This window comes from Stenotrophomonas sp. 112478_Sma, assembly GCF_056479905.1.
In genome coordinates this window covers 2974372-3032042 of record NZ_CM151072.1, presented here as the reverse complement: position 1 = coordinate 3032042, position 57671 = coordinate 2974372, and the positions used below count along the sequence as shown (strand labels likewise).

Here is a 57671-nt window from a genome sequence, read left to right as displayed (position 1 = left end):
CAAGCGGCACGCCTTCGACAACATGGTCGAGTACAACCCGGCCGTCCAGGCCGGCATCCGCCGCTGGCTGACCGACATGCGTCCGGCGCTGCTGACCAGCTACGAGAACTACCAGAACCTGCGTGCCGTGATGTGGCCGGAGTGGGAGAAGCGCGGCCTGCCCGAAGCGCTCCTGTTCGGCATCATGGCCAAGGAATCCAATGGGCGCGTGCATGCGTCCTCGCGCGCTGGCGCCGCCGGCCTGATGCAGTTCATGCCGGCCACCGGGCGGCGTTTCGGCCTCGGTCCGGACGGCACCGGGTTCGATACCCGCTTTGATGCCCACAGCGCTGCTGAAGCCAGTGCGACCTATCTCAACGAGCGCATGCGCGAGCTCAACAACAACATCGAGTTGTCGCTGGCCGGGTACAACGGGGGTGAAGGGCGCGCCCTGCGTGTGGCGCGCGAGAATCCGGGGCAGAGCTTCTGGGTCGACCGTGTCTACAACCAGTTCCCCGGTGAAACCAAGGATTACGTGCCGATGGTGATCGCTGCGGCGTGGATCTTCCTGCACCCCCAGCAGTACGGCGTGGAGTTCCCGAAGATCAGCGCGCAGCCGGCCACCCTGCGCCTGGCGCGCTCGACCACCATCTACGAGCTGACCATCTGCCTGGGCAGCCACGGCACCCGTGATGGCTACATGCGTGCGCTGCGCAACCTCAATCCGCGTTATGAGGCCGATGGCTGGATTCCGGCCGGCACCCTGATCAACGCAACCACCCGCATCGCGAGCCTGTATCAGCGCAACTGCGTGAGCGGACCGCGTGCCGACCTGGCGCGCACCCTGATTACGGCCGACCTCAACGCCGCCATCGTGCGGCCAAGCGCTGCCAGCTACACCGGCAGCGTGGCGGTGGGCGGCGTGGTGCCGGTGGCCGATGCAGCCAGTTCGACCAGCGTACCGACGGCACCGGTGGCGGCAGTGGCCGCGCCTCGGCCGGCACCGGCCGCGCGACCGAAGCCGGCACGCAGCTACAAGGTCGGCCGCGGCGAGACGCTGGGCCGCATCGCGGCCAAGTTCCAGTGCGACGTGCCGACGCTGGCACGCGCCAACGGTCTGAAGGCACCGGCCTACAGCCTGCGCCACGGCCAGGTGCTGAAGCTGCAGGGCTGCGAAAAGTAATCTCCACGACCTCTGGAACTGCCATGGACCTTGAAGCAACCCGCAACCTGTTCGCCAATCTGCGCGAAAACACCGACTGGGACATCAGCGGCCCGCTGCTGTGGGGCTATTTCTTCGTGCATTCCACTGCCGAGCCGCTGCAGGCACTGGCCGCGCATCTGCAGGCGCAGGGCTACACCCTGGTGGAGGTGTTCGAGCAGGAGCCGGACGAGGGGGACGCGCCGTTCCACGTGCTGCATGTGGAGCGCGTGGAGGTCCACGACGAAGCGTCGCTGGATCGCCGCAACCAGGAGCTGGCAGCGCTGGCAGCGCAGATGGGTGTGGAAGACTACGACGGCATGGACGTCGGCCCGGCCCCCACCCTGCAGTAGGGGCCTGTGCGTAGTGCCGGGCGCGTGCCCGGCGCTGCGCAGCAACCCGGTGGCGGGATTGTCAGCGCAGCGTGGCCAGGGCCTGGCCCAGCTGCACCGGTGACTCCGCAGCCAGGTGTGGAGCGAACTCCGCCACGCCCGGCGGCAGCAGCACGACCACGGTCGAGCCATAGTTGAAGCGTGCCATCTCCGCGAAGCGCTCCAGGCGGATGCCCTGGCCGCGATAGTCCTTGCGGGTGATGCGGTCACCGTACTGAGGGATCTCCTCGCCGCTCCACACTGTCTCCACGCCGGAGACCAGCAGCGCGCCGACCATCACGCTCACCATCGGGCCGAAGCTGGTATCGAAATGGCAGACCAGGCGCTCGTTGCGTGCGAACAGGCGTGGCACGCCTGCCACGGCGGCCGGACCCACGCTGAAAAGGCGGCCTGGCACATGCACGGTCTCGCGCAGGGTGCCGGTCCAGGGCATGTGCACACGGTGGTAGTCGCGCGGGGACAGGTAGACGGTCGCGTACAGGCCGTCGTTGAACGGCTTGGCGTCCTCGGCGCTGCCCAGCAGCTCGGCGGCGGTGAACGACTGGCCCTTGGCCTGGAAGATGCGGCCGGCCTCGATGTTGCCGAGCTGGCTGACACGGCCGTCGGCCGGCATCACCAGGGTGCGCGGATCGGCATCGGCCACGCGTGCACCCGGTTTCAGCGCACGGGTGAAGAACTGGTTGAAGGTGGCGTAACTGCGCGGGTCGGGGTTGGCGGCTTCGTCCAGATTGACGTTGAACCTGCGGCTGACGGTGTCGATCAGCCAGCGCGACACGCGCGGGTTGTCCGAGTACGCCAGCGAGCGCGCCATCGAGGACAACAGGCGATGGGGCAGGGCGTATGTCAGGGCGGTGGTGAGGCTCATGGGGCGGTTTTCTCGGTCAGCTTCTGCAGGTCGCGGGCGATCGCCGGCGCGTTGAACGGGGGGCGCACCAGGCCGGCGAGCCGGCCCTGCGGATCGAGCACGGCCAGGCTGGCCGAGTGCTCGACGGTGTAATCCTCGGGATTCTCATCGAAATGCTTGCCCGGCACCTTCTGGAACACGAAGCCCAGTGCGGTGGCGAAGCGTTCCAGCGAAGGGACGTCGGCGGTGGCCGCCAGGGTGTCCCTGTGGAAGCCGTGCGCGTACTCGCCAAGGCGGGTGGCGCTGTCGCGCTCGGGATCGACGGAGACGAACAGCACCCGCGGACGCAGCCCGTCGGGCAGTGCTTCCCACTGCTGCTGCGCACCGGCCAGTTCGGCCAGGGTGGTCGGGCACACGTCGGGGCAGAAGGTGAACCCCAGGAACACCAGGGTCCAATGGCCCTTCAGCTCGCCCGGAATGAGCCGCGTGCCATCGGACTGGGCCAGGTTGAAGTCGGGCAGCTCGCGCGGCTGCGGGTACAGGGTGATCGCTTCGGTGGCCGGCTGGCCGGCCGGGGGCTTCGGAGCAAAGACCTGCTGCGCGGCGAGCAGGCCCAGGCCCGCCGCCAGGGCGATCAGCAGGATGATGCCGACGTTGCGATTGAACATGGGAGCCCCCGCGCGAAGTGGTCCCCATCATACCGGCTGCGGCCTGATCGTTTCCGTCGCAACGGATGCCGGCGCAGGCGCCAGCCCCTATAATCGGGGGCCACTTTGCCCGCAGTACCGCCATGACCGCTGAAACGGCCGCCGAACTCCACACGATCATCGACCTGATCCGCTACGGCACCAGCCGTTTCAACGCCGCCGGGCTGACCTTCGGGCACAGCTACGACAACGCCCTGGACGAGGCGACCCAACTGGTGCTGCACAGCCTGCACCTGCCGCATGACCTGGGCCCGGCGTATGGCCAGGCGCGGTTGCTGCAGGAGGAGAAGGTGCGGGTGCTGGAGCTGTTCCAGCGCCGCATCGACGAACGTATCCCGGCCGCCTACCTGACCGGCGAGGCGTGGTTCGCCGGCCTGAGCTTCAAGAGCGACGCGCGCGCCCTGGTGCCGCGTTCGCCGATCGCCGAGCTGATCGAGTGTGGTTTCGAACCATGGCTGGCCGGCCGCGACGTCAGCCGCGCGCTGGATCTGTGCACGGGTTCGGGCTGCATCGCCATCGCAATGGGCCACTATTACCCGAACTGGGAGGTGGACGGCGTGGACCTGAGCGACGACGCACTGTCGCTGGCCGAAGAGAACAAGGAGCGCCTGCAGGCGCACAACGTCACGCTGATCAAGTCCGACCTGTTCAGTGGCCTGACCGGCCGCCATTACGACCTGATCGTCACCAACCCGCCGTACGTCACCAACGACGAGACCGATGCCCTGCCGCAGGAATATTCCTACGAGCCGGAAATGGGCCTGCGTGCCGGCGATGACGGCCTGGATCTGGTGCTGAAGATCCTGCGCGATGCGCCGCTGCACCTGAGCGAGGACGGCCTGCTGATCTGCGAAGTGGGCGAGTCCGAGCAGCACCTGGTCAAGCTGCTGCCGGAAGTGGACTTCGCCTGGATCGAGTTCAAGGTCGGGCAGATGGGCATTTTCGCGGTCGAATGCCGCGAGCTGATCGCCCACAGCGCCCGCATCACCGAACTGGCGGCGCAACGACCGTGAGCTCCAATTCGTTCGGCAAGCTGTTCACCGTCACCACGTTCGGCGAGTCGCACGGGCCGGCCATCGGCTGCGTGATCGATGGCTGTCCGCCCGGGCTGGCGCTGGATGCGGCCGAATTTGCCCACGATCTGCAGCGCCGTGCCACCGGCAAGAGCCGGCACACGTCGGCGCGGCGCGAGGCCGATGAGGTCGAGATCCTGTCCGGCGTGTACGAGGGCCTGACCACCGGAACGCCGATCGCGCTGCTGATCCGCAACACCGATCAGCGCAGCAAGGACTACGCGAACATCGGCCAGCAGTTCCGGCCGGGCCATGCCGACTACAGCTACTGGCACAAGTACGGCATCCGCGATCCGCGGGGCGGTGGCCGTTCCTCGGCGCGCGAGACCACCATGCGCGTGGCCGCGGGCGTGGTCGCCAAGAAGTGGCTGGCCGAGCGCTTCGGCGTCACCGTGCGCGGGTATCTGTCGCAGCTGGGCGGTATCACTCCTGCAGGTTTCGACTGGTCGGCGGTGGAAGACAATCCGTTCTTCTGGCCGCACGCCGCGCAGGTGCCGGAGCTGGAGGCGTACATGGATGCGCTGCGCAAGTCCGGCGATTCGGTCGGCGCGCGCGTGGACGTGGTTGCCGACAACGTGCCCCCGGGCTGGGGCGAGCCGATCTACGGCAAGCTCGATGGCGAGCTTGCGGCGGCGCTGATGAGCATCAACGCGGTCAAGGGCGTGGAGATCGGCGACGGGTTCGCCAGCGCGGCCCAGAAGGGCACCGAACACCGTGACCTGCTGACCCCGCAGGGTTTCGCCAGCAATCACGCGGGCGGCATCCTGGGCGGCATTTCCACCGGCCAGCCGGTGGTTGCGTCGATGGTGTTGAAGCCGACCTCCAGCCTGCGCCTGCCGGGCCCATCGCTGGACACCGCCGGCAACGTGGTCGAAGTGGTCACCACTGGCCGCCATGATCCCTGCGTCGGCATCCGCGCCACGCCGATCGCCGAAGCGATGGTGGCGCTGGTGCTGATGGACCAGGCATTGCGTCACCGCGCGCAATGCGGCGATGTCGGCACCATCACGCCCCGCATTCCCGGGCAGGTCGATGGCTGAAACGCGGCCGACGGTGTGGGTGAGCCAGCCGCTGATCGAGGCGGCCATCGCGCCGCTGCGTGATCGCGTGCAGCTGCGCACCACCGACGCCGTCACCGTGTGGTCGCCTGAGCAGATCGCCGCACAATTGGCCAGCGCCGATGGCGCGATCATCACCCTCAACGAGCGTATCGGCGCGGCCGAGCTGGCCAATGCCTCGCGGCTGCAGGTCGTTGCCAACGTCGGCGTGGGCTACAACAACCTGGATGTGACCGCGCTCAGCGCGGCGGGCATCCTGGCCAGCAATACCCCCGACGTGCTTACCGAGACCACCGCCGATCTGGGCTTCGCACTGCTGATGGCCGCCGCGCGCCGGATCACCGAATCCGAGCGCTGGCTGCGTGAAGGGCACTGGCAGCAATGGTCGTTCCAGACCATGCTCGGTGCCGACATCCACGGCAGCACCCTGGGCATTCTCGGCATGGGGCGGATCGGCCAGGGCATCGCCCGTCGTGGCGCGCATGGTTTCGGCATGAAGGTGCTGTACCACAACCGCTCGCGACTGCCAGCAGATGCCGAAGCAGCAGTCGGTGCCGCTTATGTCGATCTGGATACGCTGCTGGCGCAGTCCGACCATCTGGTGCTCGTGCTGCCTTACACCCCGGCCTCGCACCACCTGATCGACGCCGCTGCGCTGGCGAAGATGAAACCGACGGCCACGCTGGTGAACATCGCGCGCGGAGGCCTGGTCGACGAAACAGCGCTGGCCGATGCACTGGCCCATGGGCGCCTGGCCGCTGCCGGGCTGGACGTCTACGAAGGCGAGCCGGCCGTACGCCCGGAACTGCTGGCGCTGCGCAACGTCGTGCTGACCCCGCACATCGGCAGCGCTTCGCTGGCCACGCGTACGGCGATGGTGCAGCGGGCCGTGGACAACCTGCTGGCCGCGCTCGGCCTGGGCGGCGGGCCGGCGCACATGCCGAGCGCGATCAATGCCGACGCGGCGCTGGCCGCACGTGCCGCCCTGGGCAAAAAAAACGGGAAACGATAGGGAGCCTCCGCGCGTTCCGTCCGAGGAGGTTCCCCGAACCCAGCTGTCGTGCGTGAATTTTTCCCATCCGTTTTCTTGAGAGTTCCCCCATGAGCAATGCACAACGCCGCTTCCATGTCGCCATCGTCGGTGCCACCGGCGCCGTCGGCGAGACCATGCTGGCCATCCTGGCCGAGCGCGGTTTCCCGGTCGGAACCCTGAGCCTGCTTGCCTCCGAGCGTTCGGCCGGTGGTGAGGTCGAGTTCAACGGCGAGAAGGTCAGGATCCAGGACCTGGCGAGCTTCGATCCGAAGGGTGTGGAGATCGCCCTGTTCTCCGCAGGTGGCAGCGTCTCCAAGGAGTACGCACCGAAGTTCGCCGCCGCCGGTGCGGTGGTGATCGACAACTCCTCGGCCTTCCGTTACGACGATGACGTGCCGCTGGTGGTATCGGAGGTCAATCCGGACCAGATCGGCAATCGTCCGCGCGGCATCATCGCCAACCCCAACTGCTCGACCATGCAGATGCTGGTCGCGCTGGCGCCGCTGCATCGTCGCTATGGCATCGAGCGCATCAACGTCTCCACCTATCAGTCGGTGTCCGGCGGTGGACGCTCCGCACTGGAGGAGCTGGGCAAGCAGACCGGCCAGCTGCTGAGTTTCCAGGAGATCGATCCGCAGCGTTTCCCGGTGCAGATCGCCTTCAACCTGATCCCGCACATCGACGACTTCCAGGACAACGGCTTCACCAAGGAAGAAATGAAGCTGGTGTGGGAAACCCGCAAGATCCTGGGCGACGACAGCATCCTGGTGAACCCGACCGCGGTGCGCGTGCCGGTGTTCTACGGCCATTCCGAGTCGGTGGCGATCGAGACCCGCGACAAGGTCACCGTGGCCGAGGCCCGTACGCTGCTTGAACAGTCGCCCGGCATCGAGGTGGTCGACCGCCATGAAGCCGGCGGCTATCCGACGCCGGTCACCCACGCATCGGGCACCGATGCGGTGTACGTCGGCCGCATCCGCGAGGATCTGTCGCATCCGCGTGGCCTCAATCTGTGGATCGTGTCGGACAACGTGCGCAAGGGCGCAGCCCTGAACGCGGTGCAGCTGGCAGAGCTGGTCGCTGCCGAGCAGCGTTGATCGACAGCCCGGGCTCCCTGGGCTGCTCTGTGCGTGCGGACCCCGGTCCGCACGCTTTATAGTGTCGCCCATGAATAAACGGGCCAAGGGCGCATCGCGCCCGCTCACCTATCTGTCTGCCGCACTGCTGGCTCTGGCCAGCAGTCCGGTGTTCGCGCTGGGGCTGGGCGACATCCGCGTCCTGTCCAGACCCGGTCAGCCGCTGCTGGCGGAGATTCCGGTGGTGTCCGCCGATCCTTCGGAGCTGGAGAATCTGCGCGTGGCGCTGGCATCGCCAGCCACGTTCGAACGTGTCGGCCTGCAACAGCCGACCGGCCTGGTGGGCGAGCTCCAGTTCGAGCTGACCCGCAATGCGCAGGGGCGGGCCGTGGTGCGGGTCACCTCGCAGATGCCGGTGGAGACGCCGTCGCTGAGCTTCCTGGTCGAGGCCGACTGGGGGCAGGGACGGTTGGTGCGCGAGTATTCGGCCCTGATCGATGCGCCCTCCAGCGCGCTGGCCGTGGCGGAACCGGAAATCGTCGCACCGGCGGGCACGCTCTCCAATACCATCGCCCGCGATCCGCCCGCTGAGGCGGCGGTACCGGCGCCTGCACAGGGCGGGACGCCGGCCAGTGCGACCACGGCGGCTGCACCGGTGCGTCCGCGCGCTGCCGCTGCACCGTCGTTGCCGCCGGCTGCCGATGGCAGCATTACCGTGCAGCGCGGGCAGACCTTGTCGCAGATCGCCAGCGCGGTCGCCCGCGGCAACCAGGTCAGCCGCGACCGGGCGATGATTGCGCTGCTGCGTGCCAATCCCGAGGCCTTCATCCGGGGCAACATCAACCTGCTCAAACAGGGTGCGGTACTGCGCATGCCCGGCAGTGACGCGCTGGCGGCGGTGGATGCGGCCGAAGCCGGTGCCCTGGTCCGCGAACACGCCGCGCAGTGGCGGCAGGCGCGTACCGTGCCGCAGCCGGCAGGCGTTCCTGCACCTGCGGTCGCTGCGCGGGCCACTTCTCCGGCCGCCGCGGCCGGGGCACGACTCGAGATCGCCCCGGCGCTGGCGTCCGACGCCGCGCACGCGGGCACAACCACCGGCACCGGAGCCGGCAGCGAGGGTGACATGCTGGGCAACGAACAACTTCGCCAGGCGCGCGAGGACATCGCCACCCGCGATGCCGAGATCGGCGAGCTGAAACAGCGTGTGGCCGAACTGGAAACGCTGAAGGCACAGCAGCAGTCGCTGATCGCGATGAAGGACAACGACCTGGCGGCGGCCCAGCAACGGCTGGCACAGGCGCCGGGCGCGCGTGACGCCGGAACGCCGTGGTACTGGCTGGGACTGCCGGTGCTGCTGGTGCTGGCAGGCGCCGCATGGTTGCTGCGCCGTCGCAAGCCATCGCCGCTGCCGCCGCTGCGCGAGGAGGACGATGCTGCAGCTCTGGCGGCGGCCGTGCCGGCCGGTGCCGCGCTCGATACGCTGGCCGAGCAGTCTGCGTGGTCTACCGCCGATGCCGACAGCGGGCGCCAGGAGCCGGCGATGCCGGCCTGGGCGACGATCGCCGACGCCCGATCCGAAGACGGATCGGGCGGCACGGACAAGCAGCCGTCGGGCGATGGCAAGGACGAGGCACCGTTGCCGGAACCCGTGACCGACCTGCCGCGCTGGGACGAACCGGTGGACGAGAGGGGTGTTGGCCGGCCGACGGCCCAGGAAGCCGATTCCGGGGTTTCGGTCCCGGACTACGCGCTGCATGCCGAGCAGCAGCCGCAGTTCCGCGGCGTGTTCGACCTGCCCGCCGATCTGCAGGACAACGACGCCCCGTCGGTGGAGGATGCCGGCGACACTTGGTCGCCCCGCGCCGGGCAGGAACGCCTGGAGCTGGCGATCGCCTACCTGGATCTGGGCGACGCACAGACCGCGCGTACCCTGCTGCTGGAGGTTGCCGAAGGGGGCGACCCGGACTGCCAGGCGCAGGCGCGCGAGCTGCTGGCCCGGCTGCCGTGACCGATACCTTCGACAAGGACCCTGCCATGACCCGCGAGCGTCGCATCGACTATGTTGAGTTCGCGTCCCGCGACCCGGCCGCCAGCCGTGCCTTCTTCGAGAAGGTGTTCGGCTGGTCGTTCGTCGATTACGGCAGCGACTACACCGCCTTCGACGATGGTCGCCTGCAGGGGGGCTTCTTCCGCGGCCAGCCGCAACGCGCCACCGAAGGCGCCCCGCTGCTGGTGCTGTACGCCGATCAGCTGGCCCCGGTCGAAATGGCCGTGCGCCAGGCGGGTGGTGAGGTGGTGCGGCCGGTGTTCTCCTTCCCGGGCGGCAGCCGCTTCCAGTTCGTCGAACCCGGTGGCAATGAACTGGCGGTCTGGTCGGAACGCGATCCGGCCTGAGCGTCGTCCACTCCGCAACATCGAGGTAGCACATGCGTTATGCGCTTGGCGTCGAGTACGACGGCAGCGATTTCAGAGGCTGGCAGAACCTGGGAGAGGGCGGTCCCAGCGTCCAGGCCAGTCTTGAGCAGGCCCTGTCTTCGGTGGCCGACGCGCCGCTGCAGGTGGTCTGCGCTGGCCGAACCGACGCCGGCGTGCATGGCCAGTGCCAGGTCGTGCATTTCGATACCGACGTAGTGCGCGACCCGCGCGCCTGGATGCTGGGTACCACCACCCGCCTGCCGCGCTCGATCGCGGTGCGCTGGTGCGTACCGGTGGCGGAGGATTTCCATGCGCGGTTCTCAGCGCGGGCGCGCCGCTACCGTTACCGGCTGCTCAATCGCGAAGTACGGCCGGCGCTGGACCGGCAGACGCTGAGCTGGGAGCGTCGCGCACTGGACGCAACGCTGATGCACACGGCCGGGCAGGCGCTGCTGGGTGAGAACGACTTCAGCGCGTTCCGCTCGGTCCAGTGCCAGGCCCTGCATGCGCGGCGCGAGCTGCAGTCACTGCAGGTCAGCCGCCACGGCGAGGTGATCGAGGTGGCGGTACAGGGCAATGCATTCCTTCATCACATGGTTCGCAATATCGTCGGTTCGCTGATCCTGGTCGGCAGCGGCGAGAAACCGGTGGAGTGGATCGCCGAGCTGCTGGCCGGAAGGGATCGCACCGTAGCCGGTCCCACTGCACCGCCGCAGGGCCTGGTGTTTCTTGGACCGCTGTACCCCGACAACTGGCATCTGCCCGCCGAGGTCACGCTATGAGCCGCTCCTACTACCGTACACGCATCAAGTTCTGTGGAATGACCCGTGCCGGCGACGTGCGCCTGGCCGGCGAGCTCGGCGTGGATGCGGTGGGTTTCATCTTCGCCCGCGAGAGCAGCCGCCGGGTTGCGCCCGCCGAAGCGCGCGCGATGCGCCAGGCGATCGCGCCGATGGTCGACGTGGTGGCGCTGTTCCGCAACAACAGCAAGGAAGAGGTGCGCGAAGTGCTGCGCACCGTGCGGCCCACCCTGCTGCAGTTCCATGGCGAGGAGGACGAGAGCTTCTGCCGCAGCTTCAACATGCCTTACCTGAAGGCGGTCGCGATGGGGGGACGTGAGGAAGTCAACGCGCGTACCCTGCAACTGCGCTATCCGAGCGCGGCCGGCTTCCTGTTCGACAGCCATGCACCGGGGGGCGGTGGCGGTACCGGTGTTGCATTCGACTGGACCCGCATTCCGACCGGGTTGCATCGGCCATTCCTGCTGGCCGGCGGTCTGACCCCGGACAATGTGTACGACGCGGTGCTGGCGACCCTTCCGTGGGGCGTCGACGTCTCCAGCGGCATTGAACTGGAGCCGGGCATCAAGGACGGCTACAGGATGCGCACCTTCGTCGAGGAAGTGCGCCGCGCCGACTGCACCGTGCTGGAGTAGGACCGGGAGGCTGCGGCGTCACGTTACCTCAGCTGGGCCGCGACCCAGTCCGCCAGGGCGTCGACGCGTGCGTCGGCCTGGCCCTCCGGCCGCGCCAGGACCCAGAAGCCGCCCGTGGCGGCGAAACCCCATGGGGCCAGCAGCCGGCCTGCCGCGAGATCCTCAGCGACCAGCGGCTCCGGCGCGATCGCTGGACCCAGCCCGGCCACCGCCGCTTCCAGCAGGTAGTAAAGGTGTTCGAAACCCGTGCCCAGCCGCAGCCGGGCGGGGTCGAGATCGTGCGCCTGCGCCCACGTCGGCCACGCCTGTGGCCGTGAGCTGGTGTGCAGCAGCGTCTCCTGCAGCAGTGCCGAGGGCGGCACATGGCGCAGGCGCTGCGCCGCCGGATGTGACGGTGCCACCACCACGCCAACCCGCTCGGGCGCCAGCTCGCGCACCTGCCAGCCCCGTGGCCACGGCCCCTGCGCCAGCAGCAGGACCGCATCCAGTGCCGCCTGCGCCTCGGTGAAGCTGCCGTCCAGTGCCGACCACTGCAGGCGCACACCGGGCAGTGCGGCCTGCAGGGCGGGGAGGCGCGGAATCATCCAGCGCGCCAGCACGCTGCCGCTGCAGCCCAGTACCAGCGCTGGCGACGCCGCGGGCCGCCGCAGCTCGCGCACGCAGTCTTCGATGCCGGCGAAGGCTTCGCTGCAGGCCGCCTGCAACAGTGTTCCCGATGCGGTCAGGCGCAGGCCACGCCCGGCGCGCTGGAACAGGGCCAGGCCCAGATGATCCTCCAGCAGCTTCAGCTGCCGGCTGACTGCACCGTGGGTGACATGCAGGTCCTGCGCGGCACGGCCCACACCGCCGAGACGGGCGGTGGCCTCGAACGCGCGCAGCGCATTGAGTGGCGGCAGCAGGGATCGGCTCATGTGAGATTTCCTGACGATAGGTGCCAGATAATATCCATTTTCCGGTCATGACCCGTGCGCTAGAGTATCCACCTGTCTGAATCACCGGTCCCTGCCATGTCTGCCTCCCCCATTGCCGACTACCACGCCTTCCCGGATGCCCAAGGCCACTTCGGCCGCTATGGCGGCAGCTTTGTCGCCGAAACCCTGGTCGGTCCGTTGCAGGAGCTGGCCCTGGCCTATGACCAGGCCCGCCAGGACCCCGCGTTCCAGGCGGCCTACGACCGCGATCTGGCTCATTACGTGGGCCGGCCGAGCCCGATCTATCACGCCCAGCGCCTGAGCGACCACGTCGGCGGCGCACAGATCCTGCTCAAGCGCGAGGACCTGAACCACACCGGTGCGCACAAGATCAACAACACCATCGGCCAGGCGCTGCTGGCGGCGCGGATGGGCAAGACGCGCATCATCGCCGAGACCGGCGCCGGCCAGCATGGCGTCGCCAGCGCCACCGTTGCCGCACGCCTGGGCCTGGAGTGCGTGGTGTACATGGGCGCCACCGACATCGAGCGGCAGAAGATCAATGTCTACCGGATGAAGCTGCTCGGCGCGACGGTGGTGCCGGTCACCTCCGGTTCGGCGACCCTGAAGGATGCGCTCAATGAAGCGATGCGCGACTGGGTGACCAACGTGCAGGACACCTTCTACATCATCGGTACCGTGGCCGGCCCGGACCCGTATCCGCGCATGGTGCGCGATTTCAATGCCATCGTCGGCCGCGAAGCACGCGAACAGATGCTGGCCGAGTATGGCCGGCTGCCGGATGCGATCACGGCATGCGTGGGGGGCGGCAGCAACGCGATCGGCCTGTTCCATGCCTTCCTCAACGACCGCCAGGTCGAGATCGTCGGCGCCGAAGCGGCCGGTGACGGTATCAACACAGGCCGCCATGCCGCCTCGATCGCAGCAGGGCGTCCCGGCGTGCTGCATGGCAACCGCACCTACGTGCTGTGCGACGACGACGGCCAGATCATCGAGACCCACTCGGTGTCGGCCGGCCTGGACTATCCGGGGGTCGGCCCGGAGCACGCGTTCCTGGCCGACAGCGGGCGCGCGCGCTATCTCGGCATCACCGACGAAGAAGCGCTGCAGGCTTTCCATCTGCTGGCACACACCGAGGGCATCCTGCCGGCGCTGGAGTCCAGCCACGCGCTGGCGCAGGCGATCAAGCTGGCGCGCGAGCGTCCGCGCGACCAGATCGTGCTGTGCAATCTGTCCGGGCGTGGCGACAAGGACGTGCATACCATCGCCGCACGCGAAGGGCTGGTGCTGTGAGTCCCATGCTGCGCCATGGTGGCGCGCTGGTACTGGCAGTGGGGCTGGGCGGCTGCACGCCGCCCGATCCGCCGGTGCTGGCGCCCGCGGCGACGTCTCCGGCGGCCATCGCCCCGGCCCGCCAGGTGGCCAGCAACGACGACGATGCCGCCCATCACCCGATCGAGGATGCACCGTTGCCTGCAGCAGGGGAGGTCACGGATGACGGGCCCGCGCCGACGGTGGCTTCGGTCGCGCTGGACCATGCCGGCGAGGTGCTGATCGGCCAGCCTTTCAGCGAACTGCAGGCCGAGGCGCAGTGGCACTCGGCTGGCCTCGCCGAGGCGACGGCCGGGCGCTGCGACTATTACGAGCGCGGCACGCTGCCCGAGGGCGTGGCGATGCTGGTGCAGGACGGCAACGTGGTGCGTTTCGACCTGGCTCCGATCGACGATTCGGGCCTGGTGGTGACCCAGCCCGGGCCGTTCGGACTGCGCCTGGACATGCCGCGTGCGCAGGTGCTGCAGCAGATGCCGCGGGGCGTCATCGCAGCTGCGCTGGGCGTTGATGCCGACGCCGGCGAATCCCTGCTCTGGCAGGACCCCGGTTCCGATCTGGCGATCCGCGTGGAGATCGTGGATGGCACCGTATCCAGAATGCATTGGGGCGCCAGCGGCGCCGTTGACCTGATCGAAGGATGTATCTGACATGCCCGTATCCCGACTCGACGCCTGTTTCCAGCGCCTGCGCGAACAGCAGCGCAAGGCACTGATTCCCTTCGTCACCGCTGGCGATCCTCTGCTGGAAGCAACCGTGCCGGTCATGCATGCACTGGTTGAGGCGGGCGCCGATGTGATCGAACTGGGGGTGCCGTTCTCCGATCCGATGGCCGACGGCCCGACCATCCAGCGCAGTTCCGAACGTGCGCTGGCGCGCGGTGCAGGCAGCCGTTACGTCCTGCAGGCGGTAGCGCAGTTCCGCCAGCGCGATGCGCAGACGCCGGTGGTGCTGATGGGCTATCTCAATCCTGTGGAGATCCATGGCTACGCGGCATTCGCCAAGGCCGCGGTGAGCGCCGGCGTGGATGGCGTGCTGCTGGTCGACCTGCCGCCGGAGGAAGCCGGCGAAGCCCAGCAGGCCTTTGATGCGGAAGGCCTGGCCCTGGTCCTGCTTGCCTCCCCGACCACCAGCCCGGCACGCGCGGACAAGCTGCTCGCGCTGGCGCGGGGCTACCTGTACTACGTCAGTTTTGCCGGTGTCACCGGTGCGTCCGACCGCCTCGACAGCGAGGCCGCCAGCGTACGCCTGCAGGCGCTGCGTGAACGGGCCACGGTCCCGGTGGTGGCCGGCTTCGGCATCCGCGATGCCGCCAGTGCGGCGGCCATGGCGCGCGAGGCAGACGGTGTGGTGGTGGGCAGCGCCCTGGTCGCGGCACTGGCCGAAGCGACCTCGGCCGAAGAGGCGGCCCAGCGGGCGCACGCATTCCTGGCGCCCCTGCGCCAGGCCCTGGACGCCTGACGGCAGCGCCCGGCCATGCCCGACGGTGCGCTACGGCGTATCCGCCGGGCGTGGCCCGGCGCTGCCTGCGCTAAACGTACGTCCCAGCATGGTTTTTCCGCCGCCGCCCACAGGCCGGCAAGGGGTGCACGGGCGGGGAAAGCGGAGCTAGACTGTCCGCCTTTGCGGCCCCCGGGCCGCCCTGAACGGAAGTGTCCTCCCGCATGAGTTGGCTCAGCAAGTTGATGCCGTCCGGCATCCGCACCGACAACACCCCCAGCAAGAAGCGCAGCGTCCCCGAGGGCCTGTGGGAAAAGTGCAGCAACTGCGGCAGCGCGCTGTACCGGCCGGAACTGGAAGAGAACCTGGAGGTCTGCCCGAAGTGCGGTCACCACATGGCGATCCGCGCGCGCGCGCGCCTGGCCGCGCTGTTCGATGCGGACAGCACCACCGAGATCGGCGCGCGCCTGGGGCCGACCGACCTGCTGAAGTTCAAGGACCAGAAGAAGTACAGCGAGCGCATCAAGATCGCGCAGAAGAACACCGGCGAGTACGACGCGCTGATCGCCATGCGCGGCCTGCTCAAGGGCCGTCCGCTGGTCGCATCCTCGTTCGATTTCGCCTTCATGGGCGGTTCGATGGGTTCGGTGGTCGGCGAGCGCTTCTCGCTGGCGGCCGAGGCTGCCGTGGAGATCGGCGCGCCTTACGTCTGCTTCTCCGCCAGTGGCGGCGCGCGCATGCAGGAAGGCCTGTTCTCGCTGATGCAGATGGCCAAGACCTCGGCTGCGCTGGGCAAGCTGCGTGAAGCCGGCCTGCCGTACATCTCGGTGCTGACCCATCCCACCACCGGTGGCGTGTCGGCCTCGTTCGCGATGCTGGGTGACATCAACATCGCCGAGCCGCAGGCGCTGATCGGATTCGCCGGGCCGCGCGTGATCGAACAGACCGTGCGCGAGAAACTGCCGGAAGGTTTCCAGCGTTCGGAATTCCTGCTGGAGCATGGTGCCATCGACCAGATCTGCGACCGCCGCGAAATGCGTGACCGCCTGTCCGACCTGCTGGCGATGCTGGGCCGCCAGCCGGCGCCGGAGGTGGCTTGATGGGAGGCCGCAAGTACTTCGGTACTGATGGCATCCGCGGACGTGTCGGTGAGGGAGCGATCTCGGCCGACTTCGTGCTGCGCCTGGGCAATGCGCTGGGCCGCGTGCTGGTGGCCCGGCACGGCCAGGACGGGCGCCGCCCGATCGTGGTGATCGGCAAGGACACCCGCATTTCCGGCTACATGTTCGAGGCGGCGCTGGAGGCGGGCCTGGTCGCCGCCGGCACAGATGTGCAGCTGCTGGGCCCGATGCCCACCCCGGCGGTGGCGTTCCTGACCCGCACCTTGGGCGTTGATGCAGGCATCGTCATCAGTGCTTCGCACAATCCGCATTACGACAACGGCATCAAGTTCTTCTCCGCACAGGGCGAGAAACTGGACGACGCCACCGAACTGGCGCTGGAAGCCGCACTGGACGTGCCGTTCACCACGGCCGAATCGGAGCGGCTGGGCAAGGCGTCGCGCGCGCGCGAGGCGGTAGGCCGCTACATCGAGTTCTGCAAGGCCAGCGTGCCGCGTGCGTTCGATCTGCGTGGCGTACGTCTGGTGCTGGACTGCGCGCATGGTGCCACCTACCAGATCGCCCCGCTGCTGTTCCGCGAGCTGGGTGCCGAGGTCATCGGCATCGGTGCCGAGCCGAACGGGGTGAACATCAATGCCGGCGTCGGTTCGACCCATATCGACAACCTCGCCGCCAAGGTCCGCGAGACCCGTGCCGATCTCGGCATCGCCTTCGACGGTGACGGCGATCGCGTGCTGATGGCTGACGACCAGGGCAATCCTGTCGACGGCGATGACCTGCTGTACATCCTGGCACGCACCTGGCAGGCGGAAGGTCGCCTGCGTGGGCCGGTGGTCGGCACGCTGATGAGCAACTATGGACTGGAGAAGGCGCTGGCCGACCTGCAGATTCCGTTCCAGCGCAGCAACGTGGGCGACCGCTACGTGCACCAGGCACTGATCGAAGGTGACGGCGTGCTCGGTGGCGAAGCGTCGGGCCATCTGCTGTGCCTGGACCGGGCCACGACCGGTGACGGCATCGTCAGTGCGCTGCAGGTGCTGCTTGCGCTGCGCAGCAGCGGACAGACGCTGCGGCAGGCGTTGCAGCCGCTGGTGAAGGTCCCGCAGAAGACGGTGAACGTGCGCTTGGGCAATGTCTCGGCCAAGACCACCGTGCAGGCCGAAAGCGTGCAGTCGGCACTGCTGGAGGCGCAGCAGGCCGTGGCCGGCCGTGGGCGCGCATTCCTGCGCCCGTCCGGCACCGAGCCGGTGGTGCGGGTGACGGTCGAGGCCGATGACGCAACACTGATGCAGGACACGCTGGATCGCCTGTCGGCCGCAGTGAAGGCCGCCGCCGCGGCCTGAGCCCGCAGGTGGTTCCGCAACGGACAACGCCCCGGACGACCGGGGCGTTTTCTGTTCAGAGGGCCGCTGCTGGGCCGAGGCGGACTCAGGGGCCCGGCACCATCTTCTTCTGGCGGGCCTTGAAGCCGTTGAACAGCGGCGCGATCAACGGGTTGTAGCTCTGCGCGATGCGCTTGCGCAACCAGCTGGCCGGCCGGTTGCGGATCGCGAAGCGGTAGATGCGTTCGGGATCGCCGCCGATCACGTTGCGGCCGAACGGGTGGGTGGTATGCAGGTAACGGAACCCCTGCTCGCGCGCGACTTCGACATGGTCATCGTCGAAGTCACCGTACGGCCAGCACAATGTGTCCGAAACTTCGCCCAGCTTGTCCTGCAGGACCTGGCGCGAGAGTGCCAGGTCGTTGCTGATGCCGGCCCGGCGCTGCGCGCGGTCCAGGTCTTCGCGGCGCAACCAGCGTGTATGGGTGTGGGTATGGCAATGCACCTCGAAGGTGCCCGCGTCGATCGCCGCGCGCGCTTCGCTCCAGCGCATCATCACATCGTCGCTGCGCCCCTGCTCGTAGATGGCGGCCTCGCAGCCGCGATGGTCCGGCGTTGCCGGCAGTACCGCGCCGGGCAGGCCTGCATGCGGCCGCACCGGGCCTTCGCCCATCCATCCGGTGACCACGAACACCACCGCGTGCATGCCGTACTTCTGCAGGATCGGATGCGCGTAGACCCAGTTGTCCAGGTAGCCATCGTCGAAGGTGATGACGATCGACCGGCGCGGCACCGGCCTGCCGGCCAGGAACCCGGCGTACTGCTCCAGTGTCAGTGAGGTCCAGCCACTGTTGGCCAGCCAGGCAATCTGGCTTTCGAAATTCTCCGGCGACACCGTGATCATGCCGGGCGACGGACTGACGTGATGGTGCATCAGCACCGGTACGGTTCGGGCATCAGCCATGTCCCAGCTCCTTCAGCCACTGGCGGTAGTAGTGTTCGGTGGTCTCGCCGTGGCCGGTGGGTGTGAAGCGGTGCGCAGCGCGCATCCATTCCCAGCCGGCACGGCCCATCTGCCGGCGCCGTTCCGGATCGTCCACCAGCAGGCGCAGAGCGCCCGTCAGGGCAGCATTGTCGCCCAGCCGGGTGAGGATCGCATTGCTGCCGTCCACGACCATCTCCGGCACGCCACCAACCCGCGTCGCCACGATCGGCACGCCGACGTACGCCGCTTCCAGAAACACGGTGCCGGCGGCTTCCTTGTGCGAGGCGAGGGCGAAGATATCGAAGCCGGCCATCAGCCGGCAGGCGCCGTCGCGGTAGCCGAGCAGGTGGACCTGCGACTGCAGGCCGTGCTCGGCGCACATCGCCTGCAGGCGCTCCATCACCGGCTGCCCGTCGCCGATCACCACCAGGTGCAGGTTCGGATTGGCCTTGCACAGCGGCACCATTGCCTGCAGCAGATCGGCATGGCCCTTGGGCTCGCGCAGCACCGCCACGCAGCCGACCACGATGTCCTGTTCGCCGAAGCCGAGCTCGGCACGGACTTCGGCACGCACGTCCTGCAGGCACTGCCACGGATCTTCCTTGCGGATATCGGTCCAGCGCGGTGGAACCGCGATCGGCGGCACGATGCCGATGCGCTCAGCGGGAATGCCACGGTCGGCCAGCAGCTGCTTGACGAAGCTGCTGACGGTCAGCACCCGGTGCGGCAGGCCGGTATAGGTCAGCAGCGAGTTGACCGGACTCATCAGGTGGCGCGAGCGCACCACCAGCGGCGCACCGCCGAGGCGGGCGCCGGCGGCGGCAATCAAGGCGTCGCGACGGCTGGTGGTGTTCACCACGTCATAGCGTTCGCGGCGCACCAGGCGCGAAACCGACCAGATGCCGCGCAGCAGGCGCGCCAGCCCTCCCATGCGCAGCGTATGCACGGTGAAGCCGTCATCGCGCGCCAGCTGCGCCAGCCGTGCCTCGGGCTGGCACAGCAGCGAGACGTCGTGGCCGCGCGCGCGCATGGCCTGCATGTGGCGGAAGATGTAGATCTCCTGCCCGCCCATTCCCTTGGCGGCTTCGGTGTGCAGGATGCGCAGCGAACGTTTCATGCGGACTCGATCCTTGATATCAACGATTGCGGAAGCGCGTCAGCGCTTCCCAGGCGGAACGGATCGCGGCTGCGTCCGGCGCCTGTTGTGGCAGTGGGCGATAGTGCCGATCCAGCGCGGTGGCATTGCCGAACTTGTCGAACACGTAGAGGGCATCGCCGTGGCGGACGGCGCGCTGCGACCAGCTCTCCACCACCAGGGCACGGAGCCCTTCCGGGGCCGCCAGCAGATCCTGGCCGGTGCTGTAGTCGGCCAGCGGGTTCTCGCAGCCCAGGGCGTGCCGCATCAGCGTGGGCACCCAGTCCTCATGCGAGCTGGTGCGCGCATCACGGCCGCTTGCCTCGCCCGGCCAGTGCAGCACGAACGGCACCTGCAACTGGTAGTCGGAGAAGTTGCCGTTGTGGCCCCAGTAGTTCAGCGCGAGGTCGTTGAACTCCTCTGCGTGATCGCCAGTGACCAGCACGATGGTGTCCTGCTCCAGGCCCTGCGCACGCAGGGTATCGAGCAGCGATCCGACCAGGCTGTCGGCGTAGTGGACGGAGGTGTGATAGCGGTTCAGTTCCGGCGTCGGATCGTGGTCCGGCCCGAACTTGAGGAAGTCGATGTCCGCGGCCATCGGCGTGGCCAGGGGCGGATAGTCGGCCGGCAGGTGGTAGGGCGCGTGGGTGGAGTCGAGGAACACGAAACCGAACCACGGGCGCTGCGCGGCCTGGCTGTTACGGATGTCCTGCTGCAGCGACGCGACGATGGCACGGTCGCGGCCATCGGGCTTCAGTGCCGACGGCCCCTGGTGCAGCTGGTCACGGACATCGGCGAACACGGTGCGGTCGAATTCCGGGCTATACATCGGCGCGCTGCCGTACAGGTGCAGGTCATAGCCCTGCTGTCCCAGGACCTGGAACAGCTGCGAGCCACGCTGCTCGTCAAGCATGCTTGCCCAGTAGCCACCGGGAAGGCCGTAGAGCAGGCCGAACAGGCCGTAGCGGGTGGCGTTGCCGGTGCTGAAGTGATGCTCGTAAACGCGGGAGGACTGCGCCAATGCCGTGGTGTTCGGCATGATCTGTGGCGTCAGCACATCGTGGCGGAGTGATTCGAGTACCACCATCAGCACGTTCGGCCGCTGGTGGCTCTGGCAGCGCAGCGGATGCAGCGGGTAGTGCAGCTGGGCATGGCGGGGGTCGGGCAGGCCCGCCTGCTGCTGGCTGACCACGCCCAGGCGACGCATGAAGCTCTTGGCGGTGATCGGCTGCGCCCAGGGCAGGTAGTTCCACTGGCTGATCACGTCACGCTCGCCGCGTGCATCGTAATAGGCGGTCGCCACCTGGCCACCTGCCATCAGCAGGATGACCAGTGTCCATCCCTGCAGGACGTGGCGCCGTCGGGGCAGGGCGGGCAGCAGCTTCCAGCAGGCCCACGCCAGCAGGGCTTCGGCGGCGAAGATGGCCGATACCAGGGCGATCGCCTGCAGCCAGGTCTTCCACGACAGTGCGACCTGATCGTGCAGCGCGCCGCCGAACACCATGTTCGCCACCATGGCATTGAGGTGGAAGCGGTACAGCGCGAACACCTTGGCATCGACCAGCAGCAGGCACAGCCACAGGCCCTGCAGCACCACCGCGCCGATGCTCAGAGGACGCGCGCTGCGGGCCCACAGTCCGAGCAGCAGCGGCAGCAGGCCGGCCAGCGCGCCGAACGCCAGCAGGTGGCCGGGCAGGGCAACGGCCAGATACGCCAGGCCGACGGGGCCGCCGGGGTTGTCCCGCAGCGGCACGTTGCCCAGGGTGATGACGGCTGCCAGTACGGCGTTCGCCGCCACGAACAAGGACCACCAGGCCAGCCGGCGCCAGTGCTGGGTACAACCGGGTCGGGAAGCTGGATCGGCGGCGGGTGGAGCGGAGGGCATCGTCGGTACGTGTTCAGCAGGAGCGGGACAAGGGGGCGGCGCCGCCGCGGCCGGCGGATCCGCGCGCGGGTCGCGCATTGTATCGGTTTGTTTCAACGTATCGGTGTCGACCTGCGGGCGATCTGTCACAATGTTCAGGTGGGCCCTGAATGCGGCGGCCCTCCAGACCCAATGACAAGCCAGGAACCGCTGTGAGCCAGATCCCGACCCTCGACATCACCCGTTTTGACAGCGACCGCGAGGCCTTCGTGGCCGAGCTGGGGGCGGCCTATCGCCAATGGGGATTCGCGGGCATCCGCAACCACGGCATTCCGCAGGCCGACATCGACGCGGCCTACGATGTCTTCAAGGCCTTCTTCGCCCTGCCGGAGGAGATCAAGCGGAAGTACCACGTGGCCGGCGGGGGCGGTGCACGTGGCTATACCCCGTTCGGCGTGGAAACCGCGAAGGGGTCCAAGCACTTCGATCTGAAGGAGTTCTGGCACATCGGCCGGGAGATCGGCGACGACTCCAGGTACCGCGACGTGATGCCGCCGAACCTGTGGCCGACCGAGGTCGAGGGCTTCCGTGAGCGGGGCTACGGCCTGTACCAGGCGCTGGACAACCTCGGGTCGCGCGTGCTGTCGGCGCTGGCGCTGCACATCGGCCTGCCGGAGGATTTCTTCGCCGACAAGACCAATTTCGGCAACTCGATCCTGCGCCCGATCCATTACCCGCCGATCACCACCGACGACATTCCCAACGTGCGTGCCGGTGCGCATGGCGACATCAACTTCATCACCCTGCTGGTCGGTGCCAGTGCGGCGGGCCTGGAGGTGCAGTCGCACGATGGCAAGTGGGTGCCTTTCACCTCGGATGCGGACACCATCGTGGTCAACATCGGCGACATGCTGCAGCGCCTGACCAATCACGTGTATCCCTCCACCATCCATCGCGTGGTCAATCCCCCGGGCGAGCTGGCCCGCCAGCCGCGCTACTCGGTGCCGTTCTTCCTGCACCCGAACCCGGACTTCCTGATCGACGTGCTGCCGTCCTGCATCACCCCGGAGAACCCGAGCCGGTATCCGGAGCCGATCACCGCCCACGGCTTCCTCGAGGAACGCCTGCGCGAGATCAAGCTGAAGTAATGAAAAGGCCGCCGCGAGGCGGCCTTTCCATTACGGGTAGCGCCGGGCCGTGCCCGGCGAGCCAAAGCCAAAGCGGCTCTGGGATGTTCCTTGGGGAGGCGGGGAGGCGTCGGATGGCGGGGACGCCGTAAACCCATCCCTGGGGGCTTGGCCGCGGCATCCATGCCGCGGACACCCCGCCATCCGACACCTCCCCGCCTTCGACAGTTTCCCGGTGACGGATGGATGAGATCTGTCGCACCGGGGTGGGGCAGGGGTCAGATCCGGATCTGACCCCGGTAGTCACCTGCAACGCCGCTTTTGCCTTTGATCTTCTTTTCTCTTTCCGTGGCGGGCGGAACCGCCGGAATGTGTCAGAAGCCGGGCGGGTGGGGCTGCGCAGGGGCGTGAGCCGCATGGATGCGGCGATCGAGCTTACAGGGACGTACTTGCAGCGTCCCCTGCGCAGTCCCGCCCGCCCGGCCAGGCCGATCAACTACCCGGGGCTCCCCGCGACCAACCCCACCCCGCCACGAGGGGCCGCGCCGTTGGCTGGAAATCCATGTAACCGCTTACACGGAAACGGATTTTTGCCGTAACGGGTATCATGACCGGCTGACTTCACACAGGAGCCACCCGCTCATGCGCCGCAAGATCGTCGCCGGAAACTGGAAGCTGCATGGCAGCCGTCAATTCGCCAATGAACTGCTGGGGCAGGTGGCTGCGGGGCTGCCGCTGGACGGGGTCGATGTCGTCATCCTGCCGCCGCTGCCGTACCTGGGCGAGCTGGTCGAGGAGTTCGGCGCGACCGGCATGACCTTCGGTGCCCAGGACGTGAGCAGCAACGAGAAGGGGGCCTATACCGGCGAAGTGTGCGCGGCCATGCTGCACGAGGTCGGTGCCCGTTACGGCCTGGTTGGACATTCCGAGCGTCGCCAGTACCACCACGAGAGCAGCGAACTGGTTGCCCGCAAGTTCGCCGCTGCCCTGCATGCCGGCCTGGTGCCGGTACTGTGCGTGGGTGAGACCCTGGAGCAGCGCGAGGCCGGACAGACCGAATCGGTCATCGCCAGCCAGCTGGCGCCGGTGCTGGATCTCGTCGGTGCCGACGGCTTCGCCAGCGCCGTGGTCGCCTACGAGCCGGTCTGGGCGATCGGCACCGGCCGCACCGCGAGCAAGGAGCAGGCGCAGCAGGTGCACGCGTTCATCCGTGGCGAAGTCGCGCGCATCGATGCTAGAATTGCTGATTCACTGCCCATTCTTTACGGCGGCAGCGTGAAGCCCGACAATGCCGGGGAACTGTTCGCGCAGCCGGATGTCGATGGTGGGCTGGTCGGTGGCGCCTCCCTGGTGGCCGCGGACTTCCTGGCCATCGCGAAGGCGGCGGCCGCGAACTAAATCCTAGAAGTATTGTCCGAGGGCGGATTTCCAATGCTGATGTTGATCCTCAATGTCGTCTACGTGCTGGTTGCCGTAGCCATGATCGCGCTGATCCTGATGCAGCGTGGCTCGGGCGCAGCGGCTGGTTCGGGCTTTGGTGCCGGTGCCTCGGGAACGGTGTTCGGTGCGCGTGGCGCCTCGAACTTCCTGTCCAAGTCGACCAAGTGGCTGGCCGTGGTGTTCTTCGGCATCAGTCTCTTCATGGCCTGGTATGCCGGCCACGGCAGCCGTCCTGCCGCCGAGCAGGACCTGGGTCTGATGTCCGCCCCGGCGGCCAGCGCTCCGGCCGCCCCTGCAGGCGAACTGCCGGCCGTTCCGAAGGCCGATGAGGTCCCGGCAGCCCCGGTTCCGGCGGCGACTGTGCCGGCTCAGGCGGAATCTTCGGTTTCTGGTGAAGAAAAGCCGTCGGAAGGCTCCCAGAAAGACTGAAGCCGGTTACAATACGCGGCGCATCGGGAAGATAGTCTGATGTGATCGTTTGCCCAGGTGGCGGAATTGGTAGACGCACTACCTTGAGGTGGTAGCGACGCAAGTCGTAGGGGTTCGAGTCCCCTCTTGGGCACCATTTGTAAGTAAAGCGGGTTCACCTGGCGCGCAATGCGCCAGGGCGATTCCCGTCCACTCCCCCATGCCAAAGCGCCTGCAGGCGCAGCGGCAGAGGCAAGAGAGAATCGCTGTGCTGGCCGAATATTTGCCGTCTCTGCTGTTTCTGATCGTTGCCACCGGTATCGGCGTCGTGCTGATGCTGGTCGGCCGACTCCTCGGTCCCCGCCGCCCTGATCTGGAAAAGCTCTCGCCGTACGAGTGCGGCTTCGAGGCGTTCGAAGACGCGCGCATGAAGTTCGATGTGCGCTATTACCTGATCGCGATCCAGTTCATCGTCTTCGACCTGGAAATCATCTTCATCGTGCCGTGGACCCAGGTCTTCATGGAGCTGGGTGCCCGTTCGCTGGTCACCATGGGCCTGTTCGTCGGCATGCTGTTCCTCGGTTTCATTTACGTCTGGAAGAAGGGAGCGCTGGAATGGGAGTGATTCAGACGCTCGATGGCCTGATGAACAATCCGACCCCGGAAGGGCGGGTTGATGACATCCTGCGGCCGGAAGGCGACAATCCCCTGCTGGAAAAAGGCTTCGTCACCACCAGCGTCGACGCCCTGCTGAACTGGGCGCGTACCGGCTCGATGTGGCCGATGACCTTCGGCCTGGCCTGCTGTGCCGTGGAGATGATGCACGCCGGCGCCGCGCGCCTGGACCTGGACCGTTACGGCGTGGTGTTCCGCCCGTCGCCGCGCCAGTCCGACGTGATGATCGTCGCCGGTACGCTGGTCAACAAGATGGCCCCGGCACTGCGCAAGGTCTACGACCAGATGCCCGACCCCAAGTGGGTGATCTCCATGGGCAGCTGTGCCAATGGCGGTGGTTATTACCACTATTCCTATTCTGTCGTGCGCGGCTGTGATCGCGTGGTGCCGGTGGACGTCTACGTCCCGGGCTGCCCGCCGACCGCCGAGGCGCTGGTGTACGGGATCCTGCAGCTGCAGAAGAAGATCTGGCGTACACAGACCATCGCCCGCTGACCCCTTCACCTGACAAGAGCGCGCCAAGCCCCCATGGCAGAGCAAGCATCCTTCATCGACCGACTCTCCGCACGTTTCGCTGGTGCGAAGGTCATCGTGGTCGAACCCCGCGGCGAAGTGACGCTGGAAGTGCCTGCCGCCGAGTGGCACGCCACCGCCCTGGCGCTGCGTGACGAGTTTGGTTTCGAGCAGGCCGTGGACCTCTGCGGCGTGGACTACCTGGGCTATGGCTCCGACGAATGGGACACCGCCGACGTGTCCTCGCACGGCTTCAGCCGCGGCGTCGAGGGCAAGGCGCAGGGCCGCTTCGCGTGGGGCGAGTTCCCCAGCGAAGAGAGTGCCGAAGGCGCTCGCCCGCAGCACATGCCGACCCAGCGCTTTGCCGTGGTGGCGCAGCTGCGCTCGTACCAGCACAACCTGATGATGCACCTGCGCTGCTTCGCACCTGACGAAGCACTGCCGGTGGTGTCCTCGCTGACCGGCATCTGGCCGGGCCTGAACTGGTTCGAGCGTGAAGCGTTCGATCTGTATGGCGTGATCTTCGAAGGCCACCCGGACCTGCGCCGGATCCTGACCGACTACGGTTTCGTCGGCCATCCGTTCCGCAAGGACTTCCCGCTGATCGGCAATGTCGAAGTGCGCTACGACGAAGAAAAGAAGCGCGTGATCTACGAACCGGTCACCTCGGTTGAGCCGCGTGTCGGCGTGCCGCGCGTGATCCGCGACGACGCCCGTCTGCAGACCGCAGCCGGCGAGCGCGCGCAGGAGGCAGTGAAGTGAGCCACGTACACCAGGCCGGCGAAGCGTTCGCCAGCAATGCCGCCGAAAGCCGGCAGGAAATCCGCAACTACACCATGAACTTCGGCCCGCAGCATCCGGCCGCGCATGGCGTGCTGCGCCTGATTCTGGAGATGGACGGCGAGACCATCATGCGCGCCGACCCGCACGTCGGCCTGCTGCATCGTGGTACCGAGAAGCTGGCCGAGTCCAAGCCGTTCAACCAGTCGATCGGCTACATGGATCGCCTGGATTACGTGTCGATGATGTGCAACGAGCACGCCTACGTGCGCGCGATCGAGACCCTGATGGGGATCGAGGCGCCGGAGCGTGCGCAGTACATCCGTACCATGTACGACGAGATCACCCGCATCCTCAACCACCTGATGTGGCTGGGTTCCAACGCGCTCGACCTGGGCGCGATGGCGGTGATGCTGTATGCCTTCCGCGAGCGCGAAGAGCTGATGGACTGCTACGAAGCGGTTTCCGGCGCGCGCATGCACGCGGCGTACTACCGTCCGGGCGGTGTCTACCGCGACCTGCCGGACCACATGCCGAAGTACAAGGAATCCCGTTGGCACAAGGGCAAGGCGCTGAAGCAGCTCAATGCTTCGCGCGAGGGCTCGCTGCTGGATTTCCTGGAGAACTTCACCAATGAGTTCCCGGGTCGCGTCGACGAGTACGAAACCCTGCTGACCGACAACCGCATCTGGAAGCAGCGCACCGTCGGCATCGGCGTGGTCACCCCGGAACTGGCGCACCAGTGGGGCATGACCGGCGTCATGCTGCGCGGCTCGGGCATCGCCTGGGATCTGCGCAAGAAGCGTCCGTATGCCAAGTACGATGCCGTTGATTTCGACATTCCGCTGGGCAAGGAAGGCGACTGCTACGACCGTTATCTGGTCCGCGTCGCCGAGATGCGTGAGTCCAACCGCATCATCAAGCAGTGCGTGGCATGGCTGAAGGCCAACCCCGGCCCGGTCATGGTCAAGAACTTCAAGGTCGCTCCGCCCAGCCGCGAGGACATGAAGGACGACATGGAAGCGCTGATCCACCACTTCAAGCTGTTCAGCGAAGGCTACTGCGTGCCGGCCGGCGAGACCTACTCGGCGGTGGAGGCCCCGAAGGGCGAGTTCGGCTGCTACCTGGTTTCCGACGGCGCCAACAAGCCCTTCCGCGTGCACCTGCGTGCGCCGGGCTTCGCCCACCTGTCCTCGATCGACTCGATCGTGCGCGGCCACATGCTGGCCGACGTGGTGGCGATGATCGGTACCTACGATCTGGTGTTCGGCGAGGTTGACCGGTAATGCCGTCTGCCACGCCAACGCCTGCTGCAGGCAGCCGGCGCAAGCCGGCGCCGCAGTTCCTGGAATTTCACGTTATGCATTTCGCTGAGGTCGGCCGATGAAGGCGACAGGTAATTTCGAGGCGGCGCGCGACGTCGACCCGATGGTGGTGCTGAGCGACAAGACCCGCGCTCACATCGATCACTGGCTGTCCAAGTTCCCGCCGGACCGCAAGCGCTCTGCCGTGCTGCAGGGCCTGCATGCGGCCCAGGAGCAGAATGAGGGCTGGCTGACCGACGAGCTGATCGCCGGCGTGGCCAAGTACCTGGACCTGCCGCCGGTGTGGGCCTACGAGGTCGCCAGCTTCTACTCGATGTTCGAGACCGAGAAGGTGGGCCGCAACAACGTGGCCATCTGCACCAACATCAGCTGCTGGCTCAATGGCGCCGAGGACATCGTGCGCCACTGCGAGAAGAAGCTGGGCATCAAGCACGGCGAATCGACCCCGGACGGCCGCGTCTACCTCAAGCGCGAGGAAGAGTGCCTGGCCGGCTGCGGCGGTGCGCCGATGATGGTCATCAACGGTCACTACCATGAGCGTCTGACCCTGGAAAAGGTCGACGAGCTGCTGGACGGGCTGGAGTAAGGGCATGGCACATCACCACGAATCCAAGGGCCCGGTCGGTCCCGCGCCGCTGCCGCACCAGGTGGTCTACACCACCCTGCATTACGACACTCCGTGGTCGTACGAAAGCTACCTCAAGACCGGTGGCTACGCTGCCCTGCGCAAGATCCTCGAAGAGAAGATCCCGCCGGAGCAGGTCATCGAGATGGTCAAGGCCTCTGGCCTGCGCGGCCGCGGTGGCGCAGGCTTCCCGACCGGCCTGAAGTGGTCCTTCATGCCCAAGGGCAACATGCAGAAGTACATCCTCTGCAATTCGGATGAATCCGAGCCGGGCACCTGCAAGGATCGCGACATCCTGCGTTACAACCCGCATTCGGTGGTGGAAGGCATGGCGATCGCCTGCTACGCCACCGGTTCGACCGTGGGCTACAACTACCTGCGCGGCGAGTTCCACCACGAGCCCTTCGAGCACTTCGAGCAGGCCCTGGCCGACGCCTACGCGAACGGCTGGCTGGGCAAGAACGTGCTGGGCTCAGGCGTGGACATCGACATCTACGGTGCTCTCGGTGCCGGTGCCTACATCTGCGGCGAAGAAACCGCGCTGATGGAATCGCTGGAAGGCAAGAAGGGACAGCCGCGCTACAAGCCGCCGTTCCCGGCCAACTTCGGCCTGTACGGCAAGCCGTCGACGATCAACAACACCGAGACCTACGGCTCGGTGCCGGCGATCATCCGCAACGGTCCGGAGTGGTTCAAGGGCCTGAGCCGGACCGCCAATGGCGGCCCGAAGTGCTTCTCGGTCTCCGGCTGCGTGCAGAACGGCGGCAACTTTGAAGTGCCGCTCGGCACCACCTTCGACGAGCTGCTGGAAATGGCCGGTGGCCTGCGCCCGGGCCGTACCCTGAAGGGTGCGATTCCGGGCGGCGTCTCCATGCCGGTGCTCACCGCGGCGGAGCTGAAGGGCCTGCCGATGGACTACGACACCATCCGTGCGCTGGGCTCCGGCCTGGGTTCCGGGGCGGTCGTGGTGCTGGATGACAGCGTGTGCTGCGTCAAGTTCGCCTGCCGCATCAGCCAGTTCTTCCACAAGGAATCCTGCGGCCAGTGCACGCCGTGCCGTGAAGGCACCGGCTGGATGCACCGCGTGCTCGAGCGCATCGTCGCCGGCAAGGCCACGATGGAAGACCTGCACCAGCTGAAGGCGGTGGCCGGCCAGATCGAAGGCCACACCATCTGTGCGTTCGGCGAAGCGGCGGCATGGCCCATCCAGGGCTTCCTGCGCCAGTTCTGGGACGAATTCGAGTACTACATCGTCAACGGTCATTCGATGGTTGACGGCAAGAAGGTGGAGGCAGCCGCCGCATGAGCGCGCAACCCGTAAACCCGAACGTGCCACCGGATCATGTGACCATCGAGATCGATGGCAAGTCCCTGGTCGTGCCCAAGGGTTCGATGATCATCCAGGCCGCCGACAAGGCCGGCATTCCGATTCCGCGCTTCTGCTACCACGAGAAGCTGCCGATCGCCGCCAACTGCCGCATGTGCCTGGTGGACGTGGAGAAGTCGCCGAAGCCGGCGCCCGCCTGCGCCACGCCGGTGATGGACGGCATGAAGGTCGCCACCCGCAGCGAGAAGGCGCTGAAGTTCCAGCGCTCGGTGATGGAGTTCCTGCTCATCAACCATCCGCTGGACTGCCCGATCTGCGATCAGGGCGGCGAGTGCGAGCTGCAGGACGTGTCGCTGGGCTATGGCCGTTCGGTCAGCCGCTTCAACGAGCGCAAGCGCGTGGTCCCGGACGAGGACATGGGTCCGCTGGTCGCCACCGAGATGACCCGCTGCATCCAGTGCACCCGCTGCGTCCGTTTCACCGCCGAAGTGGCGGGCACCTATGAACTGGGTGGCATGTACCGCGGCGAGAACCTGCAGATCGGTACCTACGACGGCAAGCCCCTGACCACCGAACTGTCCGGCAACGTCGTCGACGTCTGCCCGGTCGGCGCGCTGACCAACAAGGTGTTCCAGTTCCGTGCCCGTCCGTGGGAGCTGACCGCGCGCGAGTCGCTGGGTTACCACGACGCGATGGGTTCGAACCTGTTCCTGCATGTGCGCCGCGGTGAAGTGCTGCGTTCGGTGCCGCGCGACAACGAAGCGGTCAACGAATGCTGGCTGTCCGACCGCGACCGCTACTCGCACCAGGGCCTGTACAGCGAAGACCGTGCGGTCAAGCCGCTGCGCAAGGTCAACGGCGAGTGGAAGGAAGTGAGCTGGGCCGAAGGCCTGGCCGCTGCCGCCGACATCCTCAAGGCGAACCAGGGCGACACCCTGGGCGTGCTGGTGCACCCGTCGACCTCCAACGAGGAGGGCGCTCTGCTGGCGCGCCTGGCCAAGGGTCTGGGTTCGGGCAACATCGATCACCGCATCAACAACCGCGATTTCTCCGACGCCGCCACCGCCGAAGTGTTCGGCCTGCCGCTGGCGGAGATCGAAGGCGCTGACCGCATCGTGGTTCTGGGCAGCAACATCCGCCATGAACTGCCGCTGCTGCATGCCCGCCTGCGCAAGGCGCAGACCCAGAACGGCGCGAAGATCCACGTCGTCAACCCGGTCGACTTCGACTTCGCCTTCAGCATCGCCGGCAAGCAGATCGTCGCGCCTTCGCAGTTCGTCGATGCCCTGGCCAATGCCGAGCTGCGTTCGGCGGTGCAGGGTGGCAACAACACCGTGCTGATCGTCGGCGCCATCGCCGAGAACCACCCGCAGGCTGCCGCGATCCGCGCCGCCGCGCGTGATTTCGCCACCGCCACCGGTGCCCGCCTGTGCCGCATTCCGCAGGGCGCCAACGCCGTCGGCCTGACCCGTGCGGGCGTGCTGCCGGCCGGCAGGGACGTCGCCGCGATGCTGGCGCAGCCGCGCCAGGCCTACGTGGTGTACGGCCTGGAGCCGGGCCTGGACTTTGCCGATGCGCCCGCCGCGCGCAAGGCACTGGCCGGTGCCCAAGTCGTGGCGTTCAGCCACTTCGCCTGCGCCTCGACCCGCGACGTCGCCGATGTGATCCTGCCGATCGGTGCGCTGCCGGAAATCGACGCCACCCTGACCAACCTCGATGGCCGCGAACAGTCGGCCCGTGCCGGTGGCAAGCTGCCGGGCGAGGCCCGTGAAGGCTGGCGCGTCCTGCGTGCGCTGGGCGGTGAGCTGGCGGTGGCCGGTTTCGACTTCATCGATCTGGCGGGCCTGCGTGCCAGCCTGGCACCGGTATCGGTCACCGTGGCTGCGTCGGCCCAGCCGGCCGTTGCAGGCGAAGGCCTGGAAGTGGCCTCGACGGCGGCGATCTACCGCACCGATGCCGTGGTCCGCCGCGCTCCGGCGCTGCAGTCGCATCCGCTGAACAACGCCCCGCGCATCGTCCTCAACACGGAAGATGCCGCACGCCTGCAGCTGCAGGAAGGGCAGATGGCCAAGGTCGGCACCGATGCCGGTCGCGCCACCCTGCCGGTGGTGGTCGACGCCCGCGTCGCTGCGGGTTCGGTCTGGATTGAATCGGGCCACGGCGCGACCGCGCCGCTGGGTGCCGCTCGCGTAACGGTGGTGGCTGCATGAACGAATTGCTGTTGAACGCGGTCGATCCGCTGCACCAGTGGCTGCTCGGCCTCGGTGACATCGGCGCGCTGCTCTGGATCATCCTGAAGATCCTGGTGATCACCGTACCGGTGATCGTCTCGGTGGCCTTCTACGTGGTCTGGGAACGCAAGCTGATCGGCTGGATGCACGTCCGCCATGGCCCGATGTACGTGGGCATGGGCATCTTCCAAGCCTTCGCCGACGTCTTCAAGCTGCTGTTCAAGGAAGTGGTCCAGCCGAGCAACGCCAACAAGGCGATCTACCTGCTGGCACCGCTGATCACCCTGGCCCCGGCGTTCGCGGCCTGGGCGGTGATTCCGTTCGATTCGCAGATCGTGCTGTCCAACGCCAATGCCGGCCTGCTGTACCTGCTGGCGATGACCTCGCTGGGCATCTACGGCATCATCCTGGCCGGCTGGGCGTCCAACTCGAAGTATGCGTTCCTGGGTGCGATGCGTGCCTCGGCGCAGATGATCAGCTACGAAATCGCGATGGGCTTCGCCCTGGTCGGCGTCATGATCGCTTCGGGCAGCCTGAACCTGAGCAACATCGTGATGGCCCAGGCCGGCAGTTCCGGCTTCTTCGACTGGTTCCTGATTCCGCTGTTCCCGCTGTTCGTCGTGTACTGGGTGTCCGGCGTGGCCGAGACCAACCGTGCGCCGTTCGACGTGGTGGAAGGCGAGTCGGAAATCGTCGCTGGCCACATGGTCGAGTACTCGGGCGGCGCGTTCGCGCTGTTCTTCCTGGCCGAGTACGCGAACATGATCCTGATCAGTTTCCTGATCTCGATCTTCTTCCTCGGTGGCTGGCTGAGCCCGATCCAGGGCTGGGTCGATCCGGGCACTGTGTCGCCGCTGGTCGACTGGATCTGGAAGGGTGGCGCGCCGTGGCTGTTCGTCAAGGTGTTCTTCTTCGCCAGTGCCTACATCTGGTTCCGTGCCAGCTTCCCGCGCTTCCGCTACGACCAGATCATGCGCCTGGGCTGGAAGGTCTTCATTCCGCTGACCATTTTCTGGATCGCGGTCACCGCCGTCATGGTGTTCTTCGGCGTGATTCAAAAGGGCGTCTAAAGTGATGAACAGGATTACCCATTACTTCAAGAGCCTGCTGCTGCTCGAACTGCTGGCCGGCCTTTGGCTGACGCTGAAGTACAGCGTCAGGCCGAAGTACACGATGATGTACCCGATGGAGAAGTTCCCGCAGTCGCCGCGCTTCCGTGGCCTGCATGCGCTGCGCCGCTATCCCAACGGTGAAGAGCGCTGCATCGCCTGCAAGCTGTGCGAGGCGGTCTGCCCGGCGCTGGCCATCACCATCGATTCGGCCAAGCGCGAGGACGGCACCCGCCGCACCACCCGCTACGACATCGACCTGTTCAAGTGCATCTTCTGCGGCTTCTGTGAGGAAAGCTGCCCGGTGGACTCGATCGTCGAAACCCACATCCTCGAGTACCACTTCGAGAATCGTGGCGAAAACATCGTTACCAAGCCGCAGCTGCTGGCCCTGGGCGACCGTCTCGAGTCCGAGATCGCCGAGCGTCGCGCCGCCGATGCCGCTTACCGCTGAGGTCGAGAGATGGATTGGGTAAATATCGCTTTCTGGGTCTTCGCCATCGTGGCCGGCATCTCCGCCGCGGCGGTGATCAGCGTGCGCAACCCCGTGCACGCCGTTCTGTGCCTGGTGCTGACCTTCTTCTCCGTTGCCTGCGTGTGGCTGCTGGTGGGCGCCGAGTTCCTCGGTGTGGCGCTGGTGCTGGTCTACGTCGGCGCGGTGATGGTGCTGTTCCTGTTCGTGGTGATGATGCTTGACATCGATCCGTCGAACCTGCGTGAGGGCTGGGTGCGTTACCTGCCGGTGGGCCTGGTCGTGGCCGTGGCGATGCTGGTGCAGATGCTGATGCTGATCGGCGTCAAGGGCAGGGCGGTCAACCCGTTCCCGGCCGACAATGCCGCCGCTCTGGCCGCTGACACGTCCAACGTCACCTGGCTGGCCCGCAGCCTGTTCACCGAGTACCTGCTGCCGTTCGAGTTTGCCGCCGTCATCCTGACCGTGGCCGTGGTGGCCGCGGTGATGCTGACCCTGCGTCGCCGCGAAGGCCTGAAGACCCAGAACCCGACGCAGCAGACCATGGTCAAGGCGCACGATCGCCTGCGCGTGGTCAAGATGAGTGCCGAGCAGCCGGTGGTGCACAGCAACAGCACGCCTGCGGCGGGCGAAGAGGAGACCAAGGCATGATCACTCTGGGCCATATCCTGGCGCTGGGCGCGGTGCTGTTCTGCATCAGCCTTGCCGGCATCTTCCTCAACCGCAAGAACATCATCGTGCTGCTGATGTCCATCGAGTTGATGCTGCTGTCGGTGAACATCAACTTCGTCGGATTCTCGCGCCAGCTGGGCGATCCATCCGGCCAGCTGTTCGTGTTCTTCATCCTGACCGTCGCCGCTGCCGAGGCCGCCATCGGCCTGGCGATCCTGGTGACCCTGTTCCGTACCCGCCGCACGATCAATGTCGGCGAAGTCGATTCGCTGAAGGGCTGATCCACAGATGGAAATCACTCTCTCCAAGAGTCTGTTGATCGCAGTGGTGCTTGCACCGCTGTTCGGCAGCATCATCGCCGGCCTGTTCGGTCGCCAGGTCAAGCGCTTCGGCGCGCAGACCATCACCATCCTCGGCGTTGCGGTTGCGTGCGGCCTGTCGATGTACACGCTCTACCAGCTGCTGTGGGGCGGGGCGCAGCCGTTCAACCAGAACGTCTACACCTTCTTCGAAGTCGGCCAGTACTCGGCCCACGTCGGTTTCATGGTCGACAAGCTGACCGCGATGATGATGGTGGTGGTGACCTTCGTGTCGCTGCTGGTCCACATCTACACGATCGGCTACATGCAGGACGATCCGGGCTACCAGCGCTTCTTCAGCTACATCTCGCTGTTCACCTTCTCGATGCTCACCCTGGTGATGAGCAACAACTTCCTGCAGCTGTTCTTCGGCTGGGAAGCGGTGGGCCTGGTGTCGTACCTGCTGATCGGCTTCTGGTTCAAGCGCCCGACCGCGATCTTCGCCAACATGAAGGCGTTCCTGGTCAACCGCGTCGGTGACTTCGGCTTCCTGCTGGGTATCGCCGGCGTGCTGTGGGTGTTCGGCACCCTGGACTACTCCGAGGTGTTCTCGCAGGCCAGCATGCTGGCCGACCCGCGCGCCCAGCTGCAGATCTGGGACGGCACCCTGTTCGGGATGCAGCTGCTGAACGAGCCGGTGATCTGGTCGATCGCCACCCTGATCTGCATCTGCCTGTTCATCGGCGCCATGGGCAAGTCGGCCCAGGTCCCGCTGCACGTGTGGCTGCCGGATTCGATGGAAGGCCCGACGCCGATCTCGGCGCTGATCCACGCCGCGACCATGGTGACCGCCGGTATCTTCATGGTCACCCGCATGTCGCCGCTGTTCGAGCTGTCGCAGACCGCGCTGGACTTCATCCTGTTCATCGGTGCCACCACGGCCTTCTTCACCGGCCTGATCGGTATCGTGCAGAACGACATCAAGCGCGTGGTCGCGTACTCGACGCTGTCGCAGCTGGGCTACATGACCGTGGCGCTGGGTGTTTCGGCCTATTCGGCTGCCGTGTTCCACCTGATGACCCACGCCTTCTTCAAGGCGCTGCTGTTCCTCGGCGCCGGTTCGGTCATCATCGCCATGCACCACGAGCAGGACATGCGCAAGATGGGCGGCCTGCGCAGGTACATGCCGATCACCTTCATCACCATGTGGATCGGTACCCTGGCCCTGGTCGGTACGCCGTTCTTCTCCGGTTTCTACTCGAAGGACACCATCATCGAGGCCGCCGAGATCCATGCCCATATCCAGGGCAGCTGGGTGGCCACCTATGGCTACTGGGCGGTGCTGGGCGGCGTCCTGGTGACCAGCTTCTACAGCTTCCGCCTGCTGTTCATGACCTTCCATGGCAAGGAGCGCTTCCGCGACGCGCATGACGATCATGGCCACGGCCATGACGATCACCATGCCGCTGATGCGCACCATGCCGACGCCCACCATGACGACCACGGTCATGGGCACGGCGCGCACGAGCCGCACGAGACCCCGTGGGTGGTGACCCTGCCGCTGATCCTGCTGGCCATCCCGTCGATCGCCATCGGCTTCTTCAGCATCGGTCCGATGCTGCACGGCACCGACTGGGCCGGCCACCACGCCCATGAGGCGATCAAGGGCCAGGCGACCACGTTCTTCACCGGCATCGTCGACTTCTACGATCCGGCCAAGAACACCGTGGCGTTCCTCGGCGAGGAGTTCCATGGCCCGGTGGCGTTCGCGCTGCACGGCATGATGCTGCCGCCGTTCTGGCTGACCCTGGCGGGCTTCCTGCTGGCCGCGTTGTTCTACCTGTGGAAGCCGGACCTGTCGGGCAAGGCACGCAAGGCCTTCGCCCCGCTGGTGTCGGTGCTGGAAAACAAGTACGGCTTCGACAAGCTGTGGATCGATGGCTTTGCCGGTGGCAGCGTCAAGCTCGGCAGGGTCTCGCGCTGGATCGACAGCAACATCGTCGACGGCGTGGTCAATCTCTCGGCACGTGTTGTGGACGTCGCAGCCGGCGTGCTGCGTCGTACCCAATCCGGTTTCCTCTATCACTACGCCTTCGCGATGATCATCGGCCTGATTGCCCTGCTGGGCGTGCTGATGCATTACCTGCGTTGATGACCTGTACGGAATAAGAAGACGTGTCGAACTGGCCTCTACTCAGTGTCCTCATCTGGCTGCCGATCATCGGTGGTGCCCTGATCCTTGCGATCCGTGATGCGCAGACCGCCCGCTGGGCGTCGCTGGGCGTGGCGGTGCTGACCTTCGTGGCGAGCCTCTCGCTGCTGGGCGGCTACAACCCGGGCATCGATGGCCTGCAGTTCGTCGAGACCCATGCGTGGATCCCGGCGTACAAGATCGGCTACAACCTGGGCGTGGACGGCATCGCCGTGGCGCTGATCCTGCTGACCACCCTGGTCAGCGTGCTTGCCCTGATCGGTGCCTGGAGCGCGATCGACAAGCGCGTCAACCAGTACGTGGCGGCCTTCCTGATCCTGGAAGGCGTCACCGTCGGCATCTTCGCCGCGACGGACGCGATGCTGTTCTACGTGTTCTTCGAAGCGATGCTGATCCCGATGTTCCTCATCATCGGTGTCTGGGGTGGCCCGCGTCGCATCTACGCCGCACTGAAGTTCTTCCTCTACACCTTCCTCGGCTCCGTGTTGATGCTGGTGGCGCTGATCTACCTGTACATGAAGGGCGGCAGCTTCCAGCTGGCCGATCTGTACGCGCTGCCGCTGACGGCCAAGGAGCAGACCTGGATCTTCTTCGCCTTCCTGATCGCCTTCGCGGTCAAGGTGCCGATGTTCCCGGTGCACACCTGGCTGCCGGATGCGCACGTGGAAGCGCCGACCGCCGGTTCGGTGATCCTGGCCGCCATCGCGCTGAAGATCGGTGGTTACGGCTTCCTGCGCTTCAACCTGCCGATCGTGCCGGATGCTTCGCTGGAGTGGGCCTGGCTGGTGATCGCGCTGTCGCTGATCGCGGTGATCTACGTTGGCCTGGTCGCCCTGGTCCAGGACGACATGAAGAAGCTGATCGCGTACTCGTCGATCGCGCACATGGGTTTCGTCACCCTGGGTACCTTCATTGCCCTGTGGCTGGTGCGTGAAGCCGGCAACGTCGATGCGGCCCGCCTGGGCCTGCAGGGCGCGATGGTGCAGATGATCTCGCACGGCTTCGTGTCGGGTGCGATGTTCTCCTGCGTCGGCGTGCTGTACGACCGCATGCACAGCCGCCGCATCGCCGATTACGGCGGCGTGGTCAATGTGATGCCCTGGTTCGCCACCTTCGCCATGCTGTTCTTCATGGCCAATGCGGGCCTGCCGGGCACCAGCGGTTTCGTCGGCGAGTTCATGGTCATCCTGTCCGCCTTCCAGCGTAACCCGTGGATCGCCCTGGGCGCGGCCACCACCCTGATCATCGGTGCGGCCTATACCCTGTGGCTGTACAAGCGCATCTTCTTCGGCGAAGTGGCCAACAGCCATGTCGCCGAACTGAAGGACATCAACGGCCGCGAATGGCTGGTGCTGGGCGTGTTCGCCATCGGCGTGCTTGCCCTGGGCATCTACCCCAAGCCGCTGACCGACCTGATGGAGCCCTCGATCGCGAAGCTGGCGATGCAGATCGCATCCAGCAAGCTGCTGTAATTCCAGGATTTGATGATGACCACCTCGCCGCTGCTGCCATTGACCGCTGCTGACCTGCCTCCGCTCGCCCCCGAGCTGGTGCTGATCGGCAGCGCCTTCGCCCTGATGATCCTCGACCTGTTCGTCAGCGAGCGGAACAAGATCGTCACCCACCTGTTCTCGGTTGCTGCACTGGCCGTCGTGCTGTTCATGCTGGCGACCGGCGTGGGCGGGCAGGGAGAGGTCTTCCATGGCATGTTCGTGCGCGATACCGCCGCGGACGTGATGAAGACCGGGATCGTGCTGCTCAGCGGCCTGACCCTTGTGTACGGCTGGCGCTACCTGCGCGACCGCAACCTGTTCCAGGGCGAGATCCCGGTGCTGATCCTGTTCGGCACGGCCGGCATGATGATCCTGGTCTCGGCCGGCAGCCTGCTGATGGTCTACCTGGGCCTGGAACTGCTGGCGCTGTGCTCGTATGCGCTGGTGGCCAGCAACCGCGACAGCGGCCTGGCCTCGGAAGCGGCGATGAAGTACATCGTGCTCGGTTCGCTTGCCTCCGGCCTGCTGCTGTATGGCATGTCGCTGATCTACGGCGCCACCGGCAGCCTGCACCTGGACGTGATCCGCGATGCCATCCCGCATTCCGAAGAGCGCGTGCTGCTGATCACCGGCGCGGTGTTCATGATCGCGGGCGTGGCCTTCAAGCTGGGCGCGGCACCGTTCCACATGTGGCTGCCGGACGTCTACCAGGGTGCGCCGGCGCCGATCGCGCTGTTCATCAGCTCGGCACCGAAGCTGGCTGCGTTCGGCATGGCCTATCGCCTGCTGGAAATGGGCGTGGGTCCGCTGTCGACCGAGCTGCAGCTGCTGATCGCCGGCCTGGCCGCCGTATCGCTGGTGATCGGCAACCTGATGGCGATTGCGCAGAGCAATCTCAAGCGCATGCTGGCGTTCTCCACCGTCTCGCACATCGGCTTCCTGCTGATGGGCATCGCCGGTGGTGGCTCGCAGGGCTACGCTGCCGCGCTGTTCTATGCGCTGGCCTACGCCATCATGTCCACCGCTGCCTTCGGCGCGATCATCGCGCTGTCGCGTGCCGGCTTCGAGGCCGAGAACATCGAGGACTTCAAGGGCCTGAACGCCCGCAACCCGTGGATGGCCGGCCTGGTGCTGTGCATCATGGCGTCGCTGGCGGGCATTCCGCCGTTCCTCGGCTTCTGGACCAAGCTGGCGGTGCTGGGTGCGGCCGTCAACGGCGGCCTGCTGTGGCTGGCGATCCTCGGCGTGCTGTGCGCAGTGGTCGGCTGCTTCTACTACCTGCGGGTCATCAAGGTCATGTACTTCGATGAGCCGGTGGGCGAGGCCATTCCGCGCGGCAACGATCGCGTGCTGGGCCTGGTGCTGGGCGTGAACGCGCTGGCGCTGCTGGCCCTGGGCCTGGCCTGGAACCCGATCATGGTCTGGTGCCAGCAGGCTTTTGCGCATCTTGCATAAAAGTTGACACAAAGCTGCGCGATTCGTGTAATATGCGCAGCCTGAGTTGTCACTGCAGCGGTTCAGCCAGAACATCGTTGCGACATCCCCCTCGTCAGGGTGGGGCAGCAGCTCAAACACTTCCGGTGCGGGGTGGAGCAGTCTGGCAGCTCGTCGGGCTCATAACCCGAAGGTCGCAGGTTCAAATCCTGCCCCCGCTACCAACATCAGGCCGGCGCCATCCGGCTTGATGAATGAGGGAAAGCTTGCATTTATTGCAGCTATGCCTCATGATTCCGCTTCTGATGCGGGGTGGAGCAGTCTGGCAGCTCGTCGGGCTCATAACCCGAAGGTCGCAGGTTCAAATCCTGCCCCCGCTACCAAGTAAAGAGATCGCCTTCGAAGTCCTGCTTCGAAGGCGTTTTTCTTTGAGGTCTGTGTGCTTTCCATGTGTTCGGGGTCAGATCCCTTTTTCCGTGGAAGAGGGATCTGACCCGGGTCCCTGCCTTGCACCAGCGCGGTGCAGCCGCTATCATCATCGGCCTAAGCAGTACCCCTGAAGGCGGCGCTCCCCTGGGGAGACCTCACCCGGAAGGAGGGCTCGCAACATGCCTTCGCGGCGTGCTGCAACCGGAATCCAGTCACCGGAGTCTTTCCGGAAAAAGGGGCCCTGCGGGCCCTTTGTCGTTTCCGGGGCGTCATGTTCATGCCGGCCATGGCCGGCACCCAACCAAGAGATCAAGGCAGGCTGTGAGCGACAAGGCAACCGACATCGCGAATCTGCTCGCCCCGACCGTTGTGTCGCTGGGCCTGGAGCTGCTGGGCGTTGAGTATCTGCCGGCCCCCGGCGGTGCGACCCTGCGCCTTTACATCGACGTGCCGCTGGCTGAACAGCCCGAGCGCATCATCAATGTCGACGACTGCGAGCGGGTCAGCCGCGAAGTGTCGGCGCAGCTGGACGTCGAAGACCCGATCAGCGGCAACTACACGCTGGAAGTGTCCTCGCCGGGCGTCGATCGTCCGCTGTTCAACCTGGAGCAGTTCACTCGCCACCTGGGGGAGTCGGCCAAGGTCACCCTGAAGCTGCCGCAGGACAACCGACGTCGCCTGCAGGGCCGTATCGAAGCGACCGACGAGGCTGCGGGCACCATCACCTTGATCGTCGATAAGGCCGAAGTGGTCGTGTCGGCGGACAACATCGACAAGGCAAGGATCCTGCCCGACTGGGTGGCGCTGGGGCTGGCCCCGAGCAAGCCGACCGGTCCGGCACCGAAGCGTCCGAAGCCGAACAAGAATTCTTCTTCCAACGAGCCGGCGGCAAAGAAGCCGCGCGCGGAGTGAGCCAATGAGCAAGGAACTGTTGCTGGTAGTCGACGCGGTCGCCAACGAGAAGGGCGTGCCGCGTGAAGTGATCTTCGATGCCATCGAGGCCGCCCTGGCCTCGGCAGCGAAGAAGCGCTATCCCGACGAGGAAGTGCTGACCCGCGTGGTCATCGACCACAAGGATGGCAGCTACGAAACCTTCCGTCGCTGGGAAGTGGTGGCTGATGACGTGGTCATGGAGTCGCCCGACCGCCAGATCCGCCTGATGGACGCCATCGATGAAGCCGAGGGCGTGGACGTCGGCGATTACATCGAAGAGCAGATCGAGAACCCGGACTTCGGCCGCATCGCCGCCCAGGCCGCCAAGCAGGTGATCGTGCAGCGCGTTCGCGAAGCCGAGCGCCAGCAGGTCGTGGACGCATGGAAGGACCGCGTCGGCGAGCTGATCACCGGTGTGGTCAAGCGTGCCGAGCGTGGCAACATCTACGTCGACCTCGGCGGCAACGCCGAAGGCTTCATCCCGAAGGACAAGGGCATTCCGCGCGACGTGCTGCGCGCCGGTGACCGCGTCCGCGGCTACCTGGCCGAAGTGCGCTCGGAGCCGCGTGGCCCGCAGCTGTTCATCAGCCGCGCCGCGCCGGAGTTCATGATCGAGCTGTTCAAGCTGGAAGTGCCGGAAGTCGGTCAGGGCCTGGTGGAAATCAAGGCCTGTGCCCGCGATCCGGGCGACCGCGCCAAGATCGCCGTGCTGGCCCACGACCAGCGCACCGATCCGATCGGTGCCTGCATCGGCATGCGCGGTTCGCGCGTGCAGGCGGTGTCCAACGAGCTCAATGGCGAGCGCGTGGATATCGTGCTGTGGAACGACAACCCGGCCAACTTCGTCATCAATGCGATGGCGCCGGCCGAGGTGCAGTCGATCATCGTCGATGAGGACAAGCACTCGATGGATCTGGCCGTTGCCGAGGACCGCCTGGCCCAGGCGATCGGCAAGGGTGGCCAGAACGTGCGCCTGGCCAGCCGCCTGACCGGCTGGCAGCTCAACGTGATGACCCAGGACCAGGTCACCGCCAAGTCGGAGGCCGAGCAGGCTTCGGCCCGCCAGCTGTTCATGGACAAGCTGGAAGTGGACGAGGAGATCGCCGGCATCCTGGTCAGCGAAGGCTTCGGCACCGTCGAGGAAATCGCTTATGTCCCGGTCGGCGAACTGCTGGCCGTGGAAGGTTTCGACGAGGATATCGTCGAAGAGCTGCGCGCTCGTGCCCGCGATGCGCTGCTCAATGAGGCCCTGGCAGTCGAGGAAGGCCTTGAAGACGGCCAGCCGGCGCAGGACCTGCTGTCCCTGAAGGGCATGGACGAAGCCACCGCGTATGCGCTGGCCGGCCACGGCGTGCGCACCAGCGAGGATCTCTCCGACCTGGCCGCCGACGAGGTCGTGGACTTCGGCATCGAAGGGCTGGACCAGGAGCGCGCCGCCGCGCTGATCCTGGCCGCGCGTGCCGAGGAGATCGCCCGACTGGAACGCGGCGAATGAGCCGGCAATGAACAGGGCCCTGAGCCGCTCAGGGCGTAGAATCCGCGCCACCTCCAGATGCGGGGGGGCGCCCACAAGATCATAGGATCCGAATGTCGCAGCAAACCACCATCCGCAAGCTTGCCGAACTGGTCAACACACCGGTCGAAAAACTGCTTGAACAGCTGGCCGGTGCCGGCATGAAGTTCAGCGGTCCCGACCAGGTGGTGACCAGCACCGAGAAGGTGAAGCTCCTGGGCTTCCTTCGTCGTTCGCACGGCAAGCCCGAGCAGGCGCCGGAAGAGACCGATCAGTCTGCAAAGAAGATCACCCTCAACCGCCGTAAACAGCAGGAAGTGACGGTCAATTCCGGTCGCAGCAAGACGACCGTGAATGTCGAGGTGCGCCAGAAGCGTACCTACGTCAAGTCCGATGGTGGTCGTGCGATGACTCCGGACGAAGAGCGCGCCGACATCCTGCGCAAGCTGGAAGAGTCGCGCGCCCGCAACCTCGCCGAACAGCAGGCATTGGCCGAGAAGGACCGTCTGCGCGACGAGGCCATCGTCCGTGCACGCGAGGAAGAGATTGCCGCCAAGGAGCGTGCCGAAGCCGAGAAGAAGGCTGCAGAGGAAGCAGCGGTTGCCGCCAAGGCCGCCGAGGCGCTGGCCGCCAGCCAGCCGAAGACGCGCGCTCCGATCGACGAAACCGCACCGCGTCCGCCGCGTACCCCGGCCGCAGCCCCGGCTGCCCCGCGTGGCGCTCCGCCACGCAGCGAGGACCGCAACAACCGCAGCGCGCCGCGCAACGAGCGTGGCCCGGGCGATCGTTTCTCCGGCCAGATGCACCTGTCGGCCGCCGACCGTGCACGTCGTGGCAACAGCAACAGCACGACCCGTGGTCGTCCGGGCGGCCGGAACCAGGCCGGCGGCCGTCGCGACATGTCGCGCGGTGGCAGCAACGCCGGTCCGCATGCCTTCGAACGTCCGACCGCACCGGTCGTGCGTGAAGTGGCGATCGGCGACACGATCACCGTGGCCGACCTGGCGCAGAAGCTCGCGCTGAAGGGCGGCGAGGTGGTCAAGGCGCTGTTCAAGATGGGCGTGATGGCCACCATCACCCAGTCCATCGACCACGACACGGCGGCGCTGGTGACCGAGGAACTCGGCCACAAGGCGATCCGTGCCAACGACAACGACGCCGAAGACGCACTGCTGGCATCGACCGGTGAAAACCAGGGCGAAGCCGTGCAGCGCCCGCCGGTGGTCACCATCATGGGCCACGTCGACCACGGCAAGACCTCGCTGCTGGATTACATCCGCCGCACCAAGGTCGCCACCGGCGAAGCCGGCGGCATCACCCAGCACATCGGTGCGTACCACGTGGATACGCCGAAGGGCGTGATCAGCTTCCTGGATACCCCGGGCCACGCAGCCTTCACTTCGATGCGTGCCCGCGGTGCCAAGCTGACCGATATCGTGGTGCTGGTGGTCGCTGCCGATGACGGCGTGATGCCGCAGACCAAGGAAGCGATCCAGCATGCCCGTTCCGCCGGCGTGCCGCTGATCGTGGCAATCAACAAGATCGACAAGTCCGACGCCGATCCGATGCGGGTCAAGAACGAACTGCTGACCGAGCAGGTCGTGGCCGAAGACTTCGGTGGCGACACCCAGATGGTGGAGATCTCGGCCAAGACCGGCCTGGGCATCGACGACCTGCTGGACGCCATCTCGATCCAGGCCGAACTGCTGGAGCTGAAGGCTGTCGATGAAGGCCGCGCGTCCGGCGTGGTGATTGAATCGTCGCTGGACAAGGGCCGCGGCCCGGTCGCCACCGTGCTCGTGCAGCAGGGCCGCCTGAAGAAGGGCGATTACCTGGTGTGCGGCATCCAGTACGGCCGCGTGCGAGCGCTGTTCGACGAAACCGGCAAGCAGCCGGAGTTCGCCGGCCCGTCCATCCCGGTGCAGGTCCTGGGCCTGTCCGGCGTGCCGGAAGCCGGTGACGACTTCGTGGTGGTCGAGGACGAGCGTCTGGCCAAGGACGTTGCCCAGCAGCGTGAGACCAAGCGCCGCGAGTCGCGCCTGGTCGCCACGGCGGGCAGCCGGATGGAAGACATCATGGCAACCCTGGGCAAGGGTGAGGGCCAGCAGGTCCTCAACCTGGTCATCAAGGCCGACGTGCAGGGTTCGGTGCAGGCGCTGAGCCAGGCCCTGGTCGCGCTGTCCAACGACGACATCCGCATCAACGTGATCCACTCCGGCGTGGGCGGCATCACCGAGTCGGACGCCAATTCGGCTGCCGCCTCCAAGGCGACCGTCATCGGCTTCAACGTGCGTGCGGATGCTTCGGCCCGTCGCATCATCGAATCCAACGGCGTGGACCTGCGTTACTTCTCGATCATCTATGACGTGATCGATCAGGTGAAGCAGGTGGCCTCCGGTCTGCTGGGCGTGGAGATCCGCGAAGAGATCATCGGTATCGCCGAGGTCCGCGATGTCTTCCGCAGCTCCAAGCTGGGCGCCGTCGCCGGCTGCATGGTCATCGAAGGCGTGGTCAAGCGCAGCAAGCCGATCCGCGTCCTGCGCGACAGCGTGGTGGTGTTCGAAGGCGAGCTGGAATCGCTGCGTCGCTTCAAGGAAAACGTCGAGGAAGTCCGCAACGGTACCGAATGCGGTATCGGCGTGAAGGCTTACAACGACGTCAAGCCGGGCGACCAGATCGAGTGCTTCGAGCGCATCGAAGTACCGCGTACCCTGTAATGCTGCAACGGACCGGCCCTCGCGGGCGGGTCCACCCCTGGTGGCGCCCGACCCCGGTCGGGCCGTCTCTCCCGGTAGGGCCCGACCTTGGTCGGGTCACATTCAATTCAAGAGCCCGACCGCGTGCCCAAGACTTTCCATCGAACCGACCGTGTCTCCGCCCAGCTGCGCCGTGAACTCGGCACCCTGGTGCACAACGCCGTGCGCGAGCACGGGTTGCCCTCGGTGAGCGTGTCCGACGTGGAAATCACCCGCGACATGGCCCATGCCAAGGTCTTCGTCACCGCGCTGATGCCGGAACGTTCGGCCGAAGCGGTGGCCGGCCTGAAGGAACTGGGCTATCGCCTGCGCATGGACCTGGCCCGGGCGATGAAGCTGCGTCACGTGCCGGAGCTGCATTTCCATTACGACGACTCGGTTGATCGGGGCGAGCACATCGACAACATCCTGCGCGATCTGCCCGACACCGTGGCTGCCGAGAAGCGCCGCGAGAGCGACGAAGAATAACCGCGCGACGCCGGGCATGCCCGGCGTTGCTGCATTCCGGCTGCGCGATGTCTGATGCAGGCCGCGCCGCGCGCTTGCCGGGCATGGTCCGGCGCTACACCCGTATCTGTCATGACCCGAATTCAGTTCCGCCGCCTGGACGGCATCCTGCTGCTCGACAAGTCGACCGGCATGAGCTCCAACGCTGCCCTGCAGGTGGCGCGCCGCCTGTTCCGTGCCGAGAAGGGCGGGCATACCGGCAGTCTCGACCCGCTGGCCACCGGCCTGCTGCCGTTGTGCTTCGGCGAGGCGACCAAGATCGCCGGCCTGCTGCTGGGCTCGGCCAAGGCCTATGACGCCGAGATCGTGCTCGGCCAGACCACCGACACCGATGACGCCGAAGGCGAGGTGCTGCTGCAGCGCCCGGTGCCGCAGATCACTGCTGACGTCCTGCAGGCCGCGCTGGCACCGCTGACCGGCAGCATCCGCCAGCGGGCCCCGATCTATTCAGCGCTGAAGCAGGGAGGCGAGCCGCTGTACGTGAAGGCCCGCCGCGGCGACGCCATCGAGGCGCCGGAGCGGCAGGTCCAGGTGCATGCCATCGAGGTCCTGGAACAGCAGCCCGAGCGGCTGCGCCTGCGCGTCACCTGTGGCTCGGGTACCTACATCCGCAGCCTGGCGCGTGATCTCGGCGAGGCGCTGGGCTGTGGTGCGCACATCAGCGCCCTGCGCCGGCTGTGGGTGGAGCCGTTCCGCGAGCCGGCGATGGTCACCCTGGACCAGCTGCGGGCCATGGTCGAAACGGGCGACCTGGCGGCCATGGATGCGCTGCTGCTGCCGCTGGCCGACGGTCTGGCCGGGTATCCGCGGGTCGAGCTGGACGCCGGCCAGACGCAACGGTTCTGCATGGGGCAGCGGTTGCGCGATGCCGGCTGGCCGCGCGGTCTGGTGGCGGTGTTCGGTCCGGACGCCGCTGTCCAGGGCCTCGGTCAGGTCGATGATAGTGGCCTGCTGGCCCCGCAGCGCCGCTTCAACCTCTGAGCAGGGCGGGGCGGTTCAGCCTCGGTCCTTGTCCCCGGAGCCCCTGGCCGTTACAATTTCGCGGCCATTTTCTGGCAGCCTGCCCCGCGTAGGTTTCATCCCTGTAGTCCACGGCGAGCCTGGCGGTGCGCGAAGCGCGTTCCTGCCGGCCACGCATCACTGAGAAAAAGACATGTCGATCGACACCCAGAAGGTCATTGAAGACAACAAGCGCAGCGCCGCCGACACCGGCTCCCCGGAAGTCCAGGTGGCCCTGCTGACCGCCCGCATCGAACTGCTGACCGGCCACTTCAAGACCCACAAGAAGGATCACCACAGCCGCCGCGGCCTGCTGCAGATGGTCAACCGCCGTCGCAGCCTGCTCGACTACCTGAAGAAGAAGGACGTCGAGCGTTACAAGGCCCTGATCGAGAAGCTTGGCCTGCGTCGCTAAGCAACGAATCCCCCGCGGCGCAGCGATGCGCCGCGGTTTTGTTTTGTAGTACCGCAATCCCCGATTCAGGCCGGAACGATCCGGTCACCCGCTGGCGGCAAGGGTCGCCGACGGTCCAAATTCGCAGACAGCATCCCCAAGGACACCCTCCGTGGCAAAAATCACCAAAACCTTCCAGTACGGCAAGCACACCGTCACGCTTGAGACCGGCGAAGTCGCCCGTCAGGCCAGCGGCGCCGTCATCGTCAAGATGGACGACACCGTACTGCTGGTCACCGCCGTCGCCGCCAAGAGCGCGCGCGAAGGCCAGGACTTCTTCCCGCTGACCGTCGACTATCAGGAGAAGTTCTACGCCGGCGGCCGTATTCCGGGTGGTTTCTTCAAGCGCGAAGGCCGTGCGACCGAGAAGGAAACCCTGATCTCGCGTCTGATCGACCGTCCGATCCGTCCGCTGTTCCCGGAAGATTACAAGAACGAAGTGCAGATCATCGCCACGGTGATGTCGCTGAACCCGGACGTGGACGGTGACATTCCGGCCCTGATCGGTGCTTCGGCGGCCCTGGCTCTGGCCGGCACTCCGTTCATGGGTCCGATCGGCGCTGCCAAGGTCGGTTACAAGAACGGCGAGTACATCCTGAACCCGACCGTCAGTGAACTGGCTGACTCGCAGCTGGAACTGGTCGTTGCCGGTACCTCCAACGCCGTGCTGATGGTCGAATCCGAAGCCGCGCTGCTGTCGGAAGAAGTGATGCTGGGCGCCGTGACCTTCGGTCACCGCGAAATGCAGAAGGTCATCAACGCGATCAACGAGCTGACCGTCGAAGCCGGCACCAAGCCGTCGACCTGGGAAGCCCCGGCCAAGAACGAAGCGCTGATCGCCGCCCTGAAGGAAGCCATCGGCCCGCGCCTGGGCGAAGCCTTCCAGGTGCGTGACAAGCTGCAGCGTCGCGATGCCATCTCGGCGATCAAGAAGGACGTGGTCGAAGCCCTGGCCGGCCGCGTGGCTGCCGAAGGCTGGAACCCGGCCGAGCTGTCGAAGGAATTCGGCGAACTGGAATACCGCACCATGCGCGACTCGGTGCTGGACACCAAGGTCCGCATCGACGGCCGTGCGCTGGATACCGTCCGCCCGATCTCCGTGAAGACCGGCGTGCTGCCGCGTACCCACGGCTCCTCGCTGTTCACCCGCGGCGAAACCCAGGCCATCGTGACCATCACCCTGGGCACCGCCCGCGACGGTCAGGTCATCGATGCCGTTGCCGGTGAGTACAAGGAAAACTTCCTGTTCCACTACAACTTCCCTCCGTTCTCGGTGGGTGAGTGCGGCCGCATGATGGGTCCGAAGCGCCGCGAGATCGGCCACGGTCGCCTGGCCAAGCGCGGCGTGCTGGCTGTCATGCCGTCGCTGGAAGCCTTCCCGTACACCATCCGCGTCGTCTCGGAAATCACCGAGTCGAACGGTTCCTCGTCGATGGCCTCGGTCTGCGGTTCGTCGCTGGCCCTGATGGACGCCGGCGTGCCGGTGAAGGCCCCGGTGGCGGGTATCGCCATGGGTCTGGTCAAGGAAGGCGACCGCTTCGTCGTCCTGTCCGACATCCTGGGTGACGAAGATCACCTGGGCGACATGGACTTCAAGGTGGCCGGTACCGCTGAGGGCATCTCTGCCCTGCAGATGGACATCAAGATCGAAGGCATCACCGAAGAGATCATGAAGCAGGCGCTGCAGCAGGCCAAGGCTGGCCGTCTGCACATCCTGGGCGAAATGGCCCACGGCCTGACCGCTCCGCGTTCGGAACTGTCCGACTACGCGCCGCGCCTGCTGACCATCAAGATCCACCCGGACAAGATCCGCGAAGTGATCGGCAAGGGTGGCTCGACCATCCAGGCCATCACCAAGGAAACCGGCACCCAGATCGACATCCAGGATGACGGCACCATCGTCATTGCGTCGGTCAACGCGATCGCTGCCCAGGCCGCCAAGGCCCGCATCGAGCAGATCACCTCGGACGTCGAGCCGGGCCGCATCTACGAAGGCAAGGTCGCCAAGATCATGGACTTCGGTGCGTTCGTCACCATCCTGCCGGGCAAGGACGGCCTGGTCCACGTCTCGCAGATCTCCAGCGAGCGCGTCGAGAAGGTCGGCGACAAGCTGAAGGAAGGCGATGTGGTCAAGGTCAAGGTGCTGGAAGTCGACAAGCAGGGCCGTATCCGCCTGTCGATGAAGGCCGTGGAAGAAGGCGAGGGCGCCAGCGCCGAATGATCGACCCACGGTCGATCACGGCAGGTGTCAACCCGGGTTGAGCACCGACGCTGACATCGCTGGAATGAGAAAGCGGGCTTCGGCCCGCTTTTTCTTTGTCCGGCATCCTGAGCGGGCTTGCCGCTATGCTGTTGTCATGGACCTCCTGCGCCTGCTCGACCTGGACATCGACCGCCCGGCGCAGCGCGTGAGCCGGGCCGGTGAGGCCCTGCCCATCAGTGGCCTGAGCTGGACCCTGTTCGACGTGCTGCTTGCACACGGCACCCGTGTGGTGGATTTCGACACGTTGGCGGCCCAGGTCTGGGCACCTGCGGTGGTTGGTGAGGATGCGGTCAGTCAGCGGGTGAAACTGCTGCGGCAGGCACTCGGCGATGACAGCCGTCGGCCGCGCTACATCCGTTCGGTGCGCGGGCGCGGCTATCAGCTGTGCGCCGCACCGATACCGATGGCACCGCCGCCGGTGATCCGATCGTCACGAGGGCGCTGGTGGTGGGCTGCAGCGCTGGTGGCGGTGGGCGGGTTGGCGGTGGCGGTGCTGGCGTGGCCGGACCAGGCTCCGCCCGCCGCAGCCACGTCCCTGCTGCAGCGCGCGGACTATTACGCCGGCATCGGCCAGGCGAGCAACAACGAACGCGCGATCGCCCTCTACCGCCAGGCACTCCAGGTCGATCCAGAATCCAGCGCGGCCCGGCGTGGGCTGGCACGTGCATTGTCGGCGCAGGGATGCCTGTTCAACGGTTCTCCGCAGCAGATGCACGAAGCGCTGGCGCTGGCCAACTCCGAACGTGCACGGGCGCCGCATGACGGTGCCACGTACGCCCTGCGCGGGTATGCGCATGATTGCCTTGGGCGGATGGACGATGCGGTAGCCGACTACGTGCGCGCGATCCAGCTCGATCCTGCGGACGAGCGCACCCGCGCATCGCTGGCCTACCTGCAGCAGGAGCAGGGCCACCTGTCGCTGGCGCTGCGCGCCAACCTCGCACTCAAGGCACCCGAACGCATCCGCTTCCGTGATGTGCAGGTGGCGCGCGAAATGGAACTGCTCGGTTTCACCCAGGCGGCAGCGCAGCGCCATGCGCGCAACTTCCAGCTTTACCCGGACAACGTGTTCGCCAACATCGCGTGGCCGCGCAGCCTGTACGTTGCCGGGGCCGCCGGGCGCGCCCGGGAGGAGCTGGCCATCGCATTGACGCGTGGCACACCACACCCCCAGCTGCTGCGCCTACAGGGAGAACTGGCATTGCTGGCCGGTGACACCGCGGCGGCGGCCGAGGCGTTCGCGACGGCGCACCGGCTGCGGCCGCAGCAATCGTTGGGAGAGACGCTGGCGGGCCTGTACGGATCGACGGCCATCGATCCGGCATGGGCACGTGCGCGATTGCAGCGCCTGCCGGCGGGGAGTGGTGATGGTTGGGCCGATGCTGCGCTCGAGCGGGCTCTGCTGTTGCAGTCGGTGGGTGATGCGAAGGCCGCCGTGGCCGCGCTGCACCAGGCGGTGGACGATGGCTTCCGCGATGCGGCATGGCTGCGTGCCACGCCGCTGTATGCTCCGCTGCGCAGCGCGCCGGAGTGGGGGCCGCTGCTGGCGCGTATCGATGCGGATGTCGCCAGGCAGCGCGCGCAGGTCCTCGCCGCCGCATGGCGACCCTCCGATCTGTCCGGTCTCAGCGCAGTGCCGGAAGCAGGAACTCAGTGAGAATCCGCCGCGACTGCGGATGGGCGAAGCTGCGGTTGTAGGCTTGGCTGGTGACTACGGCCACGGCATTCCTGTCAGGAATCAGGAAGACATAATTGCCACCGTTGCCGGACATCGCCCACACGGTCCGCTGCCTGCCCTGCACCGTCAGCTGCAGGCCCCACCATTGGTAGCCGTACTCGCTGCCATCGCCAGTGCGGGCCTGTGGCTGGATCATTGCAGCGATGAAATCACGGGGAACCAGTTGCCGGCCATTGCCGCGCCCCTGATCCAGCACCAGCTGCCCCAGCCGCGCCAGGTCGCGGCTGCGGTAGCGCGTGCCGCCGCCTCCCATTCCGATGCCCTCCGGTGAACGGTTCCAGTGGCTCTCGGTGATGCCCAGCGGACGCTCCAGTGCCCGGGCGGCATAGTCCGACAGTGGCATGCCGGTGGCCCTCTCGAGCACGGCGCCGAGCACGAACGAGTCGGCCGTACAGTACGCGAAGGAACGGCCATGAGGGCTGTCCTCCGGTCGCTGCATCCAGGGCGCGAAGCCCTTCACCGGCAGGGACAGGGCGAAGTCCAGCCAGCGCTCGCTCACGTACATGCGCTCTTCGTGGCCGCTCGAGAACGGGTTCTCGTCGTCGCATTCCCACAGGCTGCTCATGGTCAGCAGATCCTGCAGGGTGATGGCGCGCAGGCGCGGGTCGACGACGTGGCGCGCGGTGAATCCGGGGAAGTAGTCGTAGACCCGGGCCTGCACGCCCGGCAACGCCCCCTCGCCGATGGCGGCGCCGATCAGCAGTGCGGTCACGCTTTTGCTGGCCGAGCGCACATCGTGCAGGATGCCCGCGTCCGCGCCGTTGAAGTAGCCCTCGTAGACGACGTTGCCGTCGACCTGCAGCAGCACGCTGCGGATCTGCTTGAGGTCATCGCGGGCGATGGCCTGCTCCAAGGCGGGCAGGCGGACGGAGGCAGGCGTTGCGGCGCCGGTGGTGTGGGGTATGAATGCCAGCAGCAGCAGAAGGAGGAAGGACATCAACGGACGCATGGTCGGGCTCCATCGGAAAGGAGACTGGATTGAGCCCGGTCCTTCGCTGAAGTGCTGGAAGCGTGTCTGAAGAATTCTGAAGGGTCAGTACCGGCGACGGCAGCGCGCTGTCCTGCCGTGGGGCGTCAGGGACATGCCGATGTCATCCTGCGGGCGTCCGTGCCTGTCCAGTGGACGACATTCGATGAAGCCGCGCCGGGGCGTGATCGGTTTGCTACCGTGGCTGCGCCTTCGAACCGGGAGATCCCATGTTCCGCCAGACCCTGGCCGTCCTTGCCGTACTCGTCACCGCTGCCGTGCCCGGCGCAGTGCACGCTGCGCCGGCGCAGTCGCCGATCTTCGGCGCCTACTACCCCGGTGGCTCGGCCGGGCGCTATCCGGTTTCGAGCATTCCAGCCGAGCGCCTGACGCATCTGTTCTACGCGTTCTCCACCATCGAAGACGGCCGATGCGTGATCGGTGCGGACGCATCGAAGAACGTTGCCGAGCTGGCTGACCTGAAAAAAGCGCATCCGCATCTGCGCACGCTGATCTCGATCGGCGGCTGGGGCGCCGGTGGGTTCTCCGATGCCGCGCTGACCGAAGCCAGCCGCAGGCGCCTGGTCGACTCCTGCATGGCGCTGTTCTTCGAGCGGCACGCAGGCAGCTTCGATGGCGTGGACATCGACTGGGAGTTTCCGGTCAGTGGCGGCCCGAAGGAACTGGCGCATCGTCCGCAGGACCGGGCCAACATGACGCGCCTGGCGCAGGCGTTCCGTACCGCGCTCGATACGTACGGGCGCAGGGCAGGGCAGCCGATGCTGCTGACCGCCGCGCTGGCCGCTGGCCGGCTGCAGACCGATGGCCCCTATGATCCCGCCGCCAGCTACGACCTGCCGGCGCTGGCCCGGATACTCGATTTCATCAACCTGATGAGCTACGACATGGGTACCGGTTTTTCGGCCGTGTCGACCTTCAACGCGCCATTGCATGAAGTGCCGGCCGACCCGCTGGCGCCGGAACTGCGGCGCTGGAACAACGTGGCCGGTGCGGTGCAGTACTACCGCGAACATGGCGTGCCGGCGGACAAACTGGTGCTGGGCGTGCCGTTCTACGGGCGCGGCTTCAAGGTGACCGGGGAGACTGCCGACGGCCTGTACCAGGCTTACAGTGCGCCGGCCGATGCCGGCGACTGGCGGGTGATCAAGGCGCGTTACCTCGATCAGCCGGGCTGGACCAGGCACTGGCACCCGCAGGCGCAGAGCCCGTGGTTGTACAACCCGCGGGAGAACGTCTTCATCAGCTATGAAGACCCGCGTTCGATCGGCCTGCGGGCGCAGTTCGCCCGCGAACAGGGGCTGGCCGGTGTCTTCATGTGGGAGCTGACCGGCGACGATGAACAGGCCAGCCTGCTCAACGCGATGCTGGCGCCCTGGCACAAGGCCCGCGTGGGCGATTGAAGGCGCCGCGCTCCGCCGGCATGGCCCGGCGGGGCGGTCAGTCGGCCCAGACGCTGTTGGGGTCGCCGTTGCGCGCCCGGCGTTGGCTGGCCAGCGCCAGGCGCGCAAAGCCGAAGGCCATCGCCAGGGCGACGGCGTCGATCCAGAACAGCGGCCAGTGCCCGGCAGCGGCGGCACGCCACAGCCAGTCACCGTTCAATGCACCATGCACGACCGGCACCAGCGCGGTCGCGGCCGCAGCGGCCCACAGCAGTTCCCGGGCAGCCTGTGCGGGCCTGCGCAGGAATGCCCACAGCGCGCACGCGGCCCAGCTGCTGAAACAGGCCCAACGGATGCCCGGGTCGACCGCCGCGGGTGCTGCGCGTTCGAGCACCAGCGCTACCACGAACGCCAACGAGATCGCCACGCACAGGCCGATGCAGACACCGACGGTGGCACGCGCCATGTTGACGGCCGCACGCGATTGCTCGGGCTGGCGTCGCTTGCGTCGCGATTCGATCCACAGCAGGTTGCCGGAATAGAACAGGAAGGCGCCGCCGAGCCCCATCAGGAAGTACAACCAGACCACCACGCCGTTGCCGAACTCACCGAAATGAAGCGCATAGGCGGCGCTCAGCGTAGCGTGATTGGCATCGCGCTGGCCCGGCAGCTGCGTGGCCAGCACGTCGCCGGTGGCCACGTCCAGGGCGACCGCGCCCAGCGGGCCCAGCGTGCCGGTGGATTCGCCGGTGATCTCGATGGTGGCCTTGGCGTCGCCACCATTGGCCAGTTTCAGATAGGCCGGTTCGAAGTTGGCCACGCCCTGGGCGCGGGCCACTTCCAGGGCGCGCGCATGCAGGACCTGCAGGCTGCCCGGCGGTGCCGGAACGCCGCTGGCCTCGCGCACCGGAGCGGTATCCATCGCGGTCGGCACGGCCTGCAGCAGTTTGCCATCGAAGATCAGCGGATTGAGCAGTGCCATCTGTACGAACGCCAGGCAGAGCAGGGCGCCGGTAACGGCGAACATCAGATGGAAGGGCAGACTGAGCACGCCGATCACATTGTGCGCGTCCTGCCACTGCTGCTTGAGGTTGCGGCCCGGGCGCAACGCGAACAGGTCACCCAGCAGTTTCGGCAGGTGGATCACCAGGCCGCTGAGCAGGGCCATGCCGTACAGCAGGCTGACGATGCCCATCACATACACGCCGGCCACTGGCAGGCCCAGGCTGTAATGCAGCTCGTTGACCAGTTCGGCCAGACCGGTCTGCGGCGGCGTCGGGCTGCCGTCGGTGTGTCCCGGCCACGCATAGCGCCAGCTGCCGTCATCGGTCTGCCAGTAGGCCAGCGGCTGCGGATGGTCGGTGCCGGGGAAGGTCATGCCGACATGGCGGCGTGCCTCCGCGTGGGCTGCCAGCACGTCCTCGAGCAGGTGCTGTGCGTCATCCAGGTCCGCGGGCAATGCCGTCGCCGCGCCCGGCGTCTGCCACAACGGCAGGTCATGGTGGAAGAGGGTCAGGGCGCCTGCATAGAAGGCCACGAACAGGCCAAAGCCGGCGACCAGGCCGACCCAGGTGTGCAGGGTGGTGAACGTTCGCAGCGTCTGCGAGGAGAACTTCATGGGGACGGTCTCATTGCACCGCACCGGCCAGGCGCAGCAGGCCGAGCACGGCGAAGCCGGCGCCAGCACTGCCGGCCAGGGCCAGCCAGGCGTGCGCGGCGCGGCGGAAGCTGAACGCCCAGAGGGCGGCCAGCATCCACAGCGGGATGAAGGCGATCAGGGCCGGTACCAGTGCGTGCTGCCATGGGCCGGGCGGCAGCCAGGCCACCAGTCCGGTGGCAGCCGCGGCCAGCAGGAAGCCGGCGAAGATGCCGGCGAGGGCGCGGGCCCACATCAGCGCGGCTCCGCGCCGGGGCGGTGCCAGGCGGCGATGGCCGGCAGCAGCATCGCCGCCAGCATCCAGGTGCACAGCATCGCCACCAGCCCCGCGGCGAAGCCCAGTTCGGCCATCCACAGCCATAGTGCGGCCGCAGCGGCAACCAGGCCGATCTGTCGGCCAAGCCGGCCAGCCCGGCGCAGGCGCGGCCAGCGGCAATGCGGCGAGGCGGCATAGAAGGCCGTCGCCGAGAACATCGCAGACAGCACGCCCAGGCTGCAGAAGCCGAGCGTGGAAAGGCCGACAGTGATCATTGCCGGCAGCCTGCGCGGCGCGAGGGCGGCGAACGCGGGACACGGGCGGGGCCGGCGTAGGCCGGTCGGAGCGGGTGGCGCATCACGAGGTCCTGGGGGAAAGCGGGCAGGCTGGCACGGGGCGGGCTGCCTGGATATGGTAATCATTGCGATTTCAGGCTGCCAGCGACGGCCATTCAGGGGCGCGACGGGGAGTGCTTGGGCTTTCCCGCGCACTGGTCTAAAATCGCAGTCATTATCCTGACTGGAACAAGGTGGCCCGCGCCCAGCGCCGGCCGAGCGTGCGACATGAGCACTACCACCGCCCACGGTTGACCTGCCCCCGAAGGCCCTGCGTTCCAGGCGCCCTCGCGGCGCTTTTTTATTGCCCGGGCGCCTGCCCGGAGCCGCTTTCCAGCCCGCAGCGCGGGCCCCCGCACGAAGCCACTGCGATGATCAACATTACCCTTCCCGACGGCAGCCGCCGCGAGTTCGAAAACCCCGTCAGCGTCATGGACGTCGCCCAGTCGATCGGTGCCGGCCTGGCCAAGGCGACCATCGCCGGCTCGGTCGATGGCGTGCTGGTCGATGCCAGCGACGTCATCGATCACGATGCCAGCCTGCGCATCATCACCGCCAAGGACGAGGAGGGCGTGGAGATCATCCGCCACTCCTGCGCCCACCTGGTCGGCCATGCCGTCAAGCAGCTGTACCCGGACGTGAAGATGGTCATCGGCCCGGTGATCGCCGAGGGCTTCTACTACGACATCTACTCCGAGCGCCCGTTCACCCCGGACGACATGGCCGCGATCGAGAAGCGCATGGGTGAACTGATCGCCCAGGACTACGACGTCATCAAGAAGATGACGCCGCGCGCGGAAGTGATCGAGATCTTCAAGGCGCGTGGCGAGGACTACAAGCTGCGCCTGATCGAGGACATGTCCGACGACATCCAGGCCATGGGCATGTACTACCACCAGGAGTATGTGGACATGTGCCGTGGCCCGCACGTGCCGAACACGCGCTTCCTGAAGGCCTTCAAGCTGACCCGCATTTCCGGTGCGTACTGGCGCGGTGACGCGCAGAACGAGCAGCTGCAGCGCATCTACGGCACCGCCTGGGCCGACAAGAAGCAGCTCGATGCCTACATCAAGCGCATCGAGGAAGCCGAAATGCGCGACCACCGCCGCATCGGCAAGCAGCAGGACCTGTTCCACCTGCAGGAAGAGGCGCCGGGCCTGGTGTTCTGGCACCCCAAGGGCTGGGCGCTGTGGCAGGTGGTCGAGCAGTACATGCGCAAGGTCTATCGCAACAGCGGCTATGGCGAAGTGCGCTGCCCCCAGATCCTGGACGTGAGCCTGTGGAAGAAGTCCGGTCACTGGGACAACTACCAGGACAACATGTTCTTCACCGAGTCGGAGAAGCGCACCTACGCGGTCAAGCCGATGAACTGCCCGGGCCACGTCCAGGTGTTCAACCAGGGCCTGCACAGCTACCGCGACCTGCCGATCCGCTACGGTGAGTTCGGTTCCTGCCACCGCAACGAGCCCTCCGGCGCACTGCACGGCATCCTTCGCGTGCGCGGCTTCACCCAGGACGACGGCCATGTGTTCTGCACCGAGGCGCAGATCGAATCCGAGGTGACCGCCTTCCACCAGCAGGCGCTGGCGGTCTACCGGCACTTCGGCTTCGAGGAGATCCAGATCAAGATCGCGCTGCGGCCGGAATCGCGGCTGGGCGATGACGCCACCTGGGACAAGGCCGAGGGCGCACTGCGCTCGGCGCTGGCCAGCTGCGGCGTGGAGTGGCAGGAACTGCCGGGCGAGGGCGCCTTCTACGGCCCGAAGATCGAGTACCACCTGAAGGACGCCATCGGCCGTACCTGGCAGCTGGGCACGATGCAGGTCGACTTCATGATGCCCGGCCGCCTGGGCGCCGAGTACGTGGACGAGAACAGCCAGAAGAAGCACCCGGTCATGCTGCACCGGGCGATCGTCGGCTCCATGGAGCGTTTCATCGGCATCCTGATCGAGCACCATGCCGGCCAGTTCCCGGCCTGGCT

52 protein-coding genes and 3 tRNA genes (2 of these 55 only partly in view) are annotated in these 57671 nt (G+C 66.7%); 45 read left to right on the top strand and 10 right to left on the bottom strand.

What is annotated here, in order from left to right; all coding sequences use genetic code 11:
• On the top strand, window positions 1-1162 hold the 3' portion of the coding sequence (locus ACZK08_RS13925) for a transglycosylase SLT domain-containing protein (protein ID WP_065174896.1). Its footprint begins 449 nt before the window's first position; 1162 of the gene's 1611 nt are visible here — the last part of the coding sequence; its start codon lies off the left edge, out of view; its stop codon occupies window positions 1160-1162.
• Between the two features lie 23 nt (window positions 1163-1185).
• Window positions 1186-1533, top strand: a complete 348-nt coding sequence (locus tag ACZK08_RS13920; protein ID WP_053516848.1) for a ribonuclease E inhibitor RraB — start codon at window positions 1186-1188, stop codon at window positions 1531-1533.
• Between the two features lie 61 nt (window positions 1534-1594).
• Here ACZK08_RS13920 and asd read toward each other — a convergent pair whose 3' ends face one another.
• Window positions 1595-2437 (bottom strand): archaetidylserine decarboxylase, encoded by an 843-nt coding sequence (gene asd / locus ACZK08_RS13915; protein ID WP_053516850.1) that lies wholly within the window; start codon window positions 2435-2437, stop codon window positions 1595-1597.
• Window positions 2434-3084 carry an SCO family protein gene (locus ACZK08_RS13910; RefSeq protein ID WP_065181843.1) on the bottom strand — a complete coding sequence of 217 codons (651 nt, stop codon included), beginning with the start codon at window positions 3082-3084 and terminating at the stop codon, window positions 2434-2436. Before ACZK08_RS13910 ends, asd begins: the two co-directional genes overlap by 4 nt.
• Before the next feature lie 122 nt (window positions 3085-3206).
• On the opposite strand from ACZK08_RS13910, the gene prmB reads away from it, so the two are divergent.
• From prmB to ACZK08_RS13870, 8 genes are all read left to right on the top strand, one after another.
• On the top strand, window positions 3207-4136 hold the full coding sequence (prmB, locus tag ACZK08_RS13905; protein ID WP_053516852.1) for a 50S ribosomal protein L3 N(5)-glutamine methyltransferase: 930 nt from the start codon (window positions 3207-3209) through the stop codon (window positions 4134-4136).
• Window positions 4133-5236: a chorismate synthase gene (gene aroC / locus ACZK08_RS13900; protein ID WP_053516854.1), complete on the top strand. Its 1104-nt coding sequence runs from the start codon at window positions 4133-4135 to the stop codon at window positions 5234-5236. Before prmB ends, aroC begins: the two co-directional genes overlap by 4 nt.
• Complete coding sequence (locus ACZK08_RS13895) at window positions 5229-6266, top strand: 2-hydroxyacid dehydrogenase (protein WP_065181844.1); 1038 nt, start codon at window positions 5229-5231, stop codon at window positions 6264-6266. The genes aroC and ACZK08_RS13895 overlap by 8 nt, the downstream gene beginning before the upstream one ends.
• Window positions 6267-6355: 89 nt before the next feature.
• Entirely contained in the window at window positions 6356-7384 is a 1029-nt protein-coding gene (locus tag ACZK08_RS13890; protein WP_065181845.1) for an aspartate-semialdehyde dehydrogenase, read from the top strand.
• A 70-nt stretch (window positions 7385-7454) separates the two neighbouring features.
• A complete protein-coding gene (locus ACZK08_RS13885; RefSeq protein WP_065181846.1) occupies window positions 7455-9371 on the top strand; it encodes a motility hub landmark protein FimV in 1917 nt (638 codons plus the stop codon).
• A gap of 26 nt (window positions 9372-9397) precedes the next feature.
• The gene (locus ACZK08_RS13880) at window positions 9398-9757 is read left to right on the top strand and encodes a VOC family protein (RefSeq protein WP_065174912.1); all 360 of its coding nucleotides are present in this window, start codon (window positions 9398-9400) and stop codon (window positions 9755-9757) included.
• A gap of 32 nt (window positions 9758-9789) precedes the next feature.
• Window positions 9790-10560 (top strand): tRNA pseudouridine(38-40) synthase TruA, encoded by a 771-nt coding sequence (truA, locus tag ACZK08_RS13875; protein WP_053520070.1) that lies wholly within the window; start codon window positions 9790-9792, stop codon window positions 10558-10560.
• Window positions 10557-11213 (top strand): phosphoribosylanthranilate isomerase, encoded by a 657-nt coding sequence (locus ACZK08_RS13870; RefSeq protein WP_053520071.1) that lies wholly within the window; start codon window positions 10557-10559, stop codon window positions 11211-11213. Before truA ends, ACZK08_RS13870 begins: the two co-directional genes overlap by 4 nt.
• Window positions 11214-11236: 23 nt before the next feature.
• On the opposite strand, the gene ACZK08_RS13865 is transcribed toward ACZK08_RS13870, so the two are convergent.
• Complete coding sequence (locus tag ACZK08_RS13865; protein ID WP_053520072.1) at window positions 11237-12124, bottom strand: LysR family transcriptional regulator; 888 nt, start codon at window positions 12122-12124, stop codon at window positions 11237-11239.
• 96 nt (window positions 12125-12220) lie between these two features.
• Between ACZK08_RS13865 and trpB the strand changes: the two genes are divergently transcribed.
• From trpB to glmM, 5 genes are all read left to right on the top strand, one after another.
• Window positions 12221-13438 carry a tryptophan synthase subunit beta gene (trpB, locus tag ACZK08_RS13860; RefSeq protein WP_065181847.1) on the top strand — a complete coding sequence of 406 codons (1218 nt, stop codon included), beginning with the start codon at window positions 12221-12223 and terminating at the stop codon, window positions 13436-13438.
• A complete protein-coding gene (locus ACZK08_RS13855; RefSeq protein WP_065181848.1) occupies window positions 13435-14124 on the top strand; it encodes a hypothetical protein in 690 nt (229 codons plus the stop codon). The genes trpB and ACZK08_RS13855 overlap by 4 nt, the downstream gene beginning before the upstream one ends.
• Before the next feature lies 1 nt (window position 14125).
• A complete protein-coding gene (gene trpA / locus ACZK08_RS13850; protein WP_065174902.1) occupies window positions 14126-14935 on the top strand; it encodes a tryptophan synthase subunit alpha in 810 nt (269 codons plus the stop codon).
• A 203-nt stretch (window positions 14936-15138) separates the two neighbouring features.
• Entirely contained in the window at window positions 15139-16014 is an 876-nt protein-coding gene (accD, locus tag ACZK08_RS13845) for an acetyl-CoA carboxylase, carboxyltransferase subunit beta (protein WP_053520076.1), read from the top strand.
• Window positions 16014-17378, top strand: coding sequence for a phosphoglucosamine mutase (gene glmM, locus ACZK08_RS13840; RefSeq protein ID WP_053520077.1), 1365 nt, complete (start codon window positions 16014-16016; stop codon window positions 17376-17378). The genes accD and glmM overlap by 1 nt, the downstream gene beginning before the upstream one ends.
• Window positions 17379-17463: 85 nt before the next feature.
• Here the strand turns inward: glmM and ACZK08_RS13835 are convergent, their stop codons facing one another.
• Genes ACZK08_RS13835 through ACZK08_RS13825 form a run of 3 tightly spaced genes read right to left on the bottom strand, consistent with a single transcriptional unit; the run spans window position 17464 to window position 21362 of the window.
• The gene (locus ACZK08_RS13835; protein WP_065181850.1) at window positions 17464-18321 is read right to left on the bottom strand and encodes a polysaccharide deacetylase family protein; all 858 of its coding nucleotides are present in this window, start codon (window positions 18319-18321) and stop codon (window positions 17464-17466) included.
• Window positions 18314-19459 carry a glycosyltransferase family 4 protein gene (locus ACZK08_RS13830; RefSeq protein WP_053520079.1) on the bottom strand — a complete coding sequence of 382 codons (1146 nt, stop codon included), beginning with the start codon at window positions 19457-19459 and terminating at the stop codon, window positions 18314-18316. The genes ACZK08_RS13835 and ACZK08_RS13830 overlap by 8 nt, the downstream gene beginning before the upstream one ends.
• Before the next feature lie 19 nt (window positions 19460-19478).
• The gene (locus tag ACZK08_RS13825; protein WP_065181851.1) at window positions 19479-21362 is read right to left on the bottom strand and encodes a DUF3413 domain-containing protein; all 1884 of its coding nucleotides are present in this window, start codon (window positions 21360-21362) and stop codon (window positions 19479-19481) included.
• Window positions 21363-21511: 149 nt separating this feature from the next.
• Here ACZK08_RS13825 and ACZK08_RS13820 point away from each other — a divergent pair, with 149 nt between their 5' ends.
• The 28 genes from ACZK08_RS13820 to ACZK08_RS13685 all read left to right on the top strand — a co-directional run bounded on the left by ACZK08_RS13820 (window position 21512) and on the right by ACZK08_RS13685 (window position 50994).
• Window positions 21512-22489, top strand: a complete 978-nt coding sequence (locus tag ACZK08_RS13820) for an isopenicillin N synthase family dioxygenase (RefSeq protein ID WP_053520081.1) — start codon at window positions 21512-21514, stop codon at window positions 22487-22489.
• 621 nt (window positions 22490-23110) lie between these two features.
• Window positions 23111-23866, top strand: a complete 756-nt coding sequence (gene tpiA / locus ACZK08_RS13815; protein ID WP_053519907.1) for a triose-phosphate isomerase — start codon at window positions 23111-23113, stop codon at window positions 23864-23866.
• A gap of 33 nt (window positions 23867-23899) precedes the next feature.
• Entirely contained in the window at window positions 23900-24337 is a 438-nt protein-coding gene (gene secG, locus ACZK08_RS13810) for a preprotein translocase subunit SecG (RefSeq protein WP_065175541.1), read from the top strand.
• A 51-nt stretch (window positions 24338-24388) separates the two neighbouring features.
• Window positions 24389-24473: transfer RNA gene (locus tag ACZK08_RS13805), tRNA-Leu, on the top strand.
• A gap of 111 nt (window positions 24474-24584) precedes the next feature.
• Window positions 24585-24941, top strand: coding sequence for an NADH-quinone oxidoreductase subunit A (locus ACZK08_RS13800; protein ID WP_053519909.1), 357 nt, complete (start codon window positions 24585-24587; stop codon window positions 24939-24941).
• Window positions 24932-25486: a NuoB/complex I 20 kDa subunit family protein gene (locus ACZK08_RS13795; RefSeq protein ID WP_005410463.1), complete on the top strand. Its 555-nt coding sequence runs from the start codon at window positions 24932-24934 to the stop codon at window positions 25484-25486. Before ACZK08_RS13800 ends, ACZK08_RS13795 begins: the two co-directional genes overlap by 10 nt.
• Window positions 25487-25519: 33 nt before the next feature.
• Complete coding sequence (locus ACZK08_RS13790) at window positions 25520-26266, top strand: NADH-quinone oxidoreductase subunit C (protein WP_065181852.1); 747 nt, start codon at window positions 25520-25522, stop codon at window positions 26264-26266.
• Window positions 26263-27570 carry an NADH-quinone oxidoreductase subunit D gene (locus ACZK08_RS13785; protein WP_065181853.1) on the top strand — a complete coding sequence of 436 codons (1308 nt, stop codon included), beginning with the start codon at window positions 26263-26265 and terminating at the stop codon, window positions 27568-27570. The genes ACZK08_RS13790 and ACZK08_RS13785 overlap by 4 nt, the downstream gene beginning before the upstream one ends.
• A 97-nt stretch (window positions 27571-27667) precedes the next feature.
• A complete protein-coding gene (gene nuoE / locus ACZK08_RS13780; RefSeq protein WP_006381132.1) occupies window positions 27668-28195 on the top strand; it encodes an NADH-quinone oxidoreductase subunit NuoE in 528 nt (175 codons plus the stop codon).
• Between the two features lie 4 nt (window positions 28196-28199).
• Window positions 28200-29540: an NADH-quinone oxidoreductase subunit NuoF gene (gene nuoF, locus ACZK08_RS13775; protein WP_065175540.1), complete on the top strand. Its 1341-nt coding sequence runs from the start codon at window positions 28200-28202 to the stop codon at window positions 29538-29540.
• The gene (gene nuoG / locus ACZK08_RS13770; protein ID WP_065181854.1) at window positions 29537-31771 is read left to right on the top strand and encodes an NADH-quinone oxidoreductase subunit NuoG; all 2235 of its coding nucleotides are present in this window, start codon (window positions 29537-29539) and stop codon (window positions 31769-31771) included. Before nuoF ends, nuoG begins: the two co-directional genes overlap by 4 nt.
• Window positions 31768-32862, top strand: a complete 1095-nt coding sequence (nuoH, locus tag ACZK08_RS13765) for an NADH-quinone oxidoreductase subunit NuoH (protein ID WP_053519914.1) — start codon at window positions 31768-31770, stop codon at window positions 32860-32862. Before nuoG ends, nuoH begins: the two co-directional genes overlap by 4 nt.
• A 4-nt stretch (window positions 32863-32866) precedes the next feature.
• On the top strand, window positions 32867-33355 hold the full coding sequence (gene nuoI / locus ACZK08_RS13760) for an NADH-quinone oxidoreductase subunit NuoI (protein WP_053519915.1): 489 nt from the start codon (window positions 32867-32869) through the stop codon (window positions 33353-33355).
• 9 nt (window positions 33356-33364) lie between these two features.
• Window positions 33365-34024: an NADH-quinone oxidoreductase subunit J gene (locus ACZK08_RS13755; protein WP_053519916.1), complete on the top strand. Its 660-nt coding sequence runs from the start codon at window positions 33365-33367 to the stop codon at window positions 34022-34024.
• Complete coding sequence (gene nuoK / locus ACZK08_RS13750; RefSeq protein ID WP_053519917.1) at window positions 34021-34326, top strand: NADH-quinone oxidoreductase subunit NuoK; 306 nt, start codon at window positions 34021-34023, stop codon at window positions 34324-34326. Before ACZK08_RS13755 ends, nuoK begins: the two co-directional genes overlap by 4 nt.
• Before the next feature lie 7 nt (window positions 34327-34333).
• Window positions 34334-36496 carry an NADH-quinone oxidoreductase subunit L gene (gene nuoL / locus ACZK08_RS13745; protein WP_053519918.1) on the top strand — a complete coding sequence of 721 codons (2163 nt, stop codon included), beginning with the start codon at window positions 34334-34336 and terminating at the stop codon, window positions 36494-36496.
• 23 nt (window positions 36497-36519) lie between these two features.
• Window positions 36520-38028, top strand: coding sequence for an NADH-quinone oxidoreductase subunit M (locus ACZK08_RS13740; RefSeq protein ID WP_053519919.1), 1509 nt, complete (start codon window positions 36520-36522; stop codon window positions 38026-38028).
• Between the two features lie 15 nt (window positions 38029-38043).
• On the top strand, window positions 38044-39504 hold the full coding sequence (gene nuoN / locus ACZK08_RS13735; RefSeq protein WP_065181855.1) for an NADH-quinone oxidoreductase subunit NuoN: 1461 nt from the start codon (window positions 38044-38046) through the stop codon (window positions 39502-39504).
• Window positions 39505-39630: 126 nt separating this feature from the next.
• Window positions 39631-39707 (top strand) — tRNA-Met (locus ACZK08_RS13730).
• 82 nt (window positions 39708-39789) lie between these two features.
• A tRNA-Met gene (locus tag ACZK08_RS13725) sits at window positions 39790-39866 on the top strand.
• Between the two features lie 367 nt (window positions 39867-40233).
• On the top strand, window positions 40234-40824 hold the full coding sequence (gene rimP / locus ACZK08_RS13720; RefSeq protein ID WP_065181856.1) for a ribosome maturation factor RimP: 591 nt from the start codon (window positions 40234-40236) through the stop codon (window positions 40822-40824).
• Window positions 40825-40828: 4 nt separating this feature from the next.
• Window positions 40829-42340 (top strand): transcription termination factor NusA, encoded by a 1512-nt coding sequence (gene nusA / locus ACZK08_RS13715; RefSeq protein WP_053518673.1) that lies wholly within the window; start codon window positions 40829-40831, stop codon window positions 42338-42340.
• 92 nt (window positions 42341-42432) lie between these two features.
• Entirely contained in the window at window positions 42433-45075 is a 2643-nt protein-coding gene (gene infB, locus ACZK08_RS13710; protein ID WP_065181857.1) for a translation initiation factor IF-2, read from the top strand.
• Between the two features lie 123 nt (window positions 45076-45198).
• Entirely contained in the window at window positions 45199-45582 is a 384-nt protein-coding gene (gene rbfA / locus ACZK08_RS13705) for a 30S ribosome-binding factor RbfA (protein ID WP_053518676.1), read from the top strand.
• 111 nt (window positions 45583-45693) lie between these two features.
• Window positions 45694-46602: a tRNA pseudouridine(55) synthase TruB gene (gene truB, locus ACZK08_RS13700; RefSeq protein WP_065181858.1), complete on the top strand. Its 909-nt coding sequence runs from the start codon at window positions 45694-45696 to the stop codon at window positions 46600-46602.
• Window positions 46603-46774: 172 nt separating this feature from the next.
• A complete protein-coding gene (gene rpsO, locus ACZK08_RS13695; protein ID WP_005417886.1) occupies window positions 46775-47035 on the top strand; it encodes a 30S ribosomal protein S15 in 261 nt (86 codons plus the stop codon).
• Window positions 47036-47186: 151 nt separating this feature from the next.
• Window positions 47187-49295, top strand: coding sequence for a polyribonucleotide nucleotidyltransferase (gene pnp, locus ACZK08_RS13690; protein WP_053518678.1), 2109 nt, complete (start codon window positions 47187-47189; stop codon window positions 49293-49295).
• 136 nt (window positions 49296-49431) lie between these two features.
• Window positions 49432-50994 (top strand): winged helix-turn-helix domain-containing protein, encoded by a 1563-nt coding sequence (locus tag ACZK08_RS13685; protein ID WP_065181859.1) that lies wholly within the window; start codon window positions 49432-49434, stop codon window positions 50992-50994.
• Here ACZK08_RS13685 and ACZK08_RS13680 read toward each other — a convergent pair.
• Window positions 50963-52012, bottom strand: coding sequence for a serine hydrolase domain-containing protein (locus ACZK08_RS13680; protein ID WP_231107756.1), 1050 nt, complete (start codon window positions 52010-52012; stop codon window positions 50963-50965). The two genes, ACZK08_RS13685 and ACZK08_RS13680, sit on opposite strands and share 32 nt — an antisense overlap.
• 260 nt (window positions 52013-52272) lie before the next feature.
• Between ACZK08_RS13680 and ACZK08_RS13675 the strand changes: the two genes are divergently transcribed.
• Entirely contained in the window at window positions 52273-53463 is a 1191-nt protein-coding gene (locus ACZK08_RS13675) for a glycoside hydrolase family 18 protein (protein WP_065181860.1), read from the top strand.
• 37 nt (window positions 53464-53500) lie between these two features.
• On the opposite strand, the gene ACZK08_RS13670 is transcribed toward ACZK08_RS13675, so the two are convergent.
• Genes ACZK08_RS13670 through ACZK08_RS13660 form a run of 3 tightly spaced genes read right to left on the bottom strand, consistent with a single transcriptional unit; the run spans window position 53501 to window position 55630 of the window.
• Window positions 53501-55060, bottom strand: a complete 1560-nt coding sequence (locus ACZK08_RS13670; RefSeq protein ID WP_065181861.1) for a PepSY-associated TM helix domain-containing protein — start codon at window positions 55058-55060, stop codon at window positions 53501-53503.
• A 10-nt stretch (window positions 55061-55070) separates the two neighbouring features.
• Entirely contained in the window at window positions 55071-55334 is a 264-nt protein-coding gene (locus tag ACZK08_RS13665) for a hypothetical protein (RefSeq protein ID WP_053518684.1), read from the bottom strand.
• Window positions 55334-55630 (bottom strand): hypothetical protein, encoded by a 297-nt coding sequence (locus ACZK08_RS13660; RefSeq protein WP_053518685.1) that lies wholly within the window; start codon window positions 55628-55630, stop codon window positions 55334-55336. Before ACZK08_RS13660 ends, ACZK08_RS13665 begins: the two co-directional genes overlap by 1 nt.
• 431 nt (window positions 55631-56061) lie before the next feature.
• On the opposite strand from ACZK08_RS13660, the gene thrS reads away from it, so the two are divergent.
• Window positions 56062-57671 carry the 5' portion of a threonine--tRNA ligase gene (thrS, locus tag ACZK08_RS13655; RefSeq protein WP_065175534.1) on the top strand. Its footprint extends 292 nt past the window's final position, so only the first 1610 of its 1902 coding nucleotides appear in the window; its start codon is at window positions 56062-56064; its stop codon lies off the right edge, out of view.

Coding starts and splice junctions, on each gene's coding strand:
- ACZK08_RS13920 (WP_053516848.1), top strand. CDS start 1,186: ATGGACCTTGAAGCAACCCGCAACCTGTTCGCCAATCTGCGCGAAAAC.
- asd (WP_053516850.1), bottom strand. CDS start 2,437: ATGAGCCTCACCACCGCCCTGACATACGCCCTGCCCCATCGCCTGTTG.
- ACZK08_RS13910 (WP_065181843.1), bottom strand. CDS start 3,084: ATGTTCAATCGCAACGTCGGCATCATCCTGCTGATCGCCCTGGCGGCG.
- prmB (WP_053516852.1), top strand. CDS start 3,207: ATGACCGCTGAAACGGCCGCCGAACTCCACACGATCATCGACCTGATC.
- ACZK08_RS13895 (WP_065181844.1), top strand. CDS start 5,229: ATGGCTGAAACGCGGCCGACGGTGTGGGTGAGCCAGCCGCTGATCGAG.
- ACZK08_RS13890 (WP_065181845.1), top strand. CDS start 6,356: ATGAGCAATGCACAACGCCGCTTCCATGTCGCCATCGTCGGTGCCACC.
- ACZK08_RS13885 (WP_065181846.1), top strand. CDS start 7,455: ATGAATAAACGGGCCAAGGGCGCATCGCGCCCGCTCACCTATCTGTCT.
- ACZK08_RS13880 (WP_065174912.1), top strand. CDS start 9,398: ATGACCCGCGAGCGTCGCATCGACTATGTTGAGTTCGCGTCCCGCGAC.
- truA (WP_053520070.1), top strand. CDS start 9,790: ATGCGTTATGCGCTTGGCGTCGAGTACGACGGCAGCGATTTCAGAGGC.
- ACZK08_RS13870 (WP_053520071.1), top strand. CDS start 10,557: ATGAGCCGCTCCTACTACCGTACACGCATCAAGTTCTGTGGAATGACC.
- ACZK08_RS13865 (WP_053520072.1), bottom strand. CDS start 12,124: ATGAGCCGATCCCTGCTGCCGCCACTCAATGCGCTGCGCGCGTTCGAG.
- trpB (WP_065181847.1), top strand. CDS start 12,221: ATGTCTGCCTCCCCCATTGCCGACTACCACGCCTTCCCGGATGCCCAA.
- trpA (WP_065174902.1), top strand. CDS start 14,126: ATGCCCGTATCCCGACTCGACGCCTGTTTCCAGCGCCTGCGCGAACAG.
- accD (WP_053520076.1), top strand. CDS start 15,139: ATGAGTTGGCTCAGCAAGTTGATGCCGTCCGGCATCCGCACCGACAAC.
- glmM (WP_053520077.1), top strand. CDS start 16,014: ATGGGAGGCCGCAAGTACTTCGGTACTGATGGCATCCGCGGACGTGTC.
- ACZK08_RS13835 (WP_065181850.1), bottom strand. CDS start 18,321: ATGGCTGATGCCCGAACCGTACCGGTGCTGATGCACCATCACGTCAGT.
- ACZK08_RS13830 (WP_053520079.1), bottom strand. CDS start 19,459: ATGAAACGTTCGCTGCGCATCCTGCACACCGAAGCCGCCAAGGGAATG.
- ACZK08_RS13825 (WP_065181851.1), bottom strand. CDS start 21,362: ATGCCCTCCGCTCCACCCGCCGCCGATCCAGCTTCCCGACCCGGTTGT.
- ACZK08_RS13820 (WP_053520081.1), top strand. CDS start 21,512: ATGCGGCGGCCCTCCAGACCCAATGACAAGCCAGGAACCGCTGTGAGC.
- tpiA (WP_053519907.1), top strand. CDS start 23,111: ATGCGCCGCAAGATCGTCGCCGGAAACTGGAAGCTGCATGGCAGCCGT.
- secG (WP_065175541.1), top strand. CDS start 23,900: ATGCTGATGTTGATCCTCAATGTCGTCTACGTGCTGGTTGCCGTAGCC.
- ACZK08_RS13795 (WP_005410463.1), top strand. CDS start 24,932: ATGGGAGTGATTCAGACGCTCGATGGCCTGATGAACAATCCGACCCCG.
- ACZK08_RS13790 (WP_065181852.1), top strand. CDS start 25,520: ATGGCAGAGCAAGCATCCTTCATCGACCGACTCTCCGCACGTTTCGCT.
- nuoE (WP_006381132.1), top strand. CDS start 27,668: ATGAAGGCGACAGGTAATTTCGAGGCGGCGCGCGACGTCGACCCGATG.
- nuoF (WP_065175540.1), top strand. CDS start 28,200: ATGGCACATCACCACGAATCCAAGGGCCCGGTCGGTCCCGCGCCGCTG.
- nuoG (WP_065181854.1), top strand. CDS start 29,537: ATGAGCGCGCAACCCGTAAACCCGAACGTGCCACCGGATCATGTGACC.
- nuoH (WP_053519914.1), top strand. CDS start 31,768: ATGAACGAATTGCTGTTGAACGCGGTCGATCCGCTGCACCAGTGGCTG.
- nuoI (WP_053519915.1), top strand. CDS start 32,867: ATGAACAGGATTACCCATTACTTCAAGAGCCTGCTGCTGCTCGAACTG.
- ACZK08_RS13755 (WP_053519916.1), top strand. CDS start 33,365: ATGGATTGGGTAAATATCGCTTTCTGGGTCTTCGCCATCGTGGCCGGC.
- nuoK (WP_053519917.1), top strand. CDS start 34,021: ATGATCACTCTGGGCCATATCCTGGCGCTGGGCGCGGTGCTGTTCTGC.
- nuoL (WP_053519918.1), top strand. CDS start 34,334: ATGGAAATCACTCTCTCCAAGAGTCTGTTGATCGCAGTGGTGCTTGCA.
- nuoN (WP_065181855.1), top strand. CDS start 38,044: ATGACCACCTCGCCGCTGCTGCCATTGACCGCTGCTGACCTGCCTCCG.
- nusA (WP_053518673.1), top strand. CDS start 40,829: ATGAGCAAGGAACTGTTGCTGGTAGTCGACGCGGTCGCCAACGAGAAG.
- infB (WP_065181857.1), top strand. CDS start 42,433: ATGTCGCAGCAAACCACCATCCGCAAGCTTGCCGAACTGGTCAACACA.
- truB (WP_065181858.1), top strand. CDS start 45,694: ATGACCCGAATTCAGTTCCGCCGCCTGGACGGCATCCTGCTGCTCGAC.
- rpsO (WP_005417886.1), top strand. CDS start 46,775: ATGTCGATCGACACCCAGAAGGTCATTGAAGACAACAAGCGCAGCGCC.
- ACZK08_RS13685 (WP_065181859.1), top strand. CDS start 49,432: ATGGACCTCCTGCGCCTGCTCGACCTGGACATCGACCGCCCGGCGCAG.
- ACZK08_RS13680 (WP_231107756.1), bottom strand. CDS start 52,012: ATGTCCTTCCTCCTTCTGCTGCTGCTGGCATTCATACCCCACACCACC.
- ACZK08_RS13675 (WP_065181860.1), top strand. CDS start 52,273: ATGTTCCGCCAGACCCTGGCCGTCCTTGCCGTACTCGTCACCGCTGCC.
- ACZK08_RS13670 (WP_065181861.1), bottom strand. CDS start 55,060: ATGAAGTTCTCCTCGCAGACGCTGCGAACGTTCACCACCCTGCACACC.
- ACZK08_RS13665 (WP_053518684.1), bottom strand. CDS start 55,334: ATGTGGGCCCGCGCCCTCGCCGGCATCTTCGCCGGCTTCCTGCTGGCC.
- ACZK08_RS13660 (WP_053518685.1), bottom strand. CDS start 55,630: ATGATCACTGTCGGCCTTTCCACGCTCGGCTTCTGCAGCCTGGGCGTG.